The 57671-nt window shown below is 32.4% G+C and carries 57 protein-coding genes (2 of these 57 running past the window's edge); 28 read left to right on the forward strand and 29 right to left on the reverse strand.

The window, feature by feature from the left end:
* The 7 genes from pxpA to flxY all read right to left on the reverse strand — a co-directional run.
* Nucleotides 1–714: the 5' portion of a 5-oxoprolinase subunit PxpA gene (gene pxpA / locus JBL43_RS02245; RefSeq protein WP_198839846.1), read on the reverse strand. It extends 27 nt beyond the left edge of the window; the window shows 714 of its 741 coding nt (coding positions 1–714); it begins with the start codon at nucleotides 712–714; the stop codon falls past the left edge of the window.
* A 5-nt stretch (nucleotides 715–719) separates the two neighbouring features.
* Nucleotides 720–1946, reverse strand: a complete 1227-nt coding sequence (locus tag JBL43_RS02250; protein WP_198839847.1) for an Nramp family divalent metal transporter — start codon at nucleotides 1944–1946, stop codon at nucleotides 720–722.
* Nucleotides 1939–3054, reverse strand: coding sequence for a DUF2891 domain-containing protein (locus tag JBL43_RS02255; RefSeq protein ID WP_198839848.1), 1116 nt, complete (start codon nucleotides 3052–3054; stop codon nucleotides 1939–1941). The genes JBL43_RS02250 and JBL43_RS02255 overlap by 8 nt, the downstream gene beginning before the upstream one ends.
* Before the next feature lie 94 nt (nucleotides 3055–3148).
* Nucleotides 3149–3985 (reverse strand): DUF6438 domain-containing protein, encoded by an 837-nt coding sequence (locus JBL43_RS02260; RefSeq protein ID WP_198839849.1) that lies wholly within the window; start codon nucleotides 3983–3985, stop codon nucleotides 3149–3151.
* An 88-nt stretch (nucleotides 3986–4073) separates the two neighbouring features.
* Nucleotides 4074–5612, reverse strand: a complete 1539-nt coding sequence (locus JBL43_RS02265) for a YifB family Mg chelatase-like AAA ATPase (RefSeq protein WP_198839850.1) — start codon at nucleotides 5610–5612, stop codon at nucleotides 4074–4076.
* Entirely contained in the window at nucleotides 5602–6732 is a 1131-nt protein-coding gene (locus JBL43_RS02270) for a lysophospholipid acyltransferase family protein (RefSeq protein ID WP_198839851.1), read from the reverse strand. The genes JBL43_RS02265 and JBL43_RS02270 overlap by 11 nt, the downstream gene beginning before the upstream one ends.
* A gap of 149 nt (nucleotides 6733–6881) precedes the next feature.
* Nucleotides 6882–8177, reverse strand: a complete 1296-nt coding sequence (flxY, locus tag JBL43_RS02275) for a flexirubin biosynthesis putative acyl-CoA ligase FlxY (RefSeq protein ID WP_198839852.1) — start codon at nucleotides 8175–8177, stop codon at nucleotides 6882–6884.
* Nucleotides 8178–8411: 234 nt separating this feature from the next.
* Here flxY and JBL43_RS02280 point away from each other — a divergent pair, with 234 nt between their 5' ends.
* A complete protein-coding gene (locus JBL43_RS02280; protein WP_198839853.1) occupies nucleotides 8412–8975 on the forward strand; it encodes a hypothetical protein in 564 nt (187 codons plus the stop codon).
* Nucleotides 8976–9050: 75 nt separating this feature from the next.
* On the forward strand, nucleotides 9051–10253 hold the full coding sequence (locus JBL43_RS02285; RefSeq protein WP_198839854.1) for a hypothetical protein: 1203 nt from the start codon (nucleotides 9051–9053) through the stop codon (nucleotides 10251–10253).
* 21 nt (nucleotides 10254–10274) lie between these two features.
* On the opposite strand, the gene pdxR is transcribed toward JBL43_RS02285, so the two are convergent.
* Nucleotides 10275–11777 carry a MocR-like pyridoxine biosynthesis transcription factor PdxR gene (gene pdxR / locus JBL43_RS02290; protein ID WP_198839855.1) on the reverse strand — a complete coding sequence of 501 codons (1503 nt, stop codon included), beginning with the start codon at nucleotides 11775–11777 and terminating at the stop codon, nucleotides 10275–10277.
* A 79-nt stretch (nucleotides 11778–11856) separates the two neighbouring features.
* Between pdxR and JBL43_RS02295 the strand changes: the two genes are divergently transcribed.
* The 16 genes from JBL43_RS02295 to JBL43_RS02370 all read left to right on the forward strand — a co-directional run bounded on the left by JBL43_RS02295 (nucleotide 11857) and on the right by JBL43_RS02370 (nucleotide 24167).
* Nucleotides 11857–12375, forward strand: a complete 519-nt coding sequence (locus tag JBL43_RS02295) for a DinB family protein (protein ID WP_198839856.1) — start codon at nucleotides 11857–11859, stop codon at nucleotides 12373–12375.
* Between the two features lie 194 nt (nucleotides 12376–12569).
* Complete coding sequence (locus JBL43_RS02300) at nucleotides 12570–13091, forward strand: GNAT family N-acetyltransferase (protein ID WP_198839857.1); 522 nt, start codon at nucleotides 12570–12572, stop codon at nucleotides 13089–13091.
* A complete protein-coding gene (locus JBL43_RS02305) occupies nucleotides 13088–13750 on the forward strand; it encodes a pyridoxamine 5'-phosphate oxidase family protein (protein WP_198839858.1) in 663 nt (220 codons plus the stop codon). The genes JBL43_RS02300 and JBL43_RS02305 overlap by 4 nt, the downstream gene beginning before the upstream one ends.
* A 191-nt stretch (nucleotides 13751–13941) precedes the next feature.
* The gene (locus tag JBL43_RS02310) at nucleotides 13942–14973 is read left to right on the forward strand and encodes a serine hydrolase domain-containing protein (RefSeq protein WP_198839859.1); all 1032 of its coding nucleotides are present in this window, start codon (nucleotides 13942–13944) and stop codon (nucleotides 14971–14973) included.
* A gap of 126 nt (nucleotides 14974–15099) precedes the next feature.
* Complete coding sequence (locus tag JBL43_RS02315) at nucleotides 15100–15546, forward strand: hypothetical protein (RefSeq protein WP_198839860.1); 447 nt, start codon at nucleotides 15100–15102, stop codon at nucleotides 15544–15546.
* A 293-nt stretch (nucleotides 15547–15839) separates the two neighbouring features.
* Nucleotides 15840–16232 (forward strand): hypothetical protein, encoded by a 393-nt coding sequence (locus tag JBL43_RS02320; RefSeq protein WP_198839861.1) that lies wholly within the window; start codon nucleotides 15840–15842, stop codon nucleotides 16230–16232.
* Nucleotides 16233–16250: 18 nt separating this feature from the next.
* Entirely contained in the window at nucleotides 16251–16718 is a 468-nt protein-coding gene (locus tag JBL43_RS02325; RefSeq protein ID WP_198839862.1) for a PEGA domain-containing protein, read from the forward strand.
* A gap of 271 nt (nucleotides 16719–16989) precedes the next feature.
* Nucleotides 16990–17541 (forward strand): hypothetical protein, encoded by a 552-nt coding sequence (locus JBL43_RS02330; protein WP_198839863.1) that lies wholly within the window; start codon nucleotides 16990–16992, stop codon nucleotides 17539–17541.
* A 334-nt stretch (nucleotides 17542–17875) separates the two neighbouring features.
* Nucleotides 17876–18328, forward strand: a complete 453-nt coding sequence (locus JBL43_RS02335) for a hypothetical protein (RefSeq protein WP_198839864.1) — start codon at nucleotides 17876–17878, stop codon at nucleotides 18326–18328.
* 145 nt (nucleotides 18329–18473) lie between these two features.
* Nucleotides 18474–19064 (forward strand): LURP-one-related/scramblase family protein, encoded by a 591-nt coding sequence (locus JBL43_RS02340; protein ID WP_198839865.1) that lies wholly within the window; start codon nucleotides 18474–18476, stop codon nucleotides 19062–19064.
* Nucleotides 19065–19281: 217 nt separating this feature from the next.
* Nucleotides 19282–20046, forward strand: coding sequence for a hypothetical protein (locus JBL43_RS02345; protein WP_198839866.1), 765 nt, complete (start codon nucleotides 19282–19284; stop codon nucleotides 20044–20046).
* 254 nt (nucleotides 20047–20300) lie between these two features.
* The gene (locus JBL43_RS02350) at nucleotides 20301–21584 is read left to right on the forward strand and encodes a DUF4236 domain-containing protein (RefSeq protein ID WP_198839867.1); all 1284 of its coding nucleotides are present in this window, start codon (nucleotides 20301–20303) and stop codon (nucleotides 21582–21584) included.
* A gap of 246 nt (nucleotides 21585–21830) precedes the next feature.
* Nucleotides 21831–22190: a hypothetical protein gene (locus tag JBL43_RS02355; RefSeq protein WP_198839868.1), complete on the forward strand. Its 360-nt coding sequence runs from the start codon at nucleotides 21831–21833 to the stop codon at nucleotides 22188–22190.
* 123 nt (nucleotides 22191–22313) lie between these two features.
* Complete coding sequence (locus JBL43_RS02360) at nucleotides 22314–22559, forward strand: hypothetical protein (protein WP_198839869.1); 246 nt, start codon at nucleotides 22314–22316, stop codon at nucleotides 22557–22559.
* A 378-nt stretch (nucleotides 22560–22937) separates the two neighbouring features.
* Entirely contained in the window at nucleotides 22938–23363 is a 426-nt protein-coding gene (locus JBL43_RS02365; protein ID WP_198839870.1) for a hypothetical protein, read from the forward strand.
* A gap of 108 nt (nucleotides 23364–23471) precedes the next feature.
* Complete coding sequence (locus JBL43_RS02370) at nucleotides 23472–24167, forward strand: cyclase family protein (protein ID WP_198839871.1); 696 nt, start codon at nucleotides 23472–23474, stop codon at nucleotides 24165–24167.
* Between the two features lie 191 nt (nucleotides 24168–24358).
* On the opposite strand, the gene JBL43_RS02375 is transcribed toward JBL43_RS02370, so the two are convergent.
* Nucleotides 24359–25636, reverse strand: a complete 1278-nt coding sequence (locus tag JBL43_RS02375; RefSeq protein ID WP_233098667.1) for a type II toxin-antitoxin system HipA family toxin — start codon at nucleotides 25634–25636, stop codon at nucleotides 24359–24361.
* Nucleotides 25629–25955 (reverse strand): helix-turn-helix domain-containing protein, encoded by a 327-nt coding sequence (locus tag JBL43_RS02380; protein ID WP_198839872.1) that lies wholly within the window; start codon nucleotides 25953–25955, stop codon nucleotides 25629–25631. Before JBL43_RS02380 ends, JBL43_RS02375 begins: the two co-directional genes overlap by 8 nt.
* Before the next feature lie 217 nt (nucleotides 25956–26172).
* Between JBL43_RS02380 and JBL43_RS02385 the strand changes: the two genes are divergently transcribed.
* The 8 genes from JBL43_RS02385 to JBL43_RS02420 all read left to right on the forward strand — a co-directional run bounded on the left by JBL43_RS02385 (nucleotide 26173) and on the right by JBL43_RS02420 (nucleotide 33024).
* Nucleotides 26173–26673 carry a hypothetical protein gene (locus JBL43_RS02385; RefSeq protein ID WP_198839873.1) on the forward strand — a complete coding sequence of 167 codons (501 nt, stop codon included), beginning with the start codon at nucleotides 26173–26175 and terminating at the stop codon, nucleotides 26671–26673.
* Nucleotides 26674–27414, forward strand: a complete 741-nt coding sequence (locus tag JBL43_RS02390; RefSeq protein WP_198839874.1) for a hypothetical protein — start codon at nucleotides 26674–26676, stop codon at nucleotides 27412–27414.
* Between the two features lie 463 nt (nucleotides 27415–27877).
* On the forward strand, nucleotides 27878–28282 hold the full coding sequence (locus JBL43_RS02395) for a hypothetical protein (protein WP_198839875.1): 405 nt from the start codon (nucleotides 27878–27880) through the stop codon (nucleotides 28280–28282).
* Between the two features lie 183 nt (nucleotides 28283–28465).
* The gene (locus JBL43_RS02400; RefSeq protein ID WP_198839876.1) at nucleotides 28466–29557 is read left to right on the forward strand and encodes a serine hydrolase domain-containing protein; all 1092 of its coding nucleotides are present in this window, start codon (nucleotides 28466–28468) and stop codon (nucleotides 29555–29557) included.
* Between the two features lie 151 nt (nucleotides 29558–29708).
* Nucleotides 29709–30371: a hypothetical protein gene (locus JBL43_RS02405; protein WP_198839877.1), complete on the forward strand. Its 663-nt coding sequence runs from the start codon at nucleotides 29709–29711 to the stop codon at nucleotides 30369–30371.
* A 77-nt stretch (nucleotides 30372–30448) separates the two neighbouring features.
* Nucleotides 30449–31258 carry a hypothetical protein gene (locus JBL43_RS02410; protein ID WP_198839878.1) on the forward strand — a complete coding sequence of 270 codons (810 nt, stop codon included), beginning with the start codon at nucleotides 30449–30451 and terminating at the stop codon, nucleotides 31256–31258.
* A complete protein-coding gene (locus tag JBL43_RS02415) occupies nucleotides 31255–31734 on the forward strand; it encodes an OsmC family protein (protein ID WP_198839879.1) in 480 nt (159 codons plus the stop codon). The genes JBL43_RS02410 and JBL43_RS02415 overlap by 4 nt, the downstream gene beginning before the upstream one ends.
* A 96-nt stretch (nucleotides 31735–31830) precedes the next feature.
* Nucleotides 31831–33024: an outer membrane beta-barrel protein gene (locus JBL43_RS02420; RefSeq protein ID WP_198839880.1), complete on the forward strand. Its 1194-nt coding sequence runs from the start codon at nucleotides 31831–31833 to the stop codon at nucleotides 33022–33024.
* Nucleotides 33025–33134: 110 nt separating this feature from the next.
* Here JBL43_RS02420 and JBL43_RS02425 read toward each other — a convergent pair whose 3' ends face one another.
* Nucleotides 33135–34202, reverse strand: coding sequence for a methyltransferase (locus JBL43_RS02425; protein ID WP_198839881.1), 1068 nt, complete (start codon nucleotides 34200–34202; stop codon nucleotides 33135–33137).
* A gap of 492 nt (nucleotides 34203–34694) precedes the next feature.
* The gene (locus tag JBL43_RS02430) at nucleotides 34695–35063 is read right to left on the reverse strand and encodes an endonuclease domain-containing protein (RefSeq protein ID WP_198839882.1); all 369 of its coding nucleotides are present in this window, start codon (nucleotides 35061–35063) and stop codon (nucleotides 34695–34697) included.
* A gap of 410 nt (nucleotides 35064–35473) precedes the next feature.
* Between JBL43_RS02430 and JBL43_RS02435 the strand changes: the two genes are divergently transcribed.
* The gene (locus tag JBL43_RS02435; RefSeq protein WP_198839883.1) at nucleotides 35474–36070 is read left to right on the forward strand and encodes a porin family protein; all 597 of its coding nucleotides are present in this window, start codon (nucleotides 35474–35476) and stop codon (nucleotides 36068–36070) included.
* A 652-nt stretch (nucleotides 36071–36722) separates the two neighbouring features.
* On the opposite strand, the gene JBL43_RS02440 is transcribed toward JBL43_RS02435, so the two are convergent.
* The 17 genes from JBL43_RS02440 to JBL43_RS02520 all read right to left on the reverse strand — a co-directional run bounded on the left by JBL43_RS02440 (nucleotide 36723) and on the right by JBL43_RS02520 (nucleotide 56910).
* Nucleotides 36723–37043, reverse strand: coding sequence for an endonuclease domain-containing protein (locus JBL43_RS02440; RefSeq protein ID WP_198839884.1), 321 nt, complete (start codon nucleotides 37041–37043; stop codon nucleotides 36723–36725).
* A 134-nt stretch (nucleotides 37044–37177) separates the two neighbouring features.
* On the reverse strand, nucleotides 37178–38866 hold the full coding sequence (locus JBL43_RS02445; RefSeq protein ID WP_198839885.1) for a C45 family autoproteolytic acyltransferase/hydrolase: 1689 nt from the start codon (nucleotides 38864–38866) through the stop codon (nucleotides 37178–37180).
* A gap of 340 nt (nucleotides 38867–39206) precedes the next feature.
* Complete coding sequence (locus tag JBL43_RS02450; RefSeq protein WP_198839886.1) at nucleotides 39207–40745, reverse strand: phytoene desaturase family protein; 1539 nt, start codon at nucleotides 40743–40745, stop codon at nucleotides 39207–39209.
* A 4-nt stretch (nucleotides 40746–40749) separates the two neighbouring features.
* A complete protein-coding gene (locus tag JBL43_RS02455) occupies nucleotides 40750–44442 on the reverse strand; it encodes an MMPL family transporter (RefSeq protein WP_198839887.1) in 3693 nt (1230 codons plus the stop codon).
* Nucleotides 44435–45631: a DUF2062 domain-containing protein gene (locus JBL43_RS02460; protein WP_317193432.1), complete on the reverse strand. Its 1197-nt coding sequence runs from the start codon at nucleotides 45629–45631 to the stop codon at nucleotides 44435–44437. The genes JBL43_RS02455 and JBL43_RS02460 overlap by 8 nt, the downstream gene beginning before the upstream one ends.
* Before the next feature lie 18 nt (nucleotides 45632–45649).
* Complete coding sequence (locus JBL43_RS02465; RefSeq protein ID WP_198839888.1) at nucleotides 45650–46147, reverse strand: hypothetical protein; 498 nt, start codon at nucleotides 46145–46147, stop codon at nucleotides 45650–45652.
* 1030 nt (nucleotides 46148–47177) lie between these two features.
* Nucleotides 47178–47543: an ApeI family dehydratase gene (locus tag JBL43_RS02470; protein ID WP_198839889.1), complete on the reverse strand. Its 366-nt coding sequence runs from the start codon at nucleotides 47541–47543 to the stop codon at nucleotides 47178–47180.
* 115 nt (nucleotides 47544–47658) lie between these two features.
* Complete coding sequence (lolB2, locus tag JBL43_RS02475) at nucleotides 47659–48276, reverse strand: flexirubin biosynthesis protein LolB2 (protein ID WP_198839890.1); 618 nt, start codon at nucleotides 48274–48276, stop codon at nucleotides 47659–47661.
* Nucleotides 48257–48880, reverse strand: coding sequence for a flexirubin biosynthesis/transport protein LolA2 (gene lolA2, locus JBL43_RS02480; RefSeq protein ID WP_198839891.1), 624 nt, complete (start codon nucleotides 48878–48880; stop codon nucleotides 48257–48259). The genes lolB2 and lolA2 overlap by 20 nt, the downstream gene beginning before the upstream one ends.
* Nucleotides 48881–49064: 184 nt before the next feature.
* Entirely contained in the window at nucleotides 49065–49730 is a 666-nt protein-coding gene (locus tag JBL43_RS02485; protein WP_233098668.1) for a polysaccharide deacetylase family protein, read from the reverse strand.
* A gap of 98 nt (nucleotides 49731–49828) precedes the next feature.
* Nucleotides 49829–50890, reverse strand: coding sequence for a beta-ketoacyl synthase N-terminal-like domain-containing protein (locus JBL43_RS02490; protein WP_198839893.1), 1062 nt, complete (start codon nucleotides 50888–50890; stop codon nucleotides 49829–49831).
* Nucleotides 50891–52087 (reverse strand): beta-ketoacyl-[acyl-carrier-protein] synthase family protein, encoded by a 1197-nt coding sequence (locus JBL43_RS02495; protein WP_198839894.1) that lies wholly within the window; start codon nucleotides 52085–52087, stop codon nucleotides 50891–50893.
* Nucleotides 52088–52345: a phosphopantetheine-binding protein gene (locus JBL43_RS02500; RefSeq protein WP_117883504.1), complete on the reverse strand. Its 258-nt coding sequence runs from the start codon at nucleotides 52343–52345 to the stop codon at nucleotides 52088–52090. It lies immediately after the preceding gene.
* A complete protein-coding gene (locus JBL43_RS02505) occupies nucleotides 52346–52966 on the reverse strand; it encodes a 3-oxoacyl-ACP synthase (RefSeq protein WP_198839895.1) in 621 nt (206 codons plus the stop codon).
* Nucleotide 52967: 1 nt separating this feature from the next.
* Nucleotides 52968–54113: a beta-ketoacyl synthase N-terminal-like domain-containing protein gene (locus tag JBL43_RS02510; RefSeq protein ID WP_198839896.1), complete on the reverse strand. Its 1146-nt coding sequence runs from the start codon at nucleotides 54111–54113 to the stop codon at nucleotides 52968–52970.
* Nucleotides 54114–54196: 83 nt separating this feature from the next.
* Entirely contained in the window at nucleotides 54197–55546 is a 1350-nt protein-coding gene (locus JBL43_RS02515; RefSeq protein ID WP_198839897.1) for a sensor histidine kinase, read from the reverse strand.
* On the reverse strand, nucleotides 55546–56910 hold the full coding sequence (locus tag JBL43_RS02520; protein ID WP_198839898.1) for a sigma-54-dependent transcriptional regulator: 1365 nt from the start codon (nucleotides 56908–56910) through the stop codon (nucleotides 55546–55548). Before JBL43_RS02520 ends, JBL43_RS02515 begins: the two co-directional genes overlap by 1 nt.
* A gap of 231 nt (nucleotides 56911–57141) precedes the next feature.
* Here JBL43_RS02520 and JBL43_RS02525 point away from each other — a divergent pair, with 231 nt between their 5' ends.
* On the forward strand, nucleotides 57142–57671 hold the 5' portion of the coding sequence (locus tag JBL43_RS02525; RefSeq protein ID WP_198839899.1) for a TolC family protein. 829 nt of this gene lie beyond the right edge of the window; only the first 530 of its 1359 coding nucleotides appear in the window; its start codon is at nucleotides 57142–57144; its stop codon lies beyond the right edge, outside the window.

The raw sequence follows: 57671 nt of genomic DNA on the forward strand, positions 1-57671 counted from the left end.
CAATTTTATAGAGAGGTATTTTAGTATGCGAAGAGCATTATTATTATCACCATGGATACAATAGGTTTTCGCTTTAATTTTCACCACACTCCCATCAATCGTTTTCACTTTTCGCTTAGTTACCATTCTTAACAAATGTTTGAGTACTTTTTTAGCATCAAATATTACGGCGTTCGGCTCAGATCTTGAAACTAAGGTTAAATCTGCATTGTAATTTCTATCGATAAACGCTTCATAACGTACTTTTAACCCCTGCTCTAGTGCCATTTCTGCCAAAACAGAGCCATAAGGAGCATAGAGCCAAACATCTTTTGTAGTATTCTTAACTGCATTGATAAGACATTGAGCAGTTTCAGCATCAACAGCGGCCTTGTTATATAACGCCCCATGAGCTTTCACATGATTCATTGTAGCAACCGATTTTCTCAACTCAACATGAACAGTATTTATTTGATTTTCAAGATTTTGTTGCAATTTATCAAAAGGAATTTCCATCACTTTTCTTCCAAAATTCGCTTTATCAGGATAAGAAGGATGTGCACCAATATGCACACGATGTAATAACGCAAGCCGTATCACCTCTTTTATCGTAGCACTATCACCGGCGTGACCGCCACAAGCAATGCTACAACTACTAATCATTGGCATAAGCTCCTTTTCATTACCTATTCCTTCGCCTACGTCGCAATTTATGTCTAACGTAAATAGATTCATCGTGATTATATCAATTCAAACACCTTAAAGATACTCTTTAATCCTAGAAAAATGGTTACTGCTAAAATTATTAAGCCAATGCCATTTTGAAATTTTGTATTCGTAAAGTCTCCCAACACTGACTTTTTATTCATTATCCACAGTAAAAATCCAGCAATTACAGGTAATAACATCCCATTTGCCGCTTGAGCAAATTTGATAATTTCGATGGGTTTTATTCCCAATGAAGATAACAACACCCCTAAAAACAAAATAAACATCCATACGGCTCGGAATTTAGGAGATTTTAGCTCCGTTCTCCACCCCAAACATCCTGTAGCGACATAAGCAGCAGCTAATGCCGCCGTTATCGTACTTGTGATACCAGCTGCAAACAGACCAATGGCTAAAAAGTATTTTGCGTAGCTACCAAACAAAGGCTCTAGACCTAATGCCAAATCGGCCGCACTGTTTACTTCTTCGTGCTGGATTGCTGCTGCGGAAATAATAATACACATAGACACCAAACCACCCAAGACAACTGCAATAATCGTGTCTTTTCTGGCGTATTTTAAATCGCTCTGCCTACCCCATTTCTCTTTAACCAAACTTGCGTGCAGAAAAAGGTTATAAGGCACTACAGTGGTTCCTATTAAGCCCACAATAGTTAATAGACTACCTTTCGGTGTTTTGGGAATGAATATTCCTTTTATTATTTCTGACAAGTCTGGCTTGGTTAAGATTGCGGTAATTAAAAAAGCAATACTCATGATAGTTACTAACGCTATCAATACCTTTTCGAGCAATTTATAATTACCAACATACAGCAACAAAAAGGCCACAAGACCAATAACAAGACTAAAAACGTTAAGATGTAAACTCCCTATTTCTAGGCTATGATTTTTTAAAACAGTCTCTAAGCCCAACACACTTCCGCTGATATTACCCGCTTCATAAGCCGCATTACCAATAACGATAGCAGACAATACGAGAATGATAATAATTTTTCGAAAGATGGGGTTTTTAATTTCAGTTCTTATAACTTCAGACAACCCTTTTTGAGTGATAATTCCCAATCTGGCAGACATTTCCTGCAACGTAACCGTAGCAATGATAGACAAAACCATTGCCCAAAGCAATGCAAATCCAAAATGAACCCCAGCAATTGTACACAAGGTTACCGTACCCGGACCAATAAAAGCTGCAGCAACTAAGGGACCTGGACCTATATTTTTGAACCAATTTTTAATCAACCGGAATAGAATTTAAAGCATAAATTGCAAAGCTACCCAGCCAATGCCCACCCTCATAACTATCCCCTACGATATTTGGTAAAGAATTATTAATATGCTGATTAGCAATATTTTGAAGATGTTTATATTCAGGTATACTTTCAGCTATTTTATTCAAACTCCAAGCTCTAGAAAAGTTAACCCCGTCTAAATGCACCAACTTACCATCACTTCGATCAGAAACTTCACCAACGGCTAGTGTAAAGTTTTTATTAGATAATTGCGGAAGGAATGTTGCCATCCATTTCTTAAATTCAACTTGAGGTAAAACCCGTTTCATTAAGGCTGCTTCTTCTAAACATGGAGACAAAAAATCAAAACCGCTGGGCTCCCAAGAAATGGGACAATCTGCATCCTTAAAATAAAAATCGTTAGCACGTTTTTCAATTAACGCTGCCAACTCCATATGATTCAACGTCTTCGCATAATCATATGCAAATGAAAGTCCAAACGCCGTATTTGCATGTTCTCCAACACGAATGGGATAGTTTAACTTCGGTAAAAATTCAATGTATTTCTGAACGATTAAATCGGTTAACGGCTGCAAATTTACCTCTAGAATTCTAGCCGTTTCATCATCCCACGTATGAATTCCCTCCGCTAACTTCAAGAGCCAGGCCCATCCATACGTACGCTCATACGATGTATTATGCTCTCCATCAAAATAGGCTACTTCTTTTAAAATATTCTGTTTAGAAATGTTTTTCAGAAGTTTCTCCTTGATTTCAGCTCCATTATCCAATGCCGGAAATTGCTTAAGTAAACTTACCAAACTCCAATGTCCATGCACTGATGAATGCCAATCGAAACAACCATAAAACGCAGGATGCAAGGCTGAAGGCGTTTGCAAATCAGTTGCATCACCAATGGTTTGATTTAATTTATTCGGATATTCAACCTCAATACAACCTACTGGTAACGATGCTAAATGATTAGCTTCTTTTAAGGTGAGTTGAGGTATGGGAGCACTAACTATTTGTTTTTTGGGAGACTGTTCTTGTGTTTTAGAGTCCGATTTTTTACAACTTACAATAATCAACAAACACAACAATGCATTAAAGTACCTCATATTTTATAACTATATATAGAATTAAAGCACACCTATTCTATTCGCTAACACACACTACTACAATACATTTTTATTAAAAAAGTGAACTTCTAATTTATTGAGAAATCTTATATAAACTCAATTTTGACTTCTCAAATTTATGTGTTTCGTCAGCTTCTAATAGGTCTGTTTTTTTATCAATATTCAATAAAAAATCTGAAAGCTTATCCAATACGGGATGCTGATCATTCGTATTAATTTCTATCTTCTCACCATCAAACAAATCAACAATATAAGTATACCTAGGCGTGTCGTTACGTTTAGTTTTTTGTTTCCAATCTTTATCAATAGTATACAATTGGCTTCTGTTAAGAATCTTTTTCAATTCATAAACATCTTGCTTTGTCAACTTTCCAATAAAATCACCTTGAACTTCTGCATAATTCTTACCACGATAAAATACAGTTCCGTCCACATTAATTTGAACTGACATTGACGGGCAGGTACCAAAACAAGTAGAAGAATGAAAAGTTAAGGTCTTAAAATTAACCTTAGACAACAACTTACCTCTATTGTAAAAAATATACTGTTTTTCCTTTGCTAAAGCACTTGCATCTAGCTTATTATAACTTTCATTGCTTTGCGAGTTGACAGGAACAATGACCAATCTATTCTTAGTAATTTCTTTAATTTTGAACTTAAATTCTTCCGTTTTAAAATCCCCAGCCAATCTATAATTCATTTTGAACGACAAACTCTTATTCTCTAAATCAAATTGAACTTGCTGTTTGGTATTGTCAAAATTATATATAACGGCATCATTGTCAAAGCGGATATAATTTAAATCCTTATTGATCCACTCCGTCTCTGTTAGTATTTTAGTGCTTGCCTTTGATTGGGCATTTACTGAAATTACCACCGATAACATCAGTAATACATATAAATTTTTCATTGTAGTAGGGGTTGTTTTATATAAACGCATCGGAATTAGGTTATTTAACTAAAAATCAAACGCATTATGGCGTCAAATTTAGTAAAAATTATCCTAACCACCCTTCTCTATCCAAACTTCTATACTGAATGGCTTCTGAGATATGATCAGGCTTTACGGTTTCAGAATTATCTAAATCAGCAACGGTTCTTGCTACTTTCAATATTCTGTCATAAGCTCTGGCAGATAGATTTAAACGTTCCATCGCCGTTTTTAATAAAGACGTTGAAGCCTCATCTAACTTACAATATTTACGAATTTGCTTCACATTCATCTGTGCGTTATAGTGCACTTTCTGACTGCCTTCAAACCTATTCGTCTGCAATTGTCGTGCCATGGTAACTCGCTCTCTTATAACTTTACTAGACTCTCCTTTTCGCTCTTCAGAAAGCTTTTCAAAAGGTACAGGCTGTACTTCTATGTGAATATCTATCCGATCTAACAATGGACCTGACACTTTACTTAAGTACCTTTGCATCTCTGTAGGTGAAGAAGTTACATGACCTGGAGTATCGTTAAAATAACCACTTGGACTTGGATTCATACTCGCCACCAACATAAAACTACTGGGATAGGTAACTGTAAATTTTGCACGTGAAATAGTAACTTCCCGATCCTCTAATGGCTGTCGCATTACCTCTAAAACCGTGCGTTTAAATTCTGGTAATTCATCTAAAAATAACACACCATTGTGAGATAATGATATTTCTCCCGGTTGTGGATACGCTCCACCTCCAACCAATGCGACATCACTTATTGTATGATGCGGCGAACGAAACGGACGTTGCCCCATTAACCCTGAGTTTGCTTGCACCCTACCCACTACAGAATGTATTTTGGTAGTTTCTAACGCCTCATGCAAGGTCATTGGCGGTAAAATACTCGGTAAACGCTTGGCCAACATGGTTTTTCCAGAACCTGGAGGACCGATTAGAATAATATTATGACCACCAGAAGCGGCAATTTCCATACATCTTTTAATAGATTCCTGTCCTTTTACATCTGAAAAGTCAAATTCAGGATGCTCTAAATTATCTTCAAATTCTTTTTTAGTATCAACAATAGTAGGTGTTAAGGTAGAATTTCCTTCAAAAAAATCAATAACCTCTTTTATGTTTTCTACACCATATACCTCTAAGTCCTCAACAATTGCAGCTTCTTTAGCATTCTGTTTTGGTAAAATAAAACCTTTATACCCTTCTTCTTTAGCTTTAATTGCAATTGGCAGCACACCACGAATAGGTTGTAAACCACCATCCAATGACAGTTCTCCCATTATCAAATAGTCTGAAATGGTATCACCTTTAATTTGTGAAGAAGCTTTCAATATACCAACAGCTAAGGTTAAATCATAAGCGGCTCCTTCTTTTCGCATATCGGCAGGAGCCATATTTATGGTAATTTTCTTCCCTGGAATACTATAGCCATTGTTTTTTAGAGCAGCAGCAATCCTAAAATTACTTTCTTTTACTGCATTATCGGGCAAACCCACCAAATGATAACCAACACCCTTATCAATATTTACCTCAACGGTAATTGTGGTCGCTTCTACACCAAAAACTGCACTGCCATAGACTTTAGTTAACATTTCGTTGTTTGTTTATAACGGGATTTGCATACATCTTCAGTAAACGCTCTTGGATATCAAGGTCATTACTTTGGGATTGCATGTATTCTTTAAACTCATTTAAATTTTCTCGTGTGTAAAAATCGACAAAGAGGTTGGTTTTATGCAACATATCATAAGCCATATAATTGGTTTTAAATAACTTGTAGTTTTTATACACCAATCTATCCATTTCATCGGCAATCGCCCTAACTGTTGATTTTAAATCGCCTGAAAAATCAATCTTTTCAACATTTAGCTTTTCAAAATGTAAGCTTACATCACCCTTAGGTTCTTCAACACCTCTAATTATACTATTTATATTTTCGAATTTTGCTTTTTTATAACGACCTAACTCATCTTTTGTCTGCAACTCCACTGCTTTTTCAACCGCACAAGGTTCATATTCGTAAGATACGGAAGATATTACAATATGTAAGTCTTTTAAGGATTGTTTCAAGTTACTGCCACCACTCATTAACAGCATCCGCACTAAACCCGGAAAAGTTTTGTCGTTACCATCTTTTGTACGTCCATTACCCTGAGCTATCCATGAAGAAACCTTTTTATGAGAAATAGAATATCGTAAATAGGCAGATAAATTCTTGGCATTTTGCAACAACTCCACACGAGTACCCGATCTAAAAACCGTATACATGTTGTTCAATTTTGCCACACGTTCCATTACAGAATTTACAATGAGGTTATCGCCTAAAGAGATTTCAGTAAACGGATACCCTCTATGATATAATGTATATTGCAACAAACCTGAATCTAAAAAGATATCGCGATGGTTAGAAATGTATAAGTTATTCCCTGCTTTAGCTACGTCTTCTAGGCCTGTGATGTGTAAATTATGAATAGAATTTTCGATCAACGAACGAATCATCGGTTCAATAAAGTTGACTTGAAAATCGGCACAATTATTACATTTATTTAGTTTATATACAATCTCCTCATCTGACCAATCAGGATAAATATAACGTACCCCATTTTTAAATTTAGTATTGGTAGTTAACCATTGTAAGGCAGCATCAATCTGCTGTTGATTGTAAGGTGCAATGGTTTCAAAAATAGTAGCAATTTCTTTGGTTATTGTCATATAATGATTTGATTATACCTGTTTCTATTGGCCGTAGGCTCATTGTATCTTGTAATACAGCTTAAAAAACGGGAACTTTATTTACATCTTAGACTTGATGCAACAATATTTTTTTTTAAAAATATGGCATTTCCAATCAATATACAAAATTATCTTTTATCAATAAACAAAATAGGTTTTCTGCTCATTTTAGGGAATTTCAACGCATTAATAGACTCAATATCATGTATTTCCAACGTTGGCAATACTCTTAACTTGGCACGACAATGGTCTTTAATACGGTCTAATAATTCGTGGGAAGGTGATTCTGTTCCAATTTTTATCAAGATCTCATCCGTACCAATGTCATTATGAGAAATTTCTATGATGTAATTTTCAATGGCATCAAAATCATTTAACAAATCGTATAAAGCTGGTGGATATAACGTGGTGCCCTTATATTTTACCATTTGTTTTTTTCTACCCATAACAGGACTCATACGCATTGTATTTCTACCACAAGCACATGGTTCTCGATGCTCTCTAAGAATATCTCCCGTTTTAAACCGCAGTAATGGCATTCCTTCAACACCTAAGGTAGTAATGGTTAATTCGCCATACTCACCTTCTTTTACTGGATTGTTATCGTCATCTAAAATTTCGGTTATAATCAGTTCAGGATGATGATGCCCGCCTTGCTTAGCTTCACATTCTGTAAAAGCCGTACTCATTTCTGTGGATGCATAGGTAGAAAACAAATCAATTTTCCACTTTGAAGTTATTTTATTCGCCAACAGATTCAATGAAAAATCTTCATTACGCAATGACTCTCCAATACAGATGACCCCTTTAACGCTAGACGCATTGTAATCTATATTGTTGGCCTCGGCATAAGCAATCAATTTTAATAAAAAAGAAGGTACTGCAATTAAATACTTGGGATTAAATTTTAAAATTGAATCCCATTGTAATTCAGGTATACCCGCTCCTACCCTAATAATACTTGCTCCTAATTTTCTAACTCCTAAAAAATACGCCAAACCTGCAACAAATCGCCTGTCCATCGTTGTCATTAGCTGCACAGTGTCATTTTTAGTAACACCAGCACAGGCAAAAGAAATGGCTTCGTTATAGGCCAACCGATCTAAATCAGCATCAGTCAATGCGAATGTAACGGGATTACCCATGGTGCCTGAAGTGGTAACATAATCTACAATATCGTTTTTAGGCACACATAAAAAATCATCGTTATGGAGCTGCAAATCATCTTTGGTAGTAACCGGAATTTTAGCTAAATCAGACAGTGTCTTAATGCTAGAAATAGCTATGTTTTTGGTGGCAAATACATTTTTATAGTACTTAGAATTTGCTTGAAGATACGTTAATAAGATCTGTAATTTCTCTTCCTGAAAATGTTGAATTTCAGCAGTAGATTTAGTTTCAATAGTTGGCGTCATGCAATACATATGTGAGCGGGCTAAAGTATGAAAAAAGTGGACAGTAAAAAAAGTTTACAGCAGGCAGTATTTAGTTCTCTAGCTTTTTTAACTGTTTATAACACGCCTTTAATAAAAATAACATATGTAACAGAGTAGTGTTTCTAGCCCTTTTTTAAAATTAGAATTTATTTTAACAGAATATTAAGAAGTTGGCAAGGTTTTAGATAAACCTCTACTTTTACTAACGAAAACTTTAATAAAATGAGAAAACTACAACTTTTAAGCCTATTCACTATCATTTCTTTAACCTCAGCTTTCGCTCAAGAAGAGTGTGATCAATTTAAAACAGAACTAAATAAAAAGGAAGCCAAAATTGCAACTCAAAAAGATGCCATTGCAAAACAACAAAAAGAAATAGCATACTATAAAGAAACACTCCATTTAATTAATTCTAAAATTTCTACGGAAAGTAACGATGTTACCTTTAAAATTACGTCAGCAACTGGAGATGCGAACACTGCAGAAATACATGTAGAAGGAATAATGATAAATAAAGGCGTATTGAGAATGATGCAGATTGGGAGAACAGAAGCTTTTGACCCAAAAGGAAATAGCTTAAAGTACTCAAAACTGAACATTGGACTTGGTAGACGTGTAGATAAATTATTTAATGATGTTCCTGTAAAATTCTCTGCTACATTAAAAGGAGCAATAGAAGGAACTCCATTTATTAAAAGCTTAGTCGTTGAATTTTATACAAAAAGTAATGGTCCACAAAAAACAATAAGTGTTGCTTTTAAAAATATACCTGTTGTTTGGAAATAACACATATGACGCTTCACTTTTTATGGTAGAAAATGTACATTTATGCAACACAACTTAAGCAGCAACTTTATATACATGAAAATCATTATAGCCATTCTATTATTTCAATTACCCTTAATTACTATGGGTCAAACTTTAGAACCCGCTGAAACCATTGAAACTGTTGAAGTGGAGCACTATGAAGAAATGGAAAGTTCTAAAAAATTCTTGTTCCAAGGAAAACTTAAAAAGGGTCTCAAAGAAGGGGCATGGATTACATATTACAATCCCAAATATTTTACAACCCAAAAGGACACCCTTTATATTTTCTCAGAAGGTACTTATGTTAATGGAGTAAAAAATGGTACTTGGAAATACTATGGAGAACCAAGAGGGATTGCAAAAGAAAATTATAGAATTAAATACCCCAACATAGACTCAATTGTGCATTTTAATAATGGTATTAATGCTAAAACCTATACGTTCGATTATTTTAATCAACTTGAAAATGAAATTGAACGAAATGATTCTACCCATATAAAAACAACATTTTACCCCCGAAAAGTTAATTGGAATAAAAACTTTAGAACCGACACCCTATTTAAATACAAATCAATTACTTATTTAAAAAAAAATTTAATTGTTGAGAGTTTTTTTAGAGAAAATGGTAGTCAAATCAAAGAAATTTTTACTAACGATTATGAAAGTAATACACTTTCAAAAAACTTTAACGGTTATTTATCATATTATAGAACTTCTTACGAAAAAACATATTCCATTTATACCTATTATAAAAACGGGCAGGTTATAAGAGAGAAAGATTATGTTGATAATAGACTTTACAATATGAAGTGTTATAATGAAGATGGAGAGCCAGTTGAAATGGGCACATTTAAAAATGGCAATGGTGTACTTTATTCCAGAAGTTTAAAGAAAGTGAACAACAAATATCAGTTTAAAAACACTATAAATATGGCAAAAACATATGTTGATGGGTTGTTAACACAGCTCTGTTATGATTATAACACCCCCATTACTAGTTGGAAAAATGGTGACAATTGCCCTAAAAAGAACATAATATTTCACCACCCAAACGGTAAAATATTCTTAGACGAAATTTACAATGATAACAAACTTTATGATGTAAGGTATTTTGACAAAAACTTTAACTTTCTATACATAGGAAGCTTTAAGAAAGGTAATGGATGGTTGAAAAGGTATAAGTTAGGTAGCGACAAACCTTATCTCGAAGAACTTTATAATGATGGGATTTTAATTCAAACGAAGAAATTATTATAAATTTGAAATAGCTAAATGATTTCAAAAAAGTTGAGGACAACGATACATTTCCATGGTTTCTTCCATTGTTTTCTTTAATCGGCGTATCAATTCTTGAATTTCTCCTGCATTATAAGATGCAAAACCAATACGGATACAATTATGGCCTAACTTGGCACTATCGTATCGTTGCCAATTGCCAATTTCTAATTGGTTTTTTTTAGCCACTTCAGCAACAGTTGCCCAAGAATAATTTGAATTCAATTTTGCCCAAACCGCCATTCCTCCTATTGGCGTATCAAACGTAATACAACTGCCCAATTCCTCTTTTAGCAGTTTACAAAACAAGTTACGTCGTTGCTGATTAATTTTCATCACCTTACGAATATGCCGATCTAAATCGCCCGACTTTATAAAATCAGCAAACGTCAATTCTAACAATGCATCCCCTTGCCTGTCTACAATACCTCTTAATTTCGAGGCTTCATCTACAAATTCTTTAGAAGCAATTAAATAACCAATTCTAAAAACAGGAGCCACCGTTTTACAAACCGAACCAATGTATATTACGTTTCCGTTGGTATCGTGACTCGCTAATGGTAAAATTGGAGCGTGGTTATAATTAAAATCGTAATCGTAATCATCTTCAATAATTGCAAAATTATAGTGTTTTGCAAGGTTTAAAAGATGAATTCGTCTTTTGGCGGAAAGCGTTACGGTTGTTGGGTGATGATGGTGCGAAGTAACATATACCGCCTTTATTTGTTTTCGTTTACACAATTTTTCAATGGCATCAGTTACTATTCCGTCTTTGTCTACCAAAACACGTTCTAAGGTAGCGTGTTGATTTAAAAAAGTAGTATCTGCTGACAAATAATTGGTGTTTCCTACCACCACTACATCATCTTTTTGCAGCAGTAATTGTGAAGATAAATAAATTCCCATTTGGCTACCCCGCGTTATCAATACATTTTCCTTAGAAATATGTAAACCTCTAGTTTCATTTAAGTAAGCCACTAAAACTTCTCGCAACGTATCATTACCATAGGTAGAACCGTAAGATAAGTGTTCACAAACGCTTTTTTTGGAAGAAATCCGTCGATAGGTTCTTGCAATTTCATCCATGGGCGTTAATCTCGCATCTGAAATACCATCATCCAAATACATGAAATTCTCCTTTCTTATGAGAAGGTTTTTAGGTGAAATAGTATTCTTATAAAAAGAAAAGCCGGCATTTATTTTTAAATCAGAAACTTCTGTATCCTTTAACTTTTGCTGATTCAATACTGGTAAATTACGATGGACAAAAGTTCCTTTTTTAGGAATACTTTCTACCCATCCTTGAAGCAACAACTCTTCATAACAAGCAACAATAGTTTTCCGATGCACATTTAATTGTGCTGCCAATGTTCTACTACCAGGAAGTTTGGTGGTAGGCACCAAGGTTTGATTTTTTATCAACTGAATTATTTGATTAGACAATTGTAAATACAATGCCTGATTGCTTTTTCTATCAAATTGAATACTGGTTTTGTATGGAAACATCTGGACTATTGATTATATCTATTCTGGATGATTATAACAGTCCACAAATATATTATTTTTGAAGTATAAAACAACCGAAATGACAAAACTAGACTTAAACTCATCAGAATTTGATGACTATTATTTTAGATATATTGATAAGTTATCCAACAAAACGGAACTTAGAAAAGGCTTTGAAACTGGAAAAATAACAATAATTAACTTTTTTGAATCCATACCTAAAAAAAAATTAACGCATCGTTATCAACCAGAAAAATGGAGCATCAAAGAAATATTACAACACTTAATAGATACCGAACGTATTTTTATGTATCGGTGTTTTAGAATTGCCAGACAAGATAAAACGGCCTTGGCAGGATACGATCAAGATGATTACATTGCACCCTCTGGAGCGGATGAAAAAACGATTGCCAATTTACTAAACGAGTTTACTACAAACCGTAACCATTCCATTTCATTATTAAACAGTTTAACCGACCAAAATTTAGCTTTTGTAGGGAATTCTAGCGGTAGTGCAATGTCAGCAAGAGCAGCCGCCTTTACTATTATAGGTCATGACATTTGGCATATGGAAACCATTCAAAATAAATATTTATAGTTTGTTAGCAATAAGACCCAATTTCGAACATTGCAACAAAGCTTTACCAAACACAGCCACTGATGCCATGAATACCGAGATATTTAAAAAGATATCTCCAGAAAAAAGATAAAATAAAAAATGTTATATATTCAACACGTATTAGTTACACACAAAACAATGATCCAAGAAAATTAAGATTAAAAAAAGCATTAATGGTTACGATAAAAAAAGCTACGGCAAAGAATATAGCAGTATTAGCCTCATTGGCAAATAAGACATTCTCTGAATCTCATGGTGGTTATATTGATGATAAAAAAGATTTATTAAACTATGTTAACGAAAATTTTTCAGTTTCTAAAACAGAACAAGACTTTAACAATCCTAAAAACTTGTTTTATATTATATATGTAGAAGGTTTACCAGCTGGTTATGCTAAATTAATAGTAAACGAGCATCAAGAAAATGTAGTTTCAAAAAACAACTGTAGATTAGAAAGAATCTACATTTTAAATGATTTTATACCCTTAAAAATTGGGCAACAATTACTACACTTTTTAGAGGCGGAAGCTAAAATATTACAATTAGATACCATGTGGCTTTCTGTTTATATAAAAAATTATAGGGCCATCAGATTCTACGAAAGAAATGAATTTAAAAACGTGGGCGAATATATTTTTAAGGTTAATGGTAAAGGATATGAAAATATAATTTTCTCAAAAAAAATAGCACAATGAAATCCTATTCAAAATCGAAATTAAACAGGGTAAAACGTGGACAAATCAGAGCTACGTATGACGTTGAAAAGATAAACACCATTTTAGATGCCGGTTTTATAGGCTATGTGAGTTATGTTTACGAAGGCGGAGCCATTACATTACCCATGGCGTATGGAAGAAAAGACAACAAAGTGTATTTGCATGGCTCGCAAGCCAACAGAATGCTACTCGCTTTAGTAGAAGCAAAACAAATGAGCATGACAGTTATGCATTTAGATGCATTGGTGTTGGCACGTTCTGGTTTACACCATTCTGTAAATTACCGTTCTGCAACGGTATTTGGTACGGTAAAAAAAATAGTAAATCCAAAAGAAAAAGAGGCCGCTCTATTCTGTTTTATGGAACATATGATGAAAGGACGTTGGGATGGTATTAGACCCATGCACCCAGAAGAAATTGACCGAACCTTGGTGGTAGAAATGACTATTGAAACCGCCTCTGCTAAAATAAGAGATGTGGGTGTAGGTGACGAACCTGAAGATTACGAATTAGAAGTGTGGGCAGGTTTAGTTCCCCTAAAGCAAGTAGCCGAATACCCAATTGCTGATAAAGGCTTACCTCAACAACTAGAAATTCCGAAACATGTATTGGATTATTATGAGCAACGCAAAGCTTGAAAATTCGTGGACTACTAATGGAAAGTGCTGAAAACACATTGATATAAATACCACATAAATTTAATTTATTAACTTTGAATACCTTGTTACTTGAAGAAATCTGTATCTAAATGGCTACTTTTTTTTTTATTTAGCAATTAAATTTGACGATAGACACTTAAAAAACGAGTGATTGCAAATATGACTTTATTATGAAACCGCAAATAAAACGCATACTGAGAATCCTGTTTATTATGGCAAGTATAGGCTCTCTCTACTTTGTACCGTGGATTCTTGTAAAAGCATGGATAATGCCACTCCCTGATACTGTTCAAGAACAATTAAATGAGGCGATAACGTACGGTTTTGACGGCATGATTGTGTATGTTGATGAAGCAGGAAAGCCGCCAGAATTTTACGCAGCAGGATATAAAAATAGAGCAGAAAAAACGCCTGCCGATCCAACATCATTATTTAAGATTGCCAGTATAAGTAAGTTGTATGTGGCTGTTGCCATTACAAAACTGGTACACAACAAACGGTTGTCTTTAGATGAAACCCTTGCCCATTACTTTCCTGAATTGGTAGGAAAAATAGCATATGCAGATAAAATCACCCTCAGAATGATGGTTCAACATCGTAGTGGCATTCCTAATTACGTAGATCATCCTCATTTTTGGGATAATCCGTCAAAAAATAATAAAGAAGCCCTTGCGTATGCATTAGATATGCCACCAACCTTTAAACCCGATACTGATTATGGGTACTCAAACACCAATTATTTGTTACTCCGTAGGCTTATTAAAAAAACAGTGGGTTATGATGACCACCAATATATAAAGGAAGTTATTTTAACACCTTTAGGCCTGAAAAACACGTTTGGATCTTTGAGTGAAGTAAACATAGATGATGTAATGAGTGGTTATTATGTGGGTTATGACGACGATTTTAAAACAGATAATGTGGGTATGTTAGCTACTGCCGAAGACGTGGGTATATTTATACGAGCATTAAATGAGGGTACTGTGTTTGACAAAGGTGAACAAGAAATCTACAGTTCTATTTATGAGTATGATCACACCGGATTGGTACCTGGCTACCAAAGCATTGCAAAATACCACAACGACATTGACACCGTAGTTATTCAATTTATGAGTACTACAAATTTTGACGGCTACAACTGGAATTTATCAGAGATATTTTATAGTAGAATTGTAAAAATAGTGAAGAAAAATAGACAGTAAAATAGGACATTACAGCTACACTACTATTTAAAATGTTAAAGCTATTTATGGAGCAGTAAATGATAAAATAAATAATGTATTTTTACCTCATAAATAGATTTTACAAATATCCATTCCCAAAATTTTATGAAACATCTTAGCAATAGCGTACTACTTATATTTATTTCAGTCACTTTTTTATATTCTTGTAGAATTGACCCAAAAGCAACACCTAAAACGAAGACCAATACCACCAACTCCATTACAGGAGAGCCTGCTCAAAATGCAAGTGGCGTTTGGCACTTTACCTGCCTAAGTGGTTGTGCTGGCGGTGCTGGTGCAGCTAGCATGTGTGAGACTTGCGGAAACCCGTTAGTACACAATACGGTATATCATGGTACAAGTACACCAACACCTGCTGGTCCTAATGCAAATGCTCCCTTTGTTGTACCACCTGCTACAACAAGTGCTACCAATGCAAATGGCGTTTGGCATTATACCTGTAGTAAAGGATGTGCTGGAGGCTCTGGTGCAGCTGGCTCTTGTGTTAATTGTGGAACCACATTAGCTCATAACCAAGCGTATCACCAGTAAAACATACGACACCCCAGTATTTTATTGAATTTATTAATTCAATCTCTCCATCGTTTTTTGAAACACAATACAACCCGTAATTGTGAATAAAACAGTGCTCTCATTTTAACATTTAGTTGTTCAAATAGTTTAACTTTGAATGGTTCGCTGACAAACACTTATTTTTTCTATAGATATTAGTTGGAAATTAGGTTTTGTTTGATGAAACTTAAAACCAAAACGGATATAAACGCTCCCGAAGTATAGGAACGTTTTTACAATTAATTATGCGTAATCTAGAAAAATACAAGCATATGAGAAAAATAAAAAAAATATTGATTTTAATAACAGTAATCGGAATTACAAGTTGTAGTCCAAAAATTTCCACAAATTTTACTAATCCACAATCAAAATTGTCAATTGATGAAAAAGTAGCACTTTTAGATATCGAACACAATTTGCCAGAAAATATTGTTAAAGTCGGTGAAATGAGATTTCAAGATTCCGCATTTACCACGGACTGTAGTTTTAATAGTTTAATGAATCAAGCAAGAAATGAAGCAAGACAAAATGGAGCAAATATTGTAAAAGTGATAGAAAAGAAAAAGCCTGATTTATGGAGCACTTGCTATCGATTAAAAATTGAATTCTATAAATATTCTGGAGATGTTTCATCACTACCTCAATACAAATTAAAACTTGACTAAATCTAAAAAAGCCTACCAATGAAAATTATTATTAAGACGATTCTACTTTCTTTAATTGTATTACTTTCCAGCTGTGCAACAATTATTTCTGGCTCAAGACAAACCGTAGGAATAACTTCAGAACCAAGTTCTGCCAAAGTTTATATTAACGAAATTGAAATTGGAAAAACACCAGTTGAAAAAAAACTAAAAAGAAATCAAGAATATCAATTAATAGTGAAACTTGATGGATATAAATCATATGAAACTAAATTAGTTAAAAAATTTAACGCTTGGTACATCGGAAATGTACTAATTGGAGGAACCATAGGATTAATTATTGACCCAATTACTGGTGCAATGTTTAAATTAAAACCAGAAGAAATCGACGGAGATTTAAAAAGTGGAACAACACTAAAAACGAAAAATGGAAATATTTATGTAAACATAAGTATGGAAATTGACCCCAATTGGAATAAAGTAGGACAACTAGAAAAATCTGAATAAAGCCTGCACGTAATAAAGATGTATAAAAAAGTCTTGGGTATATTTACAAGGTCGCCAAATCTTAATCATTAACCGCCGAGAGGGAATTAAAAAAATTATTATAACTACAACCCCATTTATAAAATACATGAAACTACAAACAACTAGTACTTTTAATTTATTAACTTTGAATGGTTCGCTAACAAACACTTATTTATACTAAGTTTAAATTTTTAGAAATTAAATATTGTTTGGACAAAACTTAAAATGACAACCGATTCAAAAACTACGTATGAAAAAAATTATAACAACATTTACGCTCATTTGCTTTGTAACTTTTGTAAATGCACAAAATTTTAAGGCACTTTATGAGAAAATTTTAACATTTGATACCCAAGAACAATATGATGAAGCTGATAAAGACATTCTAAAAGCCGTTGATTATTTGCTAACTCATGAGCATAACGAAAAGACTGAAAATTACAAGTATGCATTAAAAAGCATGATTAAATGGATGGATGGAACTTCCAAATATGCCATAATTATAGGTGGTAAATTAGCAGAGGATCTCAGTAACAAATCACTAATGCTGAATATGTATATGGCGGGTATGGCCAAGTATTTACTTACAGAGCGGTTTGAAAACAATAGATATGTGGATATTCAAGCACAAAAGGAGAAAAATTTTATGGAACGTGATGCCGTACGAGAAATTCAATTAAATGGAGCAAAAATAGTACTTGATTACATTGAAAATTTTGCTAAAATTGAACCCTCAAAAAAAATAAAAAAAGCCATTAAAGCATACAAAAAAGATAAATTATATAGTTATATGTTTGATTAAAAAGCTGGCTCATAAATTACGTTACTCCTACTCAATATAGGATAGATAAAATGAAAAGAGTCTTTTCAATAAAGAATATTTTTATTGCTTTCGGACTGATTCTTTTTGATTTAGCTGTTTACATATTTTTTGGCCTAATGCTAATGAATTATGACAATTTCTATGATAAAAGCAAAGGGGAATATTGGAGCTTAGAAAGTATGTCCCTTGAACAAAAGGTAAATTATATTGGATTAAATATTTGGCACATGATCAATCTTCTTGTAATTGGATACTTGATTTACATAGTGATAAAAACAATAGGAAAAAATATACTAGAGATCAGACGTGAAAAATGAGCAAAATAAGATTCTTTCTTACTGAATTTGATGATTTTGAATTGGCATATTTTTCCAAATTCAAACTTCCGACCTATATGAAAGTTACGCAATCTAAAATAAAAGAATATTTGGCCGAAAGAAATTTAAACAAATCTAAAATTGACAAATTGATTTCTGAAAATCCAAAATCAAAATTGGATGATAAAAAAATAAGATGTCCTAGATGTTATTCAGATAAAATTAGAGTGAATAGTGTAGCATGGACAACTACTGGTGGAGGAATTGGAATTGCGGATGAAGTTGCAACATGGGACGGAGTTGAAGAACGTGTAACCTACAAAAATGAAATTATTTGTGATGTTTGTGATTTTTGGTTGGAAGACCCTAATCAGGAAAAACCTTTATCAACTTCAAAAAAAGTAATATATGGAATGTGGGACATAATAATTGGCATATTTAGGAATTAGAAACGATTTGCATAAAGGTATACCCCATACCCTTTCGTAAAAAGAGCAACGAGCAACATATACATTGGAGTCCAGCTACCAATAAAAAAACGAGGCGAAATTGAACAGCCAAATAGTTCGAAAAGAAATTAAAGCTATAAAAAAGATGAATTCCAATTTTTTTGAATCAAACAGTTATTTTATTGATGAAAAAGTTAATTATTTTAAGTTTGAAAACAGTTATAAGGTATTTAATGACAAAGGAAAAGAGATAGGTTCTGTAAACCAAAAGCTATCATTTGGTCAAAAAGCCCTGAGTTTACTCTTAAACAAAAGCATGATGCCTTTTAAACTAGAAATAAAAGATACTGCAGGCAAATTGCAAACAACAATTTCTAGAGGTTGGACCTTCTTTATGTCTACCATAGTAATTGATGATGCTAAAGGCACTACTATTGGTTCTATTAAACAGAAATTTAAATTTTTTAAACCCACTTTTAAAATATTTAATACATCTGGACAAATGATGGCAGAAATTAATGGCGATTGGAAAGCATGGAACTTTCAAATTAAAGATAATTATGATAAACCTATAGGAACCATCAGTAAAAAATGGAATGGTGCTATGAAAGAAATTTTTACCACCGCAGACAAGTATAATGTAGATTTTAATGCCAGCTATACCGATGTAACTAATAAAATGGCAATTCTATCAAGTGCCATAACCATTGATATGGTGTTGAAAGAACGTAAATAGTTACGCACAAAACCCTGTTCATAAAATAGTAGTAACTACAAACAACTAATACTTTTTATTTATTAACTTTGAATACGCTCGCTGACAAACACTTAACTCTTCTAAACCTCCTCTTTTTAGAAATTAGTTTTTGTTTTCATTGCGACTTAAAAATATATTGGGTATATAGGTAATGGTACCTAAACCCATACGTTGTGCATAATTAAAAAAAATAAAATTGAACTATAATATATTCATCAAAAATCAAAGCGGAACGTTTAATATTTTAGACGCAAATGAAGAAGAATTAGACAAAATATTGGACGTTTACAAATACGGAAAAGACACCGTTTTTATAAAAGGTAAAAAATATTGGTTTACGAAGTTACACGAAATCCAAATTTTCACATTTGAACATCAAGAACTGAAAACTGAAAAAGACCTTTGGGAAACTTGTAAATCTCAAGACTTAATAGAAAGAGGTTATTTAGGATTTGGCGAATGGCTTCCTATAAAAATTTTAGAAAAAGTTGGAACAAGAGTAACGGATGATTTTATAACTAATGACTATGGCTATTTGAAAGATGTCAAACTTGGAACATCAGTTAAAGAAAATTATGTTGACCCTGAACGGATAGATGAACTAAATGGAATAGATGACGACGACTTTGATTTTACAAAACTTGTGGCGTTTCTAACTGAACTGAATATAGCTTACTCACACGGATTATTTTTGTCGATTCCACCATTAGTCAGAGCTATTATTGACCATATTCCGCCAGTTTTTAATAAAGCTAATTTTGCTGATGTTTGTGGAAGTCACGGAACTCATAGTTTCAAAGAAAGTATGAAAAACCTAAATAGTTCAAGTAGAAAAATTGCTGATGCTTTTTTGCATTCTCATATAAGAAAACAAGAAAACTTACCCAATAGAACACAAATAAATTTCAGCAATGATTTAGATGTCTTATTACAAGAAATAGTTAGAGTGCGGAAAAAATAACTATGCACAACACCACCTATATGCCATTAATTTTGGCTTATTTATTGGGGTTTTGGCAAGTGCTTTTAAAATATTTTTTCTTCAAATAACTCATGCTGTTAGTAGGTATTGTTTGGGGAAACGCAAGGGCTACGTAAAAAAATACTTTAAAAGCGAAAAGGTCTGTGTTCTATCTATTAACTTTAGTGCTTTATCAAAGAAAATTAACGGCACATAGCCAAACGTTAGCATACATTAGTCAACCAAACGAAATTATGAGATATAGAAATAGAATTAAACTTGCCCCAGGTTTAAATATAAATCTTTCAAAATCTGGAATTAGTACAACTTTAGGACCAAAAGGAGCAAGTGTAAATATTGGAAAAACTGGAGCGTATTTGAATACAGGAATTCCCGGAACAGGTTTGTACAATAGAACAAAAATTTCAAAATCTGAAAAAAGCACAATTAACAGTAATTCTGCTTCTAAAAATCAAACACAAGTTGGAGTAAAGTTAGACTTAAACGAAGATTATCAACCAATAGTTGAAATCTATGATAATAACGGGGAAAATATCACATCACAACAAACAATAAATAAGCTTAAAAGAACACCTGAATACAAAGAGAATCTTAAAAAAATTTACAAACGTTATTATAACTTAATAATTGAAGAAACGACTGAATTTACAGATTTATACAAACATATTCTTAAACCTATTACTAAAAAGGAAATTCAAGATGAAATTGAAAAATTAAAACCTCAAAAATACGCAAAGAAAAGATTTGACATTTTAAAGCCTTCAAAGTTTTCTATTGAAAAAGAACTTTTAAAAGAAGCTAAAAGCAAGTTTAATTCTATTTTATTTTGGAAAAACAAGAAAAAAAGAACTCAATTTATAGCTGATAATCTAGAAACAGAATTAAAGAAATCCCTTGAAAATTGGAAAACAAAAAAAGAAAATTTTGAGAATTCTGAACAAACAAAAGAAAAAGATAAAAATATAAATTATCATAAAAGTTTTGAACGTGAAAAGGAAAATCTAATAGGTAATTTAAATGCAACTGAATTTTATGTTTTGAACAATTTTGAAACAGTACTCAATGAAATTGACATAAAGCCTGAATTTTTTATTGACTTTGAATATGATGAGAAAAATAAAACGTTTTTAATTGATTTAGATTTACCAGAAATAGAACATTTACCAAAAGAAACTGCTTCAATTTTACAATCAGGAAAAATATCGGTAAAAAAGAAAAGTGAAAAACAATTAAAAAAGGAATATGCAGAATGTGTAACTGGACTTGGCTTATTAGTTGCTGGAATTTCATTTATGGCTTCTGCTGGAATTGAAAATGTTGAAATTTCTGCTTACACTCAAAGAATAGATAAAAAAGACGGACAAACGAAAGATGATTATATTTATTCTATTCAATTAGACAGAGAGAATTTTTCTAAAATAAATTATCCAAAAATTGACCCAGTAAATGCTTTTCAAAATTTCAATAATAAAATGGAATTATCAAAATCGTTTATTTTCAAAACAATTGCAATATAAAAATAAAGTATGCTAACAACGAGTATATGCCATTAATTATGGCTTATTTACTGAGTTTTGGAGCAAATACTTTTAAAATATTTTTTCTTCAAACAACACATGCTCTTAGTAGGTATTGTTTAGGTAAACTCAAGGGCAACGTAAAAAAATATTTTAAAAGCGAAATGGTCTGTGTTTTATCTATTAACTTTATAGCTTTACGAAAGAAAATTAACGGCACATAGCCAAACGTAGCCAATTAAAGAAATGAGTGCTGAAAATGAAATTTTTATTCCAAATCAAAAAACTCGGAAAAAGTTAGCCGAAAAACTGAATTTGGAATTTGACGAAAATATGCAAGATTGGGAATGGGAAATATCTGACTCAAATCGAATTGCTGAATTCATAACAGAATATGATAATCGGAATTCTTCACAAGCGGAAAAAGAAACGCTAATGGAAATCATTCTTGATAGTCTGAACGATATGAAAAAAACAGATAGTGTATTTGAAAAACATTTGAATTCTGTTCTTTTACGATTAAAAAAGAATTCTGAAATTCATAAAGGAACAATTAAATATTGGAAAAACGGAAAATTTGATATTTCTGAACTTCTGAAAAAATAACTGGCTACAACAAAGAACTGAGCTAAAAAACAAACAATTTCTTCATTAAATTTACACACTATTATTCTAGGCTCAAAATACTATTATTTGGTGTTTTGAATTTTTATTTTAATGCTCCTTATTTTGAAAAAACTAAAATCTGAATTTACAATAAACGAAATTGGAAAACTCCAATTTTATAGTGGTATTTTAGTCGGTATTGGTTATAGCATCATTCTAAATTATCTATTCAGATTTACCTTAAAGGTGGCTAATTTCGGAGTGTTTATCAACGAGTGGAAATGGGATTATGAAATCAATACGTATTATTATTATTTAATAGGTTTCACATCTGTTGGCTTTGCGTTTTGTTATACTATCTATATTTAGCTGAGTAATCCATTTACACCAAATAGAAAAATAAGATTACGTTTAAGAATGTCTCAAACAAATTCAATTTGGCTTCTCTTTGGCACATTACTATTTCTATTGAGAATGTTTTGGTTTATGGCAGGTACTCCATTAACAATTGAAAAAGATTTTCCACTCACTGGCTTCATGCTTCCAGTGGTTATCTACCTTTTCTGTTGGAATTTAATTTCAACTATTTATAAATCAAAAAAAGTATTTCTAGTAACTACATTAATTTTTATATTAATAGGTCTTATTTTAAGTGTAATAAATTAATAATAAATGAATAGGAATAAATTATTCATACGAAGCAACCAATCTTAGTTAAGCACATCTCTATAAAAACTCACCATACCTATGAAAACTTCTTTTTATTTATTCTCAATTTTAGTATTATTTATTGCTTGTGATGATGCTACTGACGAACCCTTAACAGCCAATGAAACGTTAATGGTTGGTGAATGGAAACAAAATGAAGCTTATATTAGTGACGGTGGCCCTCAATACTGGATTGATGTAGAAAATGGAGAAGAAATAAAATTTAAAACAGATGGTACATTTTCATCTAACAACTATACGGAATGTAGTACTGGGAATTTCTCGGTAAATGAAAATAAATTATTTTTAGAATATGACTGTGATGGTTTTGAAACAATATCAGAAAATGAAAATGGTATCATAACCTATAATATAGAGCTATACTCCAATTATTTTATCCTCACTCCTACTAGCGGACCCATTTGTATTGAAGGTTGTAGTTATAAATACCAGCGGAAAAATTAAGCTTTTAATTCAGTAAGTGCATGAATTAAGTAATTTTAAAACAAATTTGTAATTTAGCGTAAAACAAATACAAGACAGTTAACACCTATTAAAAAACAACAATACTGAATGACAGAAATTATTGATTTGAGTCAAGAAATTTACGAAGGAATGCCTGTTTACAAAGACCTTCCTCAAGTTAAAATGACTATTCATAATTCTCACGAAGAATGGAATGGTATAAAAAATCCAAAGACAAAAACACCTGCTGTCCATAAATTAGAATTAGGAGAACATACTGGAACTCATGTTGACGCCATAAACCATATGGAAATTCAGCATAAAGGAAAATCAATTGACAAAATGCCTTTATCAATGTTCTATACAGAAGGTATTTGTTTAGATTTCTCACATAAAGGATTAAAAGAATTAATTGAACCAAACGAAATTGAAAAGGCTTGTAAAAAAGCTGGTTTAAAAATAAAAAAAGGAGACACCGTTTTATTTTATACAGACCATTATCGAAAATATTTTAATAGTGAAAATTGGAGTAATGGTCCCGGAATTACAACTGATTCAGCAAGATGGCTTGGAGAAAAGAAAATATCTGCTTTTGGAGTTGAAACAATGTCACCTGGAGTTCCTGGAATATCAAATAAGAAAGTTCATCATATTTGTGGAGAACTGAATTTTACACATTACGAAAACATGATAAACCTTCATTTACTAATTGACAAAGGAAGGTTTAGATTTATAGGCTTACCTTTAAAAATAAAAGGAGGAACTGGCTCTCCTGTTAGGGCAGTTGCCATTTTTGAAAAATAAACTCATAAACTATTGGTTACAGTATATTTAATTTATTGTAAGGTATTCGCCAATTACGAATCTTAAAGTGACAGTACAATCATTCCATTATATTCCGTTTGTATTTACTAAATTTAGGTTCTTAAAAACGCAACGAAATGATACACCTAGAGAAACATAAAACCCAAAATTAGATATAGATATTTTTTGCTTTAACCTCTTTTTGTCTTAAACGCCAAGGATTTCAATTCTTGTTCAACTCGAGACATTCCATACTTAATTGCTATTTCTTTCCAATTGGCAACAGCATTTAAAACTTCATCTATTATTTCAGTTGCTCTTTTTTCAGTTAATCTAAAAAATTCAGATACCTCCATTGCTAGATTTAAATCTAAGGAATTATCTTCATCTGAAATATTCAATTTTAATCCTGCCCCAGATTCAATTGGATTAATATCATAAGCCGGTGATAATATCCAACCGTCATTTGTTAATAAAAACCCATGATTTCTAAGATGATCATCTGTGTTTGTTACACAAATACTAAATATAATTCTTCGCCAAAGCTGTTCTAAGTCTTGGTCCACATTGGCCCCATTTCTCTGAATAAATTCAACAAGTTCTAAATAACTTGCACCATCAGCATAGTCCTGGCCATCTGTATATCCAAGCATTGTCATAGCAGAAGCAAAATGTACTCGTTGTCCATCATTGTTTCGATCAAACCTTTTAGTGAGAAAAGTATAATAATCTGATGAGAACTTTTGTGCTTTAGATTCTGCCATGTTAACCCCTGCCATTATAGCTAATTCATAAGTTACAATTTCCCATCCTCCAATATCTCCTTGATCATTTCGACTCGGAAACTTTGCTATCCACAAGCCACCATCATTATCTATTATACTTGCTTTAGGTCTTGCTCCACCCAATGAAGCTCCTGGAGCAATTAACATACTTAACCATTTTAAATATTCAGGATCTTCTGTAACATCATCTTCTTCCAACCTTAAACTTATTTGTTCTAGTTTTCTAAGAGAGGTCCATGGTGGACTTGCCATATTTTTATTATCATTTAAAAATGGGCCTTCTTCATCCAATTTAAATCTTAATGCTCCCATTCTATAGCCATCATAAACTCCAAGAAGATAATCTGTTTCAAATAATTTATTCTCTTCTCTTTTATCAGTTCTAGCAAGTGCAGCTTCTCTTCTACGCATTAAAATTCGTCCCCAACGATCTGGTGATGAATCTAGAAATATTCCAAAATTATCTTTTTCTTCATTTAGATAATGTAGGCCGGAATATAATTGCAAACTAGGATCTAATAACTGTGCTGGACCATTTTGCAACCAATCTCTATCATATTCAAAAGAAAATATCTCTTTACCTTTTAATCTATCAGAATGCAAAATCCCCATAAGTAGAGGTTTTTCCATACTTAACCAATCTGCATATACACTAATAGACCTTTTATTGTTCTGTTTAGCCATTTTTATCTATTCGTTTTGGTGCTCTCTCATTTGTAATAATATTAGCATCTTGTAATTTTCTTCCTAACTCATCATCTTTAGCAAGAAGAAGAAAATCTTTCTCCAATCCTAATACTTGTAATACAAGTAAATACGACCCAATACTTACTGTAGGTTTACCCTTTTCAATTGCAGACAAAGTGGGTCTACTAATATTCGCACGTTCAGCCACCTGTTGAGAACTGAATTTTCTTCTTAAGCGGGCAAGCTTAATGTTCTCTCCCAAATCATTGAGAATTCTTCTAGTCTTTGGTAATATTACCATCTTCTTTTTTGTCATAACGTAAAATATAATTTACAAATATAGTTCTTTTTGTAAATTATATTTAACATTATGGCAATTATTTTAATACTTTGGAATTGAAAATATCTATTATATGACGTTTGCCTACAAAGTATTGTGGTAAAACAAGCTTTCAACATAAAAAATAATAAAAAGAAATAATTTCCGTATTATTAACTATACTTACAAATGTTTAGCCTAAAACAAACCCAATATGAATAAATACCTCTTTGTAATGTGTGTTGCATTACTATTTTCTTGCAACAACGAAAAAACGCCAGTTTCAGAAAACATTAAGGAAACCCTTAAAACCTTTGTAGAAGGAGAAACTTATGCCTATATGGAGAAAGATTATCAGAAATGGGCTTCGTACTGGGACCACACCAATGATGTATTACGCTTAAATGTAAATGATGCCGGTTTTTCTCAAGATAGAGGATGGACTAACAATGGCGGAAAATTAGAAATCTTTTTTAAGGAGCATCCTGAGCCCATAACGTCTACTTTTGAAAACACCAACTATGATATTTATTATGATACCAATTTAGCTTGGGTAGCCTTTGACCAAATTTGGACCAGCCCTTCAGGAGAAAAAAGTGTAGCAAAAGCAACCATAACTTTAATAAAAAAGGATAAGGCTTGGAAAATCATATCGTATACCGCCATTCGCTATGAAGCCAAAGATGAACAAGTAAATATATTGGAAAGGAAGTAAATGAAAGAAGATTACTCCAAATATTTAAGTACTCTAACAAATCAAGAACTGATTGAAATCACCCTTGATCCCGACATTTACGAAATAGAATCAGTCAAAAAAGCTCATGAAATTATTATCGAAAGAAATATAAGTAAAGAAGAAATAAATTATGCTACGCTACATTATAATAAAGCTCAAGACAAACAAATAGATAGCCCAAATTACATTTCTTCATTTCAACAAAAAGCAATAGATTTTTTTAAACCAATTTTTTCTAATGGTGAAGATATAACCCCAGAAAAATGGGTAAACTCTTTCTTGTTTCTTGTTGGGATTCAAGTTGTTTGGATTTTAATTGAAATCATAACAGCATTAAACTCATACCTAGATTTTGTTACACTTATTTATTACGGTTTAGGACTCACCTATTTAAGTGTAATAGTATTTCTTTTATACAAGAAAAAAAAGTGGGGTTGGATATTATTATTTTCCAATCATCTAATTTCTGGAGTAGCTTCAGTTATATCTATACTCTTATTTATAACATTTTATGAGTATGCAGATCAAAGTGATATGGGCGAGTTTTTAATAGGGTTAATTATTAATGTCGTTTTTATTACATTTTTAATCAAGAGAGAAATCTATTCCTATTTTAGTATTACAACTGAAGAAATGAAAAAATATATAAAGCAAATTTCAATTTTTACGGTTAGTTTGGCTATGATTGTAACAGCCATATTTTATTTTGATTCGATATAAAAATTTAAAACATATAAGAATGGTTATAATTAATTATTAGAATTTGGTAAAAAAAGATAAAAAGAATGTTAACTTATAAAACCTAACTGTTTTATCTTTTATTTTTATCTTTGAGCATGGAACAAAAATTTAATACTATCAATCTTAAGTACGTCGAATCTAAAAAAGTTTCGATTTATGCTAAAATTGTTGCTGTCGCTCTTGTTTTATTACTATTGGTTACTCCGTTAAATGAAATTTTCAACTATAACCAACCAGATTCTCAATGGGTTATGTGCTGCCTATGTCCATAATTAGCTGCGGATTGGAAAGGAAATAAATTTGTTATTACTTGTCACTAGCAATGTGTATTACATATATAATCTAATTTCATTAGGTAAAATATATTAACTTTGGACTAACACCAATTTTGACGGCTAAATTAAGTTGCACCATAAGTCTATAATACATTATTCCCTACACCATGAAAAATATAAAATTGATCCTTTTAGTAGTACCATTTATAGTTTTAATTACTTCTTGTTCCAGCTCTAAATGGTTAACAGGAAATTGGGAAGGTATAGGCAATCAAGTTGGTGGTGAAACTTGGGAGGTCAACTTAAATTACACTGACAAAGAACATATTAGCATTAAATATCCCGATTTATCTTGCGGAGGCGTTTGGACCTTATTAAAAAAGAACAAAAAAGAAATCGTTTTTAAAGAAAACATTGCCTATGGTATTTCAAATTGTGACCAAGGTGTTGAAGCCTTTGTAAGTAGAATTAATGAAAATACTATTAAAGTGGAATATTACTCTAGAGCATATGATTCTATAAACCCTTTAGCTGAAGCTACCCTTTATAAATCAACAAAAAAGGTTAAGTAATAAAACCTTTACTATCTATAGTATTGACTAAATCTTACGCATCGTTCACAAAACAATACGCTTGCATTTGTAAAAAAATACCTAAAAAAAACGAATAACACACTGCATTAATTGAATTATGGTCTATTTATTGTTGTAAAAAGAATAACCGTTTAATACTTAAAATAATTGGTTCTCTACACTATGAAAAATATAACATTATTTACAATTTTCATCTTAAGTATAAGTCCGTTTTGTCATGGACAAAACACATATTTATACACTCAACCCAAAAGTCTTAATGATGGATGGAAAACAACGAACCTGCAATTACAACAGGTTGACACCGCATTGGTTTATAAGATGTTTAACCAAATAAAAACAAGGCAAAACGAAATCCATAGTGTTCTATTGGTGAAAAACAACCAACTTATTATTGAGGAATACTTTAAAGGAAACTCAGTAAACAAAACACATGATCTTCGTTCTGTAACAAAAAGCATTCGATCATTATTAACGGGAATTGCAATTGACAATGGATTTATCGAAAGTATAGATGACCCAATATCAAAATATCTACAAGTAGTGCCCAATAAAAATAGTGACCCAAGAAAAGACAGTATTACAATACGCCATTTACTTACAATGTCTACTGGGCTCGATTGTAATGATTGGGATAAGAAATCAAAAGGACAAGAAGATAAAGTTCATAAAAAAAAGGATTGGATTCAATACACGCTTAACCTTCCAATGTTATATAAGCCAGGAACCGTTTCAAATTATTGCTCTATGGGCACCATATTATTAGCTGAAATAGTGAGTAAGGCCTCAGGGATGACGATCGATAAGTTTGCGGAGCAGTATTTATTCACCCCATTAGGTATTACCAATGTAAGTTGGGGCCATACTTCCAACAAAGAGATTATTCCTTCAGGTCAGAGATTGTATATGACCTCACGTGATTTGGCAAAAATTGGACAATTGATACTCAATAAGGGCAAGTGGAATGAAAAACAATTGATATCGGAAAAATGGATAGAAGAATCAACCCTTCCAAAAACTAAAATTACGGCAATTGATTATGGTTATTTATGGTGGAACATTCCGTTTACTGTTAACGAAAAAGTACTTGTTTCTAAAACAGCAACAGGCAACGGAGGACAGTATATTATGGTGCTCCCTGAATTAGATATGGTTGCTGTTTTTACAGGTGGTGCCTATAATTCGGATGAACAGATGTTACCATTTTCAGTAGTTAATGATATTTTCATACCTACATTTATACATCAAAAATAGCAAAGGGTACTTATAAATAGTAGCGGATAGTGTTATCATTATTCCTTCAAAAGGCTTCTACCTATTTTGAATTCGTGTTGTGTTAAAGAAAGGAGTTGATGGCAATTTTATAAAAACTATATTTGTCGCTTACTTTTTTCAGTAACACTAAATGAACAAATTCGACACCAAATACCTCCCCTATTTTCCAATATTCGGTTTGGGGCTCTACCTCATCGTATTTTACTTTGCTGCGTCTGCCTATCCTGGAGGATCTTATAATTACCCAAATGCCAATAATGGCTATAGTTTTTCTAATAACTTCTTGTGCGATGCCATGAACCCTATTACAGAAAGTGGTGCGATAAACAATGCTCGTCCCATTGCTATCATCTCACATTTGATTCTTAGTTTAACCATGATTTCCTTTTTCTATATTTTACCAAAAGTATTCAATGAAAAAAATCGGAATACACAACTAATTACATATTTCGGAATAGCATCTATGACAGCACTTCTTTTTATGTTTACACCGTATCATGATTTAATGGTAACTTTTACTGGCGTATTAGGTACAATGGCAATGATTCCATTATTTATAGAGTTGCGACGTTTCAAAAACAAAGGCTTAAAACGACTGATGTACTTTTGCTTTACATTGAGCATTATTGTATTTTTAAGTTTTCAGACTAAAATTGGGTTTTATTACCTACCTTTTTTACAGAAAATCACTTTTGCAATAGATACTTGGTGGGTGGTTTCATCTTGTCTTTTTGTGATTAATAAAAATAGAGCCGCAGTAAAACTCGTTCCGCAAAAAGTAAACAACAGGTAAAAAATAGATGTGTTACAATATTAATTATGTTGTATAACATCCAACTAAATACATCTTATTACTGTCAATTCATACAAATGACCAACCTCAAAAAAATCTTACTAATTTTATTAACGGCTTCCCTATTTATAAGCTGTGATTTTATAAGCAATGTATTTACCTATAAAGACACTACAGAAGGCTTGATTAACTCCATCATAGAAGGTGATTATGAAAAAAGCATGACTTTTATGGCTACTAAAAATGATGCTTTTAAAAACACAAATATTGATACTTTAAAAAAAGGGTTACATAATTTTAAAAACTTAATTGTAAAGAATTTTGGTAAAGAATTAAACTATAGTTTTATGACTGCCAATAAGACGTTCTCAACAATAGAGGGAGAAGGTACAGCTCCAAATACAACGAAAGCCCAGATTGAATTTTCTAACGACACCGAATTTGGTATTTTTGAAATAATTTTTGATGATAGTACTAATAAGATTCTATACATTAAAACCTTAGATCTAAAAGAAAAAATACCGAATATGATACCGTTTTGGCTATTTGGCATATTAGCTCTATGTGTTCCCATTTTTAACATCTGGATTATTATAAAGATCAAACGAAGTGTTCTAAAGAAAAAATGGTTGAAATATATTGCTGTACTATTTTTTAATGTTCCTGCCATTACATATAGTGCTGTTTACGGGCTTTCTATTAACTTGTTAAGCTTTCAAATTCTATTTGGTATCAGTTTTTCATATATGGGATATTTAGGTTCCGTTTGGACTTTTGGAATACCACTTGGCGGATTATATTGGTTATGGAAAATGAATAAGAAGCCAGAAGAAGACGTTCAAATGGAAAATGAACCTGAATTTGATTTAAAGAATCAAGAGCTATGAAAAAGCACAATTACAAGGTCAACGTAACATGGACAGGTAATGAAGGTGAAGGCACCTTAAATTACAAAGCTTTTAACCGTAACCATACCATTTCGGCTCAAGGAAAATATGCCAACATTAAAGGTTCTTCTGATCCTTCTTTTTTGGGTGATAAATCAAAATATAACCCTGAAGATCTTTTTTTATCATCGATATCGGCTTGTCATATGCTTTGGTATTTGCATTTATGCTCTGTACATCACATTGTAGTTACAAAATATGAAGATAATGCTACGGGAATAATGGAAGAAACCAAAAATGGAAGTGGACGATTTACGGAGGTTACCCTCAACCCTACGGTAATCATTACAGATGCGAGTCAAATTACGAAAGCAAATACTTTACACAAAGAAGCAAATACCATGTGTTTTATAGCTAATTCTTGTAATTTCAACATTAAGCATAACCCGAATACAACGGTGACCGACATAAGTTGAAAATAAAAACAGAAAAAGCATAGAATTAGGAAAATAATATAATTAATTTAGAGAATAATAATATTCAATTATTTACTCACGGCTATTCTAAATAAAATGAAAAAAATCTTAATACTATTCATTTCAATTCTTAGTATCAATTGTTATTCTCAAATAACTTTTAATAAAGGATATTTTATTAATAATTCTGATAAAAAAATAGATTGCGAAATTAAAAATATTGACTGGAAGAATAATCCTACAGAATTTGAATATAGAATTTCAGAAGATAAAGAGTTAAAAACAGCTTCAATAGCTTCAGTTAAAGAATTTGGTATTTACAAATATTCAAAATACATCAGAAGTAAGGTGGATATTGATAGATCTAGCAATAGAATTGCAGAGTTAAACACGCAAAGAAACCCTGTATTCAAAAACGAAGAACTTTTTTTAAAGGTATTAGTAGAAGGCAAAGCCAATTTATATTCATACAACAATGGAGATATTGTTAGATACTTTTACAGTAATGAGGGAACTGACATTGAACAATTAGTATATAAAAGATATAAAATAAATCAGGAAAAAATAGCTGAAAACGTTACGTTTCGACAACAACTATTGAATAACTTAAAGTGTCAAAACATTTCGTCTAAAGACATCAACAAAATAAATTATGGCAAAAATAAATTAATAAAATTATTTGTAAAATATAATCAATGTGAAAGTTCAGAGCTTACTGATTTTGAAAATATACAGAAAAAAGATCTATTCAATTTAACATTTAGACCCCGTATCAACAGCACTTCATTTTCTGTAGATAATTCTATATACAATTCGACAGATAGCGATTTTAATACTAATATAAATTTTGGTTTTGGTATTGAAGCAGAGTTTATAATGCCTTTCAATAAAAATAAGTGGTCGGTAATAATTGAACCTACTTATAATAAGTATAAATCTAAAATCGAATTAACTACCCAAAGAATTCAAAGCGTCGAAGCAAAGTACAATTCAATTGAATTACCAATTGGAATCAGGCATTATTTTTTTATTAAAGATGATTCAAAAGTATTTGTTAATGCTTCTACTATTTTTGATATTTCATATAACTCTAACGTTGATTATGAAATTTCAACGGATTTAAACATAATTTCAACTGTAAATTTGGCTTTTGGTGCTGGTTATAAGTTTAAAGATAAATATAGTATTGAATTTAGATATCATCTAAATAAAGATGTTTTAGACAACTATACAAGCTGGTATTCAACCTTTGGAAAATTATCCTTGGTATTAGGATATTCAATATTTTAAAATTATGCATCAATCTAATACCACGGCAGCGTAAAAACGATTTACCACCAATACGTAAATCGCAATTATTCTTATGACCTTTTAAACGGTTGATTCAAAACCTCAACAATTTATTTTTTTACCAGCTCCCAAAGCTCAACTTCTTCAGTAGAACGCCACTGTTGAACTCGTTTTGTTTTATCTGTAGCCAATTTTACATTTTTCTTAAGACAGTTTACCAATTTAAAACGCCCCCCTTTATCTAATTCCTTTTGTATGGGATGAACTTTCGTTACTTCTGTAATTTGAGCCAAATTAGAGAATAATACCACAATTTTTCCTTCGGGTAAAAGCATTTTTTCTGCTGCTGCAAAGAATTCAGGGAAGAATTTTTTATCGTAATACATGGTTTCATCCTGATTATCTAATGCTTCAGAAATGGGTAACCTCGGTGGATTTAAAACAATCAATTCGGTTTGTTTCTCCCATTTTCCAAAAAGGTGCCCTAAGTTTAATTCTACCTTTCTAGACAACTTGGTATCTTTCATAAATTCGGTAAGTCCCACAATTGCATTCGGATTGGTATCTGTACCAAAAACCTTTTGAAAACCATGTTTTACCAATTGAAAAGCAAGTACTCCACTTCCAATTCCAACATCTATAGCTGTTTTTTTAGGTCCATTATAACGTTTTAACCAATTGTCAAAAAGGATTAAATCATCATAACGTGTAGGATAATTTGTACCATAGTAAGGATGAATTTTATTCCGCAATACAGGAATAGAAATCCCATTTTGATACGATTGCCAAGAGCTGTTTAGGCCTTGCACCTGAGGAAAAGTTAATATAAAGTCGCTCGTTTCTGGATACAACTTAGCTAACCAACCGATAGACGGTGCTTTTCTTACATTCAATTTATGAGCAACAATCTCTATGAGCATAAGATTTGACATTTTACGATAAGCCGCTCGAAACTCACGTTGTTCTTTAAACGTTTTGTTAGGCATCCTTCTTTTTAAATACAACTGTATCTCCTTCAAAAGAAGCATACCGTTACTATAAAACGCTGTAATTAATACCGGCTTACCAGCTTCAAGTGCTCTCACAGTGCTTTTAACATCTGAATTGCTATTAAACACTTCTATTTTTTTTCCAGGTACTATCGGTTCTGGTTTATGTAACGCTAAATCTGTAATCATAAATTGGTATTGTATTGGTATTCAAGAGCCGTATTTTATTTACGGATTCCTTCAATTACTATCGTTGATAAAAAAACACACTGCACTATTATATTAATTACTGCTTTGCACTAAACTTCGCTTCAGTTGGCCACCAACATTCTGTTAACCAAAGAAAAGCTTAGAAAAAAAGCCCTATAAATTCACAAAAGTTGTGCGAATGAGAATTAATTTTAATAGTAAATAATATAATGCAAAGGTACTTTATTAAAAGGCATTTTATGGATAATAGAGAAGTATTGTCTATCCGCATAGAAAGACACCCATTTTTTGATTGCAAATGAGCGTGGTGGTAATTTCTTTGGTAAGATTTTTTTTGAATTCCAGTAAAGCCTTTTTCGTAATAATATTTTCAAACCCTCCGACCACACGTAAACGTGTGCCCACCTCCCTTTATAAAAATGGAGGAGCCTTACTATGAAACTCGCTACACTAATTTGAAATTTACATATTTCAAACAGACTTAAAATTATTCTTAATTGTTTCTAATATAATTGACAATTGATCAAATACCATTTTATTCTCAAACCTTATAACAGTATAGCCTAACTTATTTAAATAGTCAGTACGCTTAGCATCATACTCAATGGCTATGGAATTATTATGAACTTCACCATCTAATTCAATAATTAATTTTTGAGAGGCACAATAGAAATCGACAATGTAATTTCCAATACTATGTTGTTTTGTAAAACGTTTACCATCTAATTGTCTAGACTTTAAATTTTCCCATAGAAATGCTTCAGCTGGTGTTAGTTTTGACCGTAACTTTTTTCGGTATGTTTTCAATTCAACTTTAGTATGTACTCTTTTAGATGTCATAGTATTTTAAAAGCTCCCGTCTTCATCAGAAGAGGGGAATGAATTCGCGACTCTGATAAATTTACTAATAAAAATTGGATGTATTATAAGCGAAGAAAGGGGAGTTTGAACATCTCGTAATTTTAAAGTTGTAATCACTTTTCAATTTTAAGCACATACTTTTTAATCCGTTCTCTATCTGGTACGGTAGTAATTTCTTTGGTGAGTGTTTTTTTGAATTCTAGTAAAGCCTTTTTCACATTAGTACCTGCCAACAAAAACAATAAAAATATAAACCATTCCTTAAAAAAAGAAAAGCATTATGAATAAAAAAGCATTTTGTTTCAGGACTTTTTGCCATACAGTTGTTTTTATACTAAAGCTGCACTGAAGCAGCATTAAATAAAATAACTATTCAATAAAATAAGAATATGGAATTGATACGAAAAAGAATAATTATAATAGTTTTTATGGGCTTTATTTTGAGCCTAAGCGGACAAAATCAAAAACAAGGCACTTCAACTACTGGTATTAAAGGAGGTTATAATCTGGCTGCTGTTACTTATGACGGTGAGACAGAAACAGGGCAACGCCATGGGTTTCATTTAGGTGTATATGGCAATTCAGCTATTAATAGTTTGATGGCCATTCAAGTGGAAGCCATGTACTCGCAACAAGGATATCAATTAAAAAATGATTCAGGTACTTATACTCAAAAACTAAATTATATTAATGTACCGGTAATGTTGCAACTATATCCCATAAAGCAAGTCTTTTTGGAAGGTGGTGCTCAGGTAGGATATGCCATATCTCATAAAGAAACGTATGATAGTAGCTTTAATCTTTTTGATACGGAATCTGATATAACACCTGATCGATTTGATTGGGGATTTAATGTTGGTAGTGGTATTAAAATGGATTCTGGATTTAGTTTAGGGATTCGTTATCATATTGGTATGGGAGAGATTTATGATGAAGGTGAACCTAAAAATAGAATGTGGCAATTTTCGGTGGGGGTCGATTTTTAAAAGGATATACTAGGTGGAGTAATTAGGGAAGGTGGTGCTTTATTTTTATAAAGTGCTATCTTCTTTTTTTTGGGAACGTATCGTTAAAATTTTCGTTGTTTTATAAAGGTTCTCGACCTCCCTGTGGCTGGCAAGGTACAATTTTCTCCCGATGGCTATCGGGACAAAATTCATAATGCTGTCGCTGAAGCTTTAGCATAAGAGATCGAACTGACACTTATATATGATCTAAAGTTAAAAATTTAAATAGTACGTCCCTTCGAGTGTTTTCTTTGAAGCGATAGTGTAAAAGAAAATGTATCGAGAAGCACATGTTAATCGGTTTAATCGAATGTTCTCGATACAATCACTCGTTCCTCGCGACCACTCGAACTGACATATCGACAAGAAAAATAATTTATTACCTTTCAATCTTCCTCACATACTTTTCAATCTGTTCCTTATCCAGTACCGTGGTTAATGCTTTTTTGAATTCCAGTAAAGCCTTTTTCGTAATAATATTTTCAAACCCTCCGACCACACGTAAACGTGTACCCACCTCCCTTTATCCAAAAGGAGGAGCCTCACTATTAAACTCGCTACACTAATTTGAAATTTACATATTTCAAACAGACTTAAAATTATTCTTAATTGTTTCTAAGATAATTGACAATTAATCAAATACCATTTTATTCTCAAACCTTATCACAGTATAGCCTAACTTATTTAAATAATCAGTACGCTTAGTATCATACTCAATGGCTATGGAATTATTATGAACTTCACCATCTAATTCAATAATTAATTTTTGAGAGGCACAATAGAAATCGACAATGTAATTTCCAATACTATGTTGTTTTGTAAAACGCTTACCATCTAATTGTCTAGACTTTAAATTTTTCCATAGAAATGCTTCAGCTGGTGTTAGATTTGACTGTAACTTTTTTCGGTATGTTTTCAATTCAACTTTAGTATGTACTCTTTTAGATGTCATAGTATTTTAAAAGCTCCCCTCTTTTGATGAAGAGGGGAATGAATTCGCGACTCTGATAAATTTACAAATAAAAAATGGAATTATTTTAAGCGAAGAAAGGGGAGTTTGAACATCTCGTAATTTTAAAGTTGTGATCACTTTTCAATTTTACGCACATACTTTTCAATCCGTTCTCTATCTGGTACGGTAGTAATTTCTTTAGTCAATGCTTTTTTAAATTCAATTAAAGCGGCAGCATCATAGCCTTTTTCGTAATAGTACTTGCCTACCAACTCATAGACTTCCCAATATTCAGGGTTGGTACTTTCTAGTTCTTTCAATAATTCAGAACTGGCATTACCCTTAGCATTAATAACGGCCATTAATTCGTGGCGTAATTGTCGGTAAAGCTCGTAGTTTCTATAAGCCTCTGTTTTTATAAAATCATCAGCAGGAATAAGTAACTGCTCTTCAGAAATATTTTCTTCAAAGTTTTGATGTTCAAATTTTTCAAACACTTTGTTTAAATCATAACTCACAAATTCGCCCAATTGATACGGATTGGTAGAAATCCACACTTTTAATTGATCGGGTTGAAATACAATACCATGATGAGCCAATAATTGATTTAAGGCTTTTTCGTTTCCGTAACCAATATCTTTGTCGTGCAGGCCTTTGGTATTTCTAAGTATAGAAACCGCTTTTTTAGGATTAATTTTATTGTTTTCAGAAAGTAACTCTTCCATACGTTCATAACGGTATTGCGAATGACTTTCTGCCTTTTGTTTGATATTGTTTTCGTCATTGGCATACGCGTCACTTTGAAAATGATTAGAACACAACAACTGACTGGTGTTTGCTACTTCATACACTCCAAAATTATTGGGAGAAACCTCAATAGTAACGGCTTTATGATCTTTCGCACTTCCTACCAAAATTGCTTCCGAGACAAATACCTGTCGTTTTTTAGCAATAGCGATTGCTTCCTCAATCGTAGAAGCATACTGTAAAATTTCACGAGTCAACAACGAAATGGGTGTTTTCGCCACTAAAGGAATATCCGATTTTCCTGCATTAATGGTAACTGTGAGTCCTTGGTTATTCATACCGGATACTACGCCAATCATTCCTCCCCAAGTCACGGACATGTATTTGTATCCCGTATCAGGAGCCACAAAAGCAATAATTTTTTGTTTAGCAAATTCATCACCCGCGTAAAAATCGAAGTTTCGACCAATAAGCAAACCTCCATCGGCAGATTTATCATCCCACACTGCAAAAGAAGAACAGCCCACCAAGGCCAAATCTTTTAACGCGTGCCCAATATCATGAGCTCCGTGTAAATATAGGCTTCGCATATAATCGTCTGCTACATAATCGTAATCATCACCAGCAAAGCGAGAAACTCCATAAATTTCTGTTTTATATTCATCAACGATGTTCAAATAGAGTTTTCTATTATACCAAGCTAAAAATTTTCGCAACAGCATTTGCTTAAATTTTGAAGGTACCATCTCCTCTACTTTGGAGAAAAAGATTCCCTCCTGTTTTTGAAGTAGCTCTTTTGTTAAACTGCCGTTTGCGAGTCCACGTTCTAAAGGATCTCCTTTGACATATAATTCCCACAAGCCATGTTTATTTTTGCGAAGTTGGTTTTTACCTACAACAAAAGTAGAATCGTTTATTTGTACTCTTTTTGGGATTTTGTTGTTAAAACCTTCTAATTTCGGTTGGTCTTTGAGTGATTTTTTTACACCACAAGAGGTTATTAGGAGGATGAGTCCGAATAGTGTTAGTAGTTTGTGAATTAGACCCCTCCGTCCATGATGTTTAATACAAAACATAATATTTCGTTTGGACACCTCCCCTTAATCAAGGGGAGGAGCTTTGTTTTCGTTTAAATTACTATTTATTAATTTATTCTAAAATTCTATTCTTCATGAACACCACTAAAACCCGTCAAGGGGACAATTGATGTCGATTATATTTATTCTATACTTCAAATTTCTATTTGGTTCAAAATAGTTAAACCGCTTTGCTTAATCCAAACAATGGCTGTTTTACAACTTTCGTTGTATTCTCCTTGAACTTCTACTTTACTCAGACTGACAGAGAGTAGCTTTATATCTTCTTCACCATTTAATTCAAAAATTGTTTATCATCATGCATCAATCGTGACTCTTTTCACTCTTCATTGGCCTTTACAATTTTATCTACCAAGTATTCTCTTCCTAAAATTTCAGAACAGGTTAATACAGCACTAATAGTTACCCCTAAAATACCATGCATATTTAAACTTTGCCCTGTAAACAACAAATTTTTAAGTCGGGTTTTTGGCGATAAAAACGATTTCATTGGGCTGTCAGCATCTTTTACATATCCATACATAGAACCACGGTTAACCCCAATATAATCACGGTACGAAAGTGGTGTTGATGCATATACAGCCATTATACAATCTCTAATGTTTGGGAATTTCTTTTCAAGCTCTACCAACATTAATTCAATTTTATCTGCTTTAAATTGTTCATAGGTTTGCCCCCGCTCCCCTTTTTCGGCAACCGTATTAAACGTATTTTCCCATTGCTCCACTTCATCATAATGCATATAAGTAATGGCGGTCATATTCTCTGCCCACTCACTTACTGCCGACGCTTCGGTATCTTTTACGCTCATAGAAACCATATACCCTTCGGGCCAACTCTTCGCATCATAATCAGCGGCGGTCCATACCTTTTTATAATTTTTAAAATGATAATAGTTGTAATTCATGTATTTAAACGTTTTTGGCTTAAAAACGATATAAATACTAAAAGCAGAAATTACACTTTCAATATTTGAAATCCGGTTGGTATATGATTTTCTAAGTCGATCGTTACCCAACATTTTTACGGTAAACTTTGGTTCTATATTTGAAATAAATAAATCCCCTTTTATTTCGTTTCCCGCTTTTGTAATAACCGACACTAGTTTTTCATTTTCAAATCCAAATGAAGTTACTTCACTACGTTTATAGGCTTCTCCACCAAATTCCTTTAATTTTTTAATCAATAATTTGGCAATTTGACTCCCTCCATTTACACATCGATATGAACTTTGTATATAAGAATTTACAGATAAGGCATGTACGTAAAAGGGAGTTTTATCTTTATCGCCGGCATATAAAAAATTAGAACCAGCCAACACCGATTTTAGTTTTTCATTATCGGTAATGCTATCTAAAAAATCACTGATTTTTAGGCTAAGAAGTGTCGTATTGTCGTAATACGTATCTCCTGGTTTTAAATTGTACAATGGAAAACTATTACAGGTTTCTCTTATCTTATCACAATACTGCTGAATGGCATCTTTATCTTCAGGAAATTTCTGACTCAATTGTGTAATAAAATTATCATAACCTTGTGCGTGTGGATATTCAACAGTGTCATTATCAAAAGAGATAACATCGTATTGATTTTCATCCATTTTCTTCAATTTTAGTCCATCCATGATGCCTAAATAATTGAAATAACGGTAAAGATTTTGACCTTTATCTAAGCCACCTATATAATGCACACCGGTATCAAAAACACTTTTATCTCTAGAAAATATCTGTAGATTACCTCCGTATTGATTGTTTTTTTCGAGTACACAAACACTTTTGCCTTCACGAGCCAAAATATTTGCAGATACGAGTCCACCCAAGCCACTTCCAATAATTACTACGTCGTATTTTTCTTTCATTGCACTACTTGTATTGTAAGACGAGATGAATAATGGATTGGTCTTGATTCTGTATTTGATAACCTTTATCTAAGAACGCATCTAGTAAAGCATCATTTTTGACCAAAAGTACATTTAGTGTCTGCATTTCTAAAAGTGTCTTAATTTCCGAAATATCGCTCATTTTAGCTGAAATTACCAAAATATCGACCTTTTTTGATGAAATCTGATCAAAATCGTTTAAATAATCAACATTTCGGTGCTGATTTGTATAACAGTTTTTAGCGATTGTTCGTTTTTCTTTATCTGAAATAAAAATTGTTATTTTTCTATCTAAAAAACGAGACACTAACAAGATATCTAATTGCCCATAATCATTGGCAATATGTACAATAGTTGCTTTTGCAGGTAGACGATCAGAAACCTTTTGATAAAGCATCTTATTTACCTTAAAACCATTTTTCACGGCATTGAAAAGAGCAGTTCCTTTATAGCGATAATTACTGAATAAGATGTCTTTAAAGTAATCAGCATCTTCAATATCATCTCTCACTTTCTGGAACTCCTGTTTATAAATTGCTCCTATTTTCTTAGTCCGTTCACGGTCTGTAATTCCGAAAGTTGTGTCATCATAGGCAATTCGCTTACCTACAACCACGGTCAGACTACCATCATAAATGATAAAATCACGTTTGGGGAGCACTTCTGAGTTTCCATGTAAGTATAACGGTAAAATATCCAATTCCAATTGCTGAGCCAAGAAGAATGCCCCTTTATGAAACCGTCCAATTTTATTGGTAAATGAGCGTCTTGCTTCTGGAAAGACAACCAGACAATAGCCTTGACGGATTTTTTCTTTTAAATGTTCTAAACTACCATCTACACCACTTGACACCGGATAAAAACCTGCAACCTTAGCTAACAATCCAAATACGGGTGATTTATACACCCAATCATTCACTAAATAAATAACATTTGGCGTTGTCATTCCGATAGTTAATGTATCTAAAAACGAGGCATGATTGGAAATTATAATTGCTGGTTTATCAAACTTCTCATGATGTGGATTTTCGACTTTCTTTTTTACAAACGGATTGCCATACAATGTTGCAGTTACCATTTTTGCCATGGTGTTGTGTAACCACTTCATCTTCTTTTTCTTAGAAATAGGAATGATTGGTAAAATGGTGATACTTATTAGTGATAAGATCATCCCGCCAAGGCCATAAAAAGTAAACAGCAACATCGCGTGTAGAAAAGTCCGCAATCGTAATGGAGCCACTCCCTTTTTAGTTCGCCAACCAATAACAAAATTAAACAGTAATGGTTGAATGGTAAAAGCAATGAGTACGGCAGATAAAATACCAATAATAGAGACAACAGAAATGGATTTTAATGCTGGATGCTTGGCAAAAATCAACACGCCTACCCCTAAAATAGTGGTAATAACCGATAATAAAATAGACGTTTTATACGTCGGTAATTCCTTTACACCATAGGTATGTTTTTTTAACAAGCCATTGGTAATAAAAATACTATAATCAACACCAAGTCCAAAAATAAAGGTAGAAATGATAATATTAAAAACATTAAAATGAATACCGAACAAGCCCATGACACCGATGGTAACCAACCAAGTTAATGCTATGGGAATAATGGTAATTAGTGTAAGCTCTATGCTCCTATAAAATAGCAATAAAATAAGTACAACCGCCAATAATGAATATCCGATAAGCTTATTAAAATCATCTTTTAAATTACCTAAAAACGTTTCATTAATATGTTGACGATCAATAACCACTGTTTGTGGTAATTTATCAAAGGCAGACACCACCTGCTTTACGTTTTCTGGACGCACTTTTACCATAGAAACCACCGTTGCAAAAGAAGTGTCGTTTGAAATAAATTCATCTAAAAAAAGCGACTTCAATTGGCGATAATCCTGATAAGAAATTGTAGAAAAATCACTTTCCAACTGCTTATAAAAACCTTTAAAAGTAGTTGGTTTAAATCCCATAGCAGTTCCACTTTCAATAAGGTTTTCTTTTACGAATTGCTTTTTTTCCGCCGTCCAAAACTGTCGCCATTGTTCTATTTTCTGATGTTGTAACTGATCTGAAAGTACTAAAGAGCCTACAGAACTAAAACTCAATATAGAATCTTTTAACTTATAATCTACCAGGTCTTTATAAATGGCATCGTTAGCCAATAAGGCTTCATCTACTGAATTTCCATATGCCGTAACGTAAATTGATTTAGATGCCATATTCAATAAAGTATCTAACTTTTTCTCTGTCTTTTTTAAGGCTTCCGTTTGATAATTCATTTTTGAAATATCCTGATCAAAAATCACATTACGATAGGTAAAAAGACTGATTACAAAAACAATTAGCAATCCGAAAACCAACACCTTATTATGTTGAAACTTATACCTTGCCGCCTTATCAATAAGCGTTGCTTTTGAATGCTTTTTTACAGTTTTAAAACGATACAAATGCGGAATGAGTAACAACGCAAAAACAGAGGCACTTAAAACACTAACCGAAGCAAATATTCCTAATTCCTTAAGAGCTTCTGACTTTAGAAATAATAAGCATAAAAAGGCCAAAGCAGTGGTAATACTGCTCATTAAAATAGGCTTGGCAACATCTTTATACAATTGCTTTACATCATTATTATTTCTAAAATGAGTGAGTATATGTAAGGCATAATCTAATGTGATACCCAATAAAACAGAACCTATACCTAATGAAATGGCTGAAATCTGACCTTTTACTACGTATAAAACGGCTACCGCCAATAAGGCTCCGAAAACAGTGGGAATAAAGAGAATGATGGGAATTAACAGCTTTCTATAAAAGAAAATTAGGATCAAAACCAATACCGATAGTGCAATACTTATGGTAAATTGAATGTCTTTTTTAATTTGTGAGGCATTAGCTACCGCAATTACTGTAGAACCATAATATTCACCAGAAACAAATGCTTTGTACTTGCTATTCAATACCTCTTGAATGCGATACAATTGTTCTACAAACTTTGTGTTATTTGCGGTTTCATTGGCTGCTAATTCTGGCACAATAAACAGCAAAAGATTTTTATGGTCTTTACTGACTAAGAAACCGTTGTGTATTTCAAAATTGTCGTCTACTTTTAATTGTTCTAGCTTTTTTAAGCCTAAAAAAGTAATGCCTAACGGATCTTTTAAAATGTTTTTTTTAGCAATGATACCCGTTGGAGAAATGAGTGTTTTATAGTTTGCTTTGGTAATAGCATCAATACTATCTTTTTGCAATCGACCTTCAATCTGTTTATAATCAGCATCCGTTAAGAACAACGGTAGATTCTGGTTGATAAAACTAAGGGTTTTATCAATGGCATCATCCCCTATTCTACCCTGGACTTCTTTTATATAATTTCCAGTTTGTTTTTGAATGCTATCTACAAATTCGCTAGCATAAGCAGATAAATCATCAGCATCTGCGTCGTTTTTAACTTCAAGATAGACAATGATTTTATCAGCAAATTTTACATGCTGCAGGACTTTATTAGTGATGTCAGATTTTTCAGAATTGGGTATTAATTTGGTTATATCTTCTTCAAATTGCAGTTTAGATGCTAAAAACCCTAGTAAAAATAGTAACAACAAGAAGATACTGGCAAAGAGTATCTTTTGTTTTTGCAATACACGATACGTCTTATAAAAGAAATTATCCATGTTTTACTTTCTTTTTGTTACCCGTTTTAATCTGTAAATAAATAAAGCCCGCCAATCCGAAAAGTACAGCCATAATTAAAGCTAAGGCAAAACTCCCCACAATATATTGGAAAAGATAAACCCCGATTTTAAAATTTTCATCAATTTGATGTAAATCTAAGCTTCTTCTCCCCAACATAAAACCACCCAACTTTAAGCTTCCATAAAGAATGAAAGGAATAAAAATAGGGAAACTTACATTTGAAAAGGCAAAACTTATGACCTTATTTAATTTTAAGGCCGCTGCAACTACAATGGATAAAATAGAATGGAATCCCCAAAAAGGTGAAATTCCAATAAAAGTACCAAGAGCAATGGAAAGTGATTTTTTTATATTTGAATCTTCGCTTCCAATTAAATCTTCTTTAAAGAATCGTTTGAATCCCTTTTCTTTAAATTTTCTATAAAAATCGCGTGGTTTAATATACACAATAGCGATAGTAAACAACCATGTATTCATAGCACTAATACGTACAAAGTCCATGAAGGGTCGGTAGTGCGAGACACGCTCATCAGGGTCGTACAATACACGTATGGGAATGTTTTTAACTTCTATACCATTCCACGATGCCTTTACAATCACCTCTACTTCAAACTCGAATTTAGTACTTAAAAATTTTATTTTGTTAATCTCCTTAACGGGATACAGTCGAAATCCCGATTGTGTGTCTTGCAGTGTAAAACCTGTTTCTGCCCAATACCAAAAGTTAGAAAACTTATTGGCAAAGCTATTTTTTCTAGGCATGCCTTTGGCGTTCAAATTCCGAGCACCAATTAATAGTAAATCTCTAGTTTCAGAATTTTCTAGCTCTTCAATAAACAGTGGAATATCGTCTGGATAATGCTGTCCATCAGAGTCAATAGAAATAGCATAATCAAAACCTAAGGCTTCTGCTTTATGCATCCCCAAACGTAAGGCATTGCCTTTCCCTTTATTTTTTTCTAAATGTATTTGGGTGAGTTGTGGATAATGAGATAGAATCCTTTTAGTTGCATCAGTTGCACCATCATTTATGATAATAATTTGATTGGTGTAATATAAAACACCTTGAATAACACGATCTAACGTAGCTTGGTTGTTGTAGGTCGGAATTAGGACACAACAATTAAAATCGGTTATTTTTTGTGTTATTTTTTCGGGATTTTGCACGAAACTTTAAGGACTACATTAGAGCTTCGAAATTACAGTTTTTTCTTCGGTTGAAAAAGCATTGGAATGTGAAACATAGCCTCTAATATGTTTCTTTAATGCTGCATTTCTTATATGTGGTAATTGACTATAAATAAAGGTTTTATCTTCATCTATATTGGTTTTGTATTTTAGTATTTTTGGTGAGTTCTCTTGAACACTTAAACGAATGAGTCTCAATTCAATGTTATTTGTATTATTTGCAATCACCGTTTCTAGCATTGCCGCTCCCTTTTTAAAATACTCTTTTTTGTCTTTTATTTTTGATTCAAATTTAGCCTTAATCGTTAACGAAGCTGCTTTATAACCAACCAACGTTGCCTCATCAGTAACCTTAACGCTTTCTAATTTTTGATAGAAGTCCTTAGCGACCTCCTTAGAATTTGCAGATTTTATATAGAGTTCGCGTATTTCTGGAACCGTAGGCTTAACTGTGATTGCTATAAATAACGATATGTATAGTATTAATTTTGTCATGTTTTTACTTGTTGTTTTTACTACCCCTTAATAGACATTAAACTTTTACTAGCATCAATCGGTTCTCGATACGATGCTCTATCCTCTCAGTAACCTTAAACTTTTCGTTTGCATCACTCGAACGGACGAGTTATGTACTAACGTCACTTCGAGTGTTTTCTTCAATGAGATAGCATTGAAGAAAATGTATCGAGAAAATTTTATTTCAGAGGCATTAATTTTTCACTACCATCACTCGGTTCTCGATACGATACTCTATCCTCTCAGTATCCTTAAACTTTTCGTTTACATCACTCGGTTCTCGATACGATGCTCGATCCTCCCAGTAACCTTAAACTTTTCGTTTGCATCACTCGAACGGACGAGTAATGTACTAACGTCACTTCGAGTGTTTTCTTCAATGCGATAGCGTTGAAGAAAATGTATCGAGAAAATTTTATTTCAGAGGCATTAATTTTTCACTACCATCACTCGGTTCTCGATACGATGCTCTATCCTCTCAGTATCCTTAAACTTTTCGTTTGCATCACTCGGTTCTCGATACGATGCTCCATCCTCTCTGTAACCTTAATCTTTTCGTTTACATCACTCGGTTCTCGATACGATGCTCTATCCTCCCAGTAACCTGAAACTTTTCGTTTGCATCACTCGAACGGACGCGTAATGTACTAACGTCACTTCGAGTGTTTTCTTCAATGAGATAGCATTGAAGAAAATGTATCGAGAAAATTTTATTTCAGAGGCATTAATTTTTCACTACCATCACTCGGTTCTCGATACGATGCTCCATCCTCCCAGTAACCAGAGACTTTCTATTTGCATCACTCGAACGGACGAGTAATGTACTAACGTCACTTCGAGTGTTTTCTTCAATGCGATAGCGTTGAAAAAAATGTATCGAGAAAATTTTATTTCAGAGGCATTGATTTTTCACTACCATCACTTGGTTCTCGATACGATGCTCTATCCTACCAGTAACCTGAGACTTTCTATTAGCATCACTCGAACGGACGAAAAATGTAACAAGAAGTTAAACTTCTCTATAAAGACCATTAAATTTTAGAGCTACTGTATCGCCCATTTTAGTGATGTTCTTTACTTTAAATTTACCTTCCTCTTCAGTGATATTCAAATTTAATACCAAAGTGTTATTTTCTTCAGGATTAATCAACGCCATAAATTTAATGTTGCTCGATTTTTCCATAAACAACTTTTTCTCCAACGCTTTTTCTGTTAATTCTTTGATGATTTGAATCATACAAACACCAGGCATTACCGGATTACCAGGAAAATGACCATTAAAAATATCATGGTCTTTATTTATGAAAATTTCAGAAACCAATTGACCTTCTTTAAATTCAAAAGACTGTACTGTATATAAATTTTTGAGTAACATTTTATAACGTATTTATAGTTGGTAAAAATAGAATTTCTTTTTGAATTGATATCCGTTTCTTTATTTTTAAGAGGTCTTACTCCTATAGGTCTCCTATCTCGTTTTGAGCAACACACTAATCGATACGCTTCAGTTTAATTTTCAGTTTGATATTCTTATGATCTATTATTATGTTTTCAGCCATTTTACCGTCCTTACTTTCAAAGTTGAAAATGATTTTTTCTTTGGATTTAGAAGCATGTAAAATGCGAACCAACTGTTGATTTTTCTTACTGACATAATAGTAATTAAATCTTTTATTATCAACTAATTGAAAAATAGTAGCCTCAGTGTTTTGATAGGTTTTGTCAAATCGAATTTCTTCTTGGAGTAAAATTTTAAAATCCTTTTTCAAGGTATTGATGACTATTTTCTTATTAAGATCATCCGCGATAAAATTAATGGTAAACACATCATTTATAAGTTCCATATCCATCATTTTAGAACCAAATTCTGTTGCAAAAACTATTCTATGGTGCTCAGTTGCTAATTTTTTAATGATTAAAAGACCACCAAAAGTACGTCCATATACTTCAAAATTTGCCTTGTAAACATAATCTTTAGAGCTATCTGCGAAATAAGGATTTTTATACTTTTCTACTGTATTCTCCACAACCACAAAATCTTTTGTAGAGGCTACTGTACATGAAGTTAACAGTATAATTACGATAAAACTAATTCCTAAAAACCTCATCCTTTATCACTTGGTTTTCTTTTCGGTTTTTAAATACAATTTGAGTGTAATCATCAGAGGGTTCTATCATTCGCACCTCAACAACCGTATGTTTTTGAGTATCGAAATGCAACACAAATTGCTTGATGTATTTTTTAAGTTCCTCATCTTTAGAATTAAATGTAACAATATACGCCTCAGCGTTTTTGGAGAAATTCATAGTAAATTCAGCATCATCAAACATATCACCACTAATACTTTTTACAATGAGCTGATTCAATTTTTTAAACAATTGGTTAGAGCCGACATTGACATCGCTCTTTTTCCCTTCGTCATTAATTAACAGCTTGTCTTCCTTGAAAATAACACTGTACTGAAAAGGACTTGTATATGACCATTTTACCAAATTTGGCGACTTAAATAGCATTTTTCCTGAAGTTTTAATGTCATTTGACAAAAACTCCATGTGTTTGTATTGATCAAAATCGCTACCTATTGTCTTTGTTTTTTGAGCAACTGCTTTTACACGTTGCTTGAAGGTTGAAATTTCTTGAGCAGTCATCACTTTTTGGGCATAGCTTGCTGTTCCAATAAATAATAAAAAAGTAAGTATTAATTTAGACATATGGTATTTCATAAAGCTACTGACGTCAGTTCGAGTGTTTTTTGTTTCATGAAATGAAACAGAAAATGTATCGAGAACCGTTTTATCCGAAAATTCTATTCTCGATACACTTTTATCCCGAATTTTCGGGATCAAAGCACTCGAATCGACGAATTCTCTAACATTTGAATTTATAAAGTTAATTTTAACACTTAGCATATGCTTCAATTTCAAATAATTCATCTACCGTTACGGTTTCATAGTGATGTTCTTGTAAAAATAACAATAATTGTTCCAAAACCACAACGGTCCGTTTACTAGAATCATGTAATAAAATAACATCACCAGCTTTTAGGTTTTTTGTAATTCTATTTAGAATTTTTTTTGGTTCTTTTATTTTTGTATCCAAAGACCTCACATTCCATCCTACAACTTGAAGATTCGTTTCTTTAATTGCGTTTTTTATGGCAGGATTAGTAACTCCAAAAGGGGGTCTAAACAACTTGCAATTCACTTTTAATAAATTATAAATCAATTTATTAGTACTCATTATTTCTTCAACAATTTTATTCTTTGAAAAAAAATCAAAAGTATTAGAATGACTGTAAGAATGATTACCAACGACATGTCCTTCAGCAACTATTTGTTGCACTAATTTGGGGTGTTTTTCTATGCGATTTCCAATACAAAAAAAAGAAGCTTTGCTATTGTATTTCTTTAAAACAGAAAGGACTTGAGGTGTAAATTCTGAATTTGGTCCATCATCAAAAGTAATGGCAACTTGTTTTTTAGTGGTGTTTGGATTTGAATTTAATGCATTGATATGATAATTCCATCGGATATGAAACGAACCAATAATAGTTACAATCAACCAACATATAAAAAGAACAATGTATAAAAATTTAGGAAGTCCAAATGACAAAACAAGCAACACCAGTATAAAAAAAAAGCTATTTACTCTGCCAAATTTTAACATGACTGTAATACTACTAAACTGTGGTTTTCGCCTCTGTATTGATTATAAAGAAGTACATTTTTGTAGATCTTTTTAGGTTGGTCATTTATTTTAACCAAAGTAGGAATCTCTTGTTTCTTAATTATTTTGGAAGCCAGCCAAAACCCAAATGCAGAGGCTGTATTAAATTCTCCAGACAAATGTTTATAATAAACTTGCTGCGTATTCTTAAAGATACCTTCTTCTATCGTTTTGTAATAGGAATCGAAAGTAAGATCGCCGTTATTACCTAAAACAATAAGGTCTATATCTTCAATAGACAATTTATTTGCTTCTAAAAATGTTTTAATTCTAGATTCCAGATGCTCTTCGCTAAGTTGACTGTATATTTCAACATCCACTAATTTTGCATAGCTATGCTCCGTTTGTTCATCTGATAATGTACAAAATATGGCTCCTTCACCAAAGATAGAACCTTCCGTTTTAGAATTAATTAAATCTGTATTACCAGCTTCTTCTTTTTTAATATGACCAATCAAATGATGTAAATCATTGGTATGCTTACCATGTTCATCTACACCACCAACCAAAATAGTTGATGCCTCATCTTCATTAAATTTCATCTGAGCATCAATAAGACAAGATTCAAAAGAAATTGCAGAATGCACATAGGTAAAGTTATAGGCTTTGCATTGCAAGCCTAAGGCAATTTGAGCACCAACTGTATTGTGTGTAGATTGAATAAAAGAAGTTGGTGTTAAAAACTCTTCATCATTATCTATAATAGCACTTACAAATTTTTCAGAATCTTGTAAACAGCCCATTCCCGTACCCGTAATAATAGCATCAGGAACTTCTACATGAGCATCTTTTAACGCTAAACTTGAAGCCACCACACCCATTTTCACACCTTTTGCCATTCTTCTCGCTGCTGCAGGTGGAATATACTCTTTATAATTAGGGTTAATAACCGGTAAAATATTGGTATCATAAAAAACAATGTCATCTAAGAATCCACTCTCAGTAGTTTTTTGTGCCGAAACACACCCCAATCCATTGATATAACAATTTTTCATTTAGTTTTTTGAAAAAATTAAGGTTGAGCAATTTCCACCGAAACCAAAAGAATTAGAAAGCACATAATTGATTTGTTTCTCTTTTACTTTAGTAACAGGTACAATACCCGTTTCAGCAATCGCTGTGTTGAAGTTTAAATTCGGAAAAATAAGATTGTGTTGAATAGCTAGTATAGAGTACACCGCTTCAATTGCTGCCGCAGCAGCCAATGTATGCCCAGTAAACCCTTTTGTTGAACTTAAATCAGGAATTTTACTACCAAAAACACGTTGTATAGCAATACTTTCCGACAAATCGTTATTGGGTGTTGCCGTACCATGGGCATTAATATAATCTATTTGTTCCGGTAAAATTCCCGAAACTTTAAAGGCTTTTTGCATGGCTAAGGTAGCTCCTTCACCATTTTCAGACGAAGCTGTTTGATGAAAAGCATCATTAGCATTTCCATAACCGGAAACATAAGCCAGTACTTTTTTATTCTCTTTTGCAACGATTTCATCAGACTCTAAGATTAAAAATGCAGCCGCTTCACCTAAATTCAAACCTGTTCTATCATTATCAAAAGGTTTACAGTAGGTATCTGATAAAATCATCAAGGTTTTAAATCCGTTGATGGTAAATTTCGATAAGCAATCTGCACCGCCTACTACTACTCTATCCAATTTACCAGCTTTTATCATTCGAGCACCTAGCATTATTGCATTGGCTGATGAAGAACATGCAGTACTAATTGTCGTTACAAAATCGGTAATTCCTAATTGTTCTGCAATTTTGTGGGTAGAATCACCCGCATGATGACCACCAATATATTTGTGATTGGTTTCATCTTCTAAATATTGGTAATAATACTTTTCAGTCATGTCCATACCACCTACACTCGTAGCAGATATTAAACCTGTACGACAATCATTAATATCAGAAATTCCGGCATTCTCAACGGCCTGTTTGGCAGCAACTACCCCCAGCAATGCTGTTCTGGAATAATTTTGAGATTCAGGTAAATTCAATTGCTTTATCAATTCTTCGTTTGACAAATCAATTTCACCGACCATAATTTCGTCAATATGACGTGTTTTTATGCTAGAAATTTTAGAGATACCGTGCTTACTTTGCAATAAAGCATTCAAATTCTCTTCAACTGAGTTACCAATTGAAGAAACAATACCCATTCCAGTAATGGCAACTCCTTTAGACATTTATTTTGTTCTATTTGCTGTAATATAAGTTGCCATAATAGCAACTGATTCAAAAATTTTCTTACCCTCTTTAGGATCAGTTAATTTAATACCATAATCTTTATCTAACATTACAATTAACTCTAAAGCATCAATAGAATCTAATCCCAATCCGTCTCCAAAAAGAGGATCATCATCTCCTATTTCTTCGATTGAAACATCCTCTAAATTCAATTGCTCTATAATTTTTTCTTTTAATTCTAATTTTAATCCTTCCATCTAATCTTTATTTTTATAAAGGTTTTTTAATTCGTTAGTTGTATGTTTCCTTTGTCCTTTCTTGGATATCATATACATAAAGCAATCATAAGCTTCCCCATCATAATCTACCCATCCGCAAAGCACACTTTCTGCTTTTTCTTTTTCTAATAAGCTACTTGCATATGCATGCAAAAAATCAGCATTAAAAGCGTCAAAGATAAAAAAAGCATTCTCACTTTTTAACTGATGTTTAATACTTATTTCGCCAATAGTAATATTAGGCAGCGTATATACAAATACAGCGGGACTCGGATAATAACTTTCCTTGTCTTGAATACTCCCTTGATGTTTTCTATCTGTATCTAAACTTGAAGCTCTGTTTGTCAACACAATAGCGACATTATCATCAGCATCAATTTTAGTTGCATTTAACACATATTCAGCTCCCAAAAAGGCTAATTTACTTAAGTTATCCATTTTAAAAAATTTTGAATAACTTAAATTCAATTGTTTATACCCTTTTTTAGAAAAATCAGCAAATTCACTATTGGAATCCTCTTTGAATATGAGTTCTCCATTCACCGAAACTGTGTTATTCCTTATATGGCAATAGTTTGATATGTAATTTTCTATTTTCAAATTAATGCACTTTTTTAAAAATTACGGCTGTATTACATCCGCCAAAACCAGATGCTGTTTTCAAAAAAGTTTGCAATGGCTTTTTTGTATTTTCCTTTATTACATTTATAGATTGAGAAACGCCAAGTTCATCAAAACCATAAGATGTGTATAAAGTGTTATTAAATAACGATTGCATTCCCACGATAGTCTCCAACAAACCAGATGCCCCAAGTGTGTGGCCATAATAGCCTTTTAAACTATTCACAGGCACATCACCTAACTCCATTCTATTAAAAGCAATGGCCTCCATTTCATCGTTATAATTAGTGGCTGTACCGTGTGCAGAAATATAATCTATAGTACTCGTTTCTATCATTGCTTCTTTCAGAGCAGATTGAATGCTTCTGTATAATCCTTCTCCAGTTCTAGATGGTCCAGAAATATGATTGGCATCATTACAAGAGCCATCTCCTAATATTTCTAAAGCATCTGGCGATAGGTTTTCCTTTTGAGAAGTTACCAATATGGCAGCAGCAGCCTCTCCTATATTAATTCCCGTTCTGTTTTTAGAAAAAGGTCTACATGGAGCATCGCTAATTGCTTGAAACGATTGAAATCCCGATAAAATAAATTCAGAAACAATATCTCCACTCGCAATAAGTACATCATCATACACACCTGACGTTATCATTCGTTTTGCCACTGAAACCGCTAAAATTCCAGATACACAAGCATTAGAGACTACTATTGCTTCATTTTTAAATCCGAAAAATTGTTGAATTTGCTTCCCTAATTCAGCCAAATATGCTCGTTCTTTTGGGAACTTAGAATTGGTATCTAAGACATCTACATTTCCTTTTGTAGTTGAAATGATAAGTCCCGTTTTAGCTGTTATTTCTAAGTTAGACTGCTCTAAAACATCATTTAATGATAAGAACATCATTTTTTCTAAACGCGTAAAATCAATGCTATTCCCTAATTTTTGAAAAGCAGTATCTAATTGATCTGTTTTAATCAAAGAGGAATAAAAGGGTGTTTGTAACACCTTTTTATCATCTACTTTTTCAATACCAGAATTTCCTAATGAGATATTCTCAATATTCTGAGCCGTAGTAAAACCAAGACTTGAGATAATATTATTGTATGAAAGATAGGTTTGAGACACGCTTTATCGCTAAATTATTCGTTGCAAAAGTAATTAAAAGTATTTTGTTGAAACACACAGTTAAAATTCAATTCTAATTTATTTTAAAAAGTCAAGACAAAGGTGGTATTCTTATCTGGAACAGAATACACCATAAGGCTACCGCCATGTAGCTGCATAATTTGTTTAGAAAGGCTTAAACCGATTCCCGTTCCTGAATTTTTAGTGGTAAAAAATGGAACAAAAATTTCTTCTATAAGTTCAGGGGCTATACCTGCTCCGTTATCAGTAACGGTAATGTATTTTTTGTTTGCGTTGTTAATTCCTGCAGACATTATAATATTACCGTTTTCCTTATTCCCTAAAGATTGTAAGGCATTTTTAGCTAAATTTATCATCACTTGTGTAATTTGCTTACTATCAACAAACAATTCTAAATTTTCTGGAGTAATGTCTAATTTTATTTCCACCTGATTATTGACACCATCTTGTTGCATTAAAACCAATACCTTACTTAGTAACTTTTCTGCCTCTACAATTTCCTTGTCCGGTTCGGGAACACTCAATAATGTTCTGTACGACTGCACAAAACTCATTAAGTCATTACCTTGCTCTTTAATAACTTCCAATCCTTTTATTGTATTTTCAATATGCTTTACCTCAAAGGTATCTGCATTAACCATTTCATCGTCTTTTTTAAAATACCTTAAAATTGACTCTGAAATTGAGGTTATGGGCGTAATGGTATTCATAATCTCATGAGTTAGTACGCGAATCAATTTCACCCAAGAATCCGTTTCCTTCTCGTCCAACTCCTTATTAATATCCTGAATTACTACCAACAAAAGCTCCTGTTTGTTAATATTTATTGAAGTCGATTTTATGGCCAATTGGGTTTTCTCCCTTTCATTTGTGAGCTGATATAACTTTTGATCAAACGGCTTTAAATCTTCAAATAGAGCATACAATCCTTTATCGACTTGAGCCAATTGTTTAATATGATTCAGAGGTTTATAATTTAATAATCTTTCAACAGTAGGATTAGAAAAAATAATATGCCCTTTCTCATTAAAAGTTAAGATTCCAATATTCGAATGCTTTAAAATTTCTTGATAATATTGCTCTTGTTCTTGTTTTTTCAGATGTACATCTTGTATCAGAGCATTTACTCTATTCAAACTCTGATTTAAGCTCTGAAAAGACTCAATAAGGTCTTTTTCCGGAAAATGTAATGTAAAATCTTCATTTTTAATAGCATCAAAAAAATATGCCAGTTTCCTATTGATATTATTAATATAATATACCAATTGCCATGCTTGAAAGCATAAGAATCCAAGTATAAAAAAACAAACTACATAATACCCTTTTGTAAATAAGAATGCAAGACCTAAAGCGGTAAGGGTTATAAAAGTTACCCTTAAAATAATGTGTATATAAAAGTTTCTACTCGCCATTAATTGTCCATTTTCTTTATCTTGTTGTACAATGTTTGTCTAGAGACCCCCAATTGATTTGCGGCTGCACTATAATTACCATCATGCTTATTCAAAGCATTGGTAATCATCACTTTTTCCATTTCTTCTAACGTAGCTGTAGATGTTTCAGTAGACGTTATCGTTTTATTAGACCAGGAAAAATCCGTTGGCTTTAACACATTGGAATCACATAAAATAACAGCTCTTTCCATGGCATGTCGTAATTCGCGAACATTACCAGGCCAACCATAGTCTTTAAATTTATCTTGGACCATGGCATTTAATCTCAATCCTTGCTTTCCATATTTAGCCGCAAATTTATTTAAATAAAAATCAGCCAATAACAACACATCATCATCGCGTTCTCGCAATGGAGGTACTTCCACATGGATTGTATTAATTCTGTACAACAAATCTTCACGAAATATGCCATCTTTTACCATTTGTTCCAAATTGCAATTGGTAGCACAAACCAAGCGAATATCAACTGAAATTGGTTTATTAGACCCTACACGTACGATTATTCTATTTTGAATGGCCGATAATAATTTGGCCTGTGTCTGCAGCGATAGATTTCCTATCTCATCTAAAAATAACGTTCCGCCATTTGCCGCTTCAAATTTACCTATCCTATCTTCTTTGGCATCTGTAAAAGAACCTTTTGCATGCCCAAATAATTCACTTTCAAATAAAGTTTCAGAAATTGACCCCATGTCTACATTAATAAACACTTCATTTTTTCGTGGCGACATTCGATGTAATTCTCTAGCTATTAATTCTTTTCCTGTACCGTTCTCACCAGTTATCAATACATTAATATCTGTTGTAGCTACTTTTCGAGTAAGATTTAATACAGACGAAAGGGCCTTAGAATTACCAATAATATAATTTTTATCTTGATTGATAAGCTGTTTTAAATTGCTCTCTTTTTCTTTTAATTGATGGACTTCTTTTTGCGATTTACGCAATAGAAAAGCCGATTTTACAGTGGCTAATAATTTATCATTATTCCATGGTTTTAGGACAAAATCAGCTGCACCTTCTTTCAATGCTTTTACTGCTAAATCTATCGCTCCATAGGCTGTCATCATAATTACTGAAACCGCAGGTGATTTCTTTTTAATTTCTTTTAGCCAGTACAAACCTTCATTACCAGAATTAATACCAGCAGAAAAATTCATATCTAATAATACAATATCAAAGTCTGTCAGATTCTTAAGCGATGAAATCTGATTTGGGTTTGAAAGTATTTCAATACTTTTATATTCAAATTGCAACAATATTTCTAAAGCACTTAGCACGCTTTTATTATCATCTATTATTAAAATTTTTCCATCAGTCATCTTTACTAGTTTAATATTTTTTAAATGTACAAACAAAGATTTAAGTTTTTAAATAAGTGTAAAAATATTTTACACATCTTGTAAAAATATTTTACAAATAAAATATAATATAAATCAATACAAATCATAACACATTGATTTACATTTAAATAAAAACATGGCACAACATTAGTATACCTTTTGGCATAATATAAATAAAAATAGTTTTCTAAACTTGAATATTAATTAAACATGACCCTTAAAAAACATATTATTTTTTTACTTTTTGTTTTAATAGCCAATACTATTAGTGCACAAAAAACGTGGACATTAGATCAGTGCGTTGCCTATGCCATTGAGCACAACTTAGCATTGAATAATACTAAGTTCAACAGTGATTCTAACAAAGAAACGTACAAGCAGTCTATTCGTAATTTACTACCTAATTTAATTGGGTCATCTGATTACAATATACGTTATGGACGCTCGGTTAATGGTTTTACCAATGACATTATTAATACCGACTTCTTCTCTAATAATTATTCTTTAAGCTCTTCCGTAGATATATTTCAAGGATTTCAAAAACTAAATTCCATAAAAGCTTCTAAATTTCTATATAAGGCAGCAAAGGAAGATGTATTACAAGAAAAATATTTATTGGCCTTTAGGGTAATGTCTGCCTTTTATGACATTCGCTTTTACGAAGGATTATTACTTATTTCTGAAGATCAAGTAAAAGTCTCTGAAACCAATTACAATTTAGTAAAGCGTAAGGTAGAATT

Origin of the sequence: Aureibaculum flavum, from assembly GCF_016406085.1 — a bacterium.
GTDB lineage: Bacteria > Bacteroidota > Bacteroidia > Flavobacteriales > Flavobacteriaceae > Aureibaculum > Aureibaculum flavum.

Bases quoted from the DNA above. Each gene is read 5' to 3' on its own strand.
- JBL43_RS02375 (WP_233098667.1), bottom strand. From the start codon at position 25,636: ATGGCTAAACAGAACAATAAAAGGTCTATTAGTGTATATGCAGATTGG.
- JBL43_RS02310 (WP_198839859.1), top strand. From the start codon at position 13,942: ATGAAACCGCAAATAAAACGCATACTGAGAATCCTGTTTATTATGGCA.
- JBL43_RS02355 (WP_198839868.1), top strand. From the start codon at position 21,831: ATGAGTGCTGAAAATGAAATTTTTATTCCAAATCAAAAAACTCGGAAA.
- JBL43_RS02335 (WP_198839864.1), top strand. From the start codon at position 17,876: ATGAGCAAAATAAGATTCTTTCTTACTGAATTTGATGATTTTGAATTG.
- JBL43_RS02280 (WP_198839853.1), top strand. From the start codon at position 8,412: ATGAGAAAACTACAACTTTTAAGCCTATTCACTATCATTTCTTTAACC.
- JBL43_RS02285 (WP_198839854.1), top strand. From the start codon at position 9,051: ATGAAAATCATTATAGCCATTCTATTATTTCAATTACCCTTAATTACT.
- lolA2 (WP_198839891.1), bottom strand. From the start codon at position 48,880: ATGTCTAAATTAATACTTACTTTTTTATTATTTATTGGAACAGCAAGC.
- JBL43_RS02415 (WP_198839879.1), top strand. From the start codon at position 31,255: ATGAAAAAGCACAATTACAAGGTCAACGTAACATGGACAGGTAATGAA.
- JBL43_RS02435 (WP_198839883.1), top strand. From the start codon at position 35,474: ATGGAATTGATACGAAAAAGAATAATTATAATAGTTTTTATGGGCTTT.
- JBL43_RS02365 (WP_198839870.1), top strand. From the start codon at position 22,938: ATGAAAACTTCTTTTTATTTATTCTCAATTTTAGTATTATTTATTGCT.
- JBL43_RS02325 (WP_198839862.1), top strand. From the start codon at position 16,251: ATGAAAATTATTATTAAGACGATTCTACTTTCTTTAATTGTATTACTT.
- JBL43_RS02495 (WP_198839894.1), bottom strand. From the start codon at position 52,087: ATGTCTAAAGGAGTTGCCATTACTGGAATGGGTATTGTTTCTTCAATT.
- JBL43_RS02470 (WP_198839889.1), bottom strand. From the start codon at position 47,543: ATGTTACTCAAAAATTTATATACAGTACAGTCTTTTGAATTTAAAGAA.
- JBL43_RS02300 (WP_198839857.1), top strand. From the start codon at position 12,570: ATGGTTACGATAAAAAAAGCTACGGCAAAGAATATAGCAGTATTAGCC.
- JBL43_RS02520 (WP_198839898.1), bottom strand. From the start codon at position 56,910: ATGACTGATGGAAAAATTTTAATAATAGATGATAATAAAAGCGTGCTA.
- JBL43_RS02265 (WP_198839850.1), bottom strand. From the start codon at position 5,612: ATGTTAACTAAAGTCTATGGCAGTGCAGTTTTTGGTGTAGAAGCGACC.
- JBL43_RS02430 (WP_198839882.1), bottom strand. From the start codon at position 35,063: ATGACATCTAAAAGAGTACATACTAAAGTTGAATTGAAAACATACCGA.
- JBL43_RS02420 (WP_198839880.1), top strand. From the start codon at position 31,831: ATGAAAAAAATCTTAATACTATTCATTTCAATTCTTAGTATCAATTGT.
- JBL43_RS02385 (WP_198839873.1), top strand. From the start codon at position 26,173: ATGAATAAATACCTCTTTGTAATGTGTGTTGCATTACTATTTTCTTGC.
- JBL43_RS02455 (WP_198839887.1), bottom strand. From the start codon at position 44,442: ATGGATAATTTCTTTTATAAGACGTATCGTGTATTGCAAAAACAAAAG.
- JBL43_RS02380 (WP_198839872.1), bottom strand. From the start codon at position 25,955: ATGACAAAAAAGAAGATGGTAATATTACCAAAGACTAGAAGAATTCTC.
- JBL43_RS02320 (WP_198839861.1), top strand. From the start codon at position 15,840: ATGAGAAAAATAAAAAAAATATTGATTTTAATAACAGTAATCGGAATT.
- JBL43_RS02315 (WP_198839860.1), top strand. From the start codon at position 15,100: ATGAAACATCTTAGCAATAGCGTACTACTTATATTTATTTCAGTCACT.
- lolB2 (WP_198839890.1), bottom strand. From the start codon at position 48,276: ATGAGGTTTTTAGGAATTAGTTTTATCGTAATTATACTGTTAACTTCA.
- JBL43_RS02515 (WP_198839897.1), bottom strand. From the start codon at position 55,546: ATGGCGAGTAGAAACTTTTATATACACATTATTTTAAGGGTAACTTTT.
- JBL43_RS02330 (WP_198839863.1), top strand. From the start codon at position 16,990: ATGAAAAAAATTATAACAACATTTACGCTCATTTGCTTTGTAACTTTT.
- JBL43_RS02425 (WP_198839881.1), bottom strand. From the start codon at position 34,202: ATGATTACAGATTTAGCGTTACATAAACCAGAACCGATAGTACCTGGA.
- JBL43_RS02410 (WP_198839878.1), top strand. From the start codon at position 30,449: ATGACCAACCTCAAAAAAATCTTACTAATTTTATTAACGGCTTCCCTA.
- JBL43_RS02440 (WP_198839884.1), bottom strand. From the start codon at position 37,043: ATGACATCTAAAAGAGTACATACTAAAGTTGAATTGAAAACATACCGA.
- JBL43_RS02465 (WP_198839888.1), bottom strand. From the start codon at position 46,147: ATGACAAAATTAATACTATACATATCGTTATTTATAGCAATCACAGTT.
- pdxR (WP_198839855.1), bottom strand. From the start codon at position 11,777: ATGTTTCCATACAAAACCAGTATTCAATTTGATAGAAAAAGCAATCAG.
- JBL43_RS02450 (WP_198839886.1), bottom strand. From the start codon at position 40,745: ATGAAAGAAAAATACGACGTAGTAATTATTGGAAGTGGCTTGGGTGGA.
- JBL43_RS02395 (WP_198839875.1), top strand. From the start codon at position 27,878: ATGAAAAATATAAAATTGATCCTTTTAGTAGTACCATTTATAGTTTTA.
- JBL43_RS02405 (WP_198839877.1), top strand. From the start codon at position 29,709: ATGAACAAATTCGACACCAAATACCTCCCCTATTTTCCAATATTCGGT.
- JBL43_RS02445 (WP_198839885.1), bottom strand. From the start codon at position 38,866: ATGTTTTGTATTAAACATCATGGACGGAGGGGTCTAATTCACAAACTA.
- JBL43_RS02490 (WP_198839893.1), bottom strand. From the start codon at position 50,890: ATGAAAAATTGTTATATCAATGGATTGGGGTGTGTTTCGGCACAAAAA.
- JBL43_RS02255 (WP_198839848.1), bottom strand. From the start codon at position 3,054: ATGAGGTACTTTAATGCATTGTTGTGTTTGTTGATTATTGTAAGTTGT.
- JBL43_RS02370 (WP_198839871.1), top strand. From the start codon at position 23,472: ATGACAGAAATTATTGATTTGAGTCAAGAAATTTACGAAGGAATGCCT.
- JBL43_RS02390 (WP_198839874.1), top strand. From the start codon at position 26,674: ATGAAAGAAGATTACTCCAAATATTTAAGTACTCTAACAAATCAAGAA.
- flxY (WP_198839852.1), bottom strand. From the start codon at position 8,177: ATGTATTGCATGACGCCAACTATTGAAACTAAATCTACTGCTGAAATT.
- JBL43_RS02340 (WP_198839865.1), top strand. From the start codon at position 18,474: ATGAATTCCAATTTTTTTGAATCAAACAGTTATTTTATTGATGAAAAA.
- JBL43_RS02270 (WP_198839851.1), bottom strand. From the start codon at position 6,732: ATGACAATAACCAAAGAAATTGCTACTATTTTTGAAACCATTGCACCT.
- JBL43_RS02400 (WP_198839876.1), top strand. From the start codon at position 28,466: ATGAAAAATATAACATTATTTACAATTTTCATCTTAAGTATAAGTCCG.
- JBL43_RS02305 (WP_198839858.1), top strand. From the start codon at position 13,088: ATGAAATCCTATTCAAAATCGAAATTAAACAGGGTAAAACGTGGACAA.
- JBL43_RS02500 (WP_117883504.1), bottom strand. From the start codon at position 52,345: ATGGAAGGATTAAAATTAGAATTAAAAGAAAAAATTATAGAGCAATTG.
- JBL43_RS02350 (WP_198839867.1), top strand. From the start codon at position 20,301: ATGAGATATAGAAATAGAATTAAACTTGCCCCAGGTTTAAATATAAAT.
- JBL43_RS02260 (WP_198839849.1), bottom strand. From the start codon at position 3,985: ATGAAAAATTTATATGTATTACTGATGTTATCGGTGGTAATTTCAGTA.
- JBL43_RS02295 (WP_198839856.1), top strand. From the start codon at position 11,857: ATGACAAAACTAGACTTAAACTCATCAGAATTTGATGACTATTATTTT.